Raw genomic sequence first — 57,671 nt, 5'->3', positions numbered from 1 at the left:
ACCAAATAATATAAATAGGACGTTTTAATGCTAAATCAGAAGCCAATAAAACTCTGGCCATTTCCATTACACTTGAAGAACCACTACCGTCATCACCGGCTCCCGGCATACGACCATCAAGCGTATCCATATGAGCACCAATCACAATGCCTGGTTCCTTTAAATCTTTGCCGATTACGGTAACCAAAGACGGTTGCATATATCTGCCAGTTTTTACGAAGTAAGTCTGGGTGTCATTACGACCATACTCTTTTGCCATTTGTTGAAATTGTTGTTGTAACCATTCGGCAACCTCTTTTCCTCGCTTAACCGTTGCTGAGCGATTGTAATAGGAGGTTAGATGAGTCAGGGTATTTATAATATTACTTGTATCTACCTTGGCTAAGGCCGCATTGACTTCTTCCTCATGTTTAATTTCATATCTGATGTCTGATTTTTTAGCGGTTTGTAATCTGGTTTTTGCCAAAAGCATGCGTGCAGCTTGCTCTTTGGTAGTCAATGTCGTGGTAGTCAGGCGATGACTAACATTAATAAAACGTCCACAATGAACTTTATCAGCAAACAATGCTAATTTATTCATTTCCAATGCAGGCACTTCAATAATTTTAAATTTATTATTTTCAGCCAATACCGGGTAAGCCGATGACAACTTGGCTGCCAAACATTGTGGAACTTGTAATTGCTCCATCGCGGGTGAATTTGCAGCGGCGAGAGGATTAATAGCCAACACAAACCCTGTGGACAAACCAACCATCCATTGAGTAAAACGCATCATCGCTCCTTTTAAGGGGTTAAAAATAGTCTCTGAACAAAGCAATTGCAAAAATGCACACCGCATCCAGGTTAATGAAGGAATTCGGTTTTTTTATGATTTTGGCAAAAGCCTATGGGCTATTTCAGAGGACAAAACTATAAAAAAAACGTTTAAATTCAATCGTATAAGTTGGATGGCAGATTTAAACTGCTTCACTCAGGATTTAATGGTACATGATGATAGAAAATTATGTCACCTCTTTTTGTGATCATTTGTCCTTATTTTTTAGCAAAAAGATTAATAGTGGCAATGACTTTTTTTTGCACTTCAGGTTATTGATAATCATTTTCATTTGTTATAAAGTTTCATTTCCTTTTTGGGATGTCTAGATGGTGTACAATGAAAGCAAAAAAAATTCCTTATTACCTTCTTCTAACCCTGCTTACGATGGGTGCCAGTTTAATTCTCGGTTTTTTAAGTTTTGGTGGCATGTTTGTTTTATGGCCGATATTACCTCTCGCTTTTGCGGCTTTTGCACTTTCAGTAGCTTATGAAGGAGAAATTTACTTACAAAATCTTAAAGGTGCATTGAACAAATTGTTTTTCAAGCGTGACTACCTGAAACGCCATTTAGCCAATGAATATCTCTTAGAGAATTTTCCTGACACGACAGCAAGTGACTGTCCTGAATTTTTTAAAGATTACGAAAAACAACTCAACTTATTGCATTTATATGATCATAAACGACTTGATGAATCCAGTCTTGCTGACAAAAAGCACATTGAGAAAACCCTACGCAACATGGAAAAATGGTTTGCCCAACAACTCTTTGGCCCCAACAAAGCAAGCAAACTCTCCCATTATGAAGCAGATATAAAAAAATGGTTAGATACTCATAAGCGAGGGAAGTGGCAAACCAAACTTGACCAACGACGCAGTACATTTAACAAAGTCAAAGTCTTTAGCGTTGTTGCCGGTGCATTTATGGGCGTAGGTACAACCTACTTGCTCGTAGAAGCTTTTGCAGCTATTCCGTTGTTAGCCACAATTCCTTTCACGATGCTACCACTTTTCATCGTACCTATGGCTGCTATTGCCGGCGCTGCGTATGGCTTTCTTACCTATAATGCCGTGACGGATATGATTAATAACGACACTATTCGCAAATGGTATAACAAAATTCGACAGGATTTATCAAATGGTGTTAATCCTCGCTCTGTGTTTCTTGCTGTAACAGCCATTGCTTTAGTAAGTTTGGCTATAGCGCTGACTGTCTGTACGGCGGGTACGTGGTGGACCGTGGTAAAAAATACACGACCACTTTTTAATTGGATGGGAAAAATTCCAAGTTTTGTTATGGGTATTATCCATCCCATCATCACAGGGATGTCTTCTTTGGTATTCAATCTACAAAATACCAGCGAATCGTTAGAAATGATTGATGAAGCCACAAAAGCTAAAAGCGGCCTATTTCAACGAATGCGAGAATCAATTACTAAGGGATGGCAAAAATTAAGAGAGAAGGAAAATTGGTGGCAAATTCTAAACCCAGCTCGTATTTTATTAAAACTTACGGTGACCCCTCTACGTATTCTCTTCTTTTTGGGTCATTTAATTAGTATCGGAGTAACAGCCGATCGTGTTCCCGGAGTACCCGAAATTTTATCGGCCTTACTTGGTATTATCAGTGAAGGCTTTGAAGATGCGCATTATTTCTTTGAACACGACCATGATAAGCATCACCATCATGAGCATGATGAAGGAGAGCATTCTCATGAACATGACGAAAACCATGACCTGCATTCGCATCATCATGAGAGTAAGGCTTCCGCCCACACGAAAGCTTTACTAAAAGAGCGATTAGCCTCAGGACATGGGCATGACCACAGTGCCGATATTCCGACCCGTCTGCTAAAAGCCTTGTTTAGTCCTCTCTATGCTTTAGCGGCAGCATGGGATAGCTGGGCTAGCCAAAACAATAAAGGTACGGATCGTAAAGCACTAACTTTTATAGAAGCATGGGATAAACAAACGGGTAAAAAGAAAATTAGTCATGTCGATCTCCATGAAGTCGAGCATGCTTCTAAAAATTGGCAATCCCATTATGCAATTTTACGCATCGAGCGTTTTAAAGAAAAACACCTGGAAAAAGCTGTTTGGAATAAGCCTGTTGCCAAAGAAAAAATGGATGCTCTGACCCTGCTCCAAGACGAGCTACGTGACGGTGCTGATGTTGAACAACGGTTAGAGACTGAAGGAGCCAAATCACTCTATCAGCAGCAACGTTTCTTTAATAGTGCAGGCAAGAAAACTCGGACTGAGGCCTTTCTTGAAGAGCTACCCAGACAAATTAGTTCGCCTGCCGCTTAACAACAAAGCAGTGTTCCACTGCTTTGTCTTTTTTTTTTGGCCAATTCCTTTTCCAAGGTTGGCCAATCCGTATAGCCATGCGCACCACCGCTATACCATGTTTCTTATACGCGTCATTTAGCCTGGCCGCTTTTTGTAGGCGCAAACCAAATCGCGATGAGCAATAAAATCACGACCAAGCAAATCAGCGCTATTCTCTTCTCGGGCCTTTAGCGGCAGCGTCAAATCATAACCATTATTAGCCATATTGGCCTTTAAATAAGTATTCTATTCGCAATGTAGCGAAGCTAACGTCAGTCGGAATTTTTCATGGTCCAATTGTCACACCTTCAACACAATGCAGGCAGGCTAAAATTAAATTGATTTAGCGCTTTAAACCACATAGGTGAAATGCAGTTTGCCAGTTGATAGGGATCTAACTGCGTGGGTTGAAACAAATCCGTTATTGTCTCTCTATTTATACATCCTTCAGTTTGTTCCAGCCCCAGGCTTGTTATAAATTATTCTAATAGACTTTTTAATCCAGCCAAATGAGATTTAGCTAATGCTTTTGATTTCTCTTCATTCCGCTCGCCACTTTTACCAAACCACTCGAGGCTATCCTGAGGTAATTCGTCTAAAAAACGGCTCGGTTGACAATCTTGTAATTCCCCACCACGCCGACGCTGTCGCGCCAAGGTCAAACATAATCCTTTTTGTGCACGGGTAATACCCACATAAGCAAGACGTCGCTCCTCTTCAATTTGCTCGTCATCAATGCTCACTCGATGAGGCAATAATTCCTCTTCCATGCCCACCAAATAAACAAAAGGAAACTCCAAACCCTTGGAAGCATGCAAAGTCATTAATTGCAACATATCACTATTTTGTTCATCGGATTGTTCTAAAATATCAATGAGGATTAACTTATTAACCACATCAGATAATTGTTGTGTAGAATCTTTGGCAAGTAGGCGCCCTACCCATTCTACCAATTCCCAAACATTATCCATGCGTTTTTGTGCTTTAGCAGGTGTATCACACTGCTCATAAATATGGGCTTCATAACCACTCTCTTCAATCATGTCACGCAAAACATCCGTTGTCGTCTGGTGTTGTAATTTGAGTTTAATTTCCTCGAACCACTCCTTAAACCCTTGCAAGGCAGCACGTGGTTTTTCAGCAACGCGCTCTGCCAATGCCAGGTGACTCGCACAATTATATAAACTTTGCTCTTTCGTTTGGGCATAATGACCTAATGCATCCAGACTTGTTTCGCCGATCCCTCGTTTTGGCGTATTGATAACTCTTAAAAAGGCAGCATCATCAGCTTCATTACACAGTAATTTTAAATAAGCAAAAATGTCTTTAACTTCTGCACGTGCAAACCAGGATTGCCCACCGCTAATACGATAGGGTATACCATGATGCCGTAAAATTTTTTCAAAGATGCGCGACTGATGATTACCACGATATAAAATAGCGTAATCTCCATATTGCGAGCGGTTTCTTAAGCGATGACTGATTAAATCGGCAATAACTTGCTCTGCTTCATCATTATCATCTTTGCAGACTAAGACACGTAATAATTCACCAGCCCCTAAAGCACTCCATAACTTTTTACTGAATAAATGTGTGTTATTGGCGATTAAGTGATTCGCCACATGTAGAATTCGCCCCGTCGAACGATAGTTTTGCTCAAGTTTAATTACCTTTAGTTGTGGATAATCTTCTTGTAACTGTGCCAAATTCTCAGGTCTTGCCCCGCGCCAGGCATAAATTGATTGGTCATCATCACCAACCACAGTAAATTGTGCACGAATACCCGTTAGTAATTTGACCAACAGATATTGGCAAGTATTGGAATCCTGATATTCATCGACCAGCAAATGGCGAATTTTATTCTGCCATTTTTCTCGAACAGTCAGGTTATTATTTAATAAATTCACCGGCAGACGAATCAAATCATCAAAATCTACTGCATTATAGGCTTTTAAAGCTTGTTGATAACTCGGATAAATCCGCGCTATATCCTCATCAACAGCAAGCTCTCCCATCTTTTTGCTCACAGCTTCTGGACTTAATAATTCATTTTTCCAACGCGAAATTTGTTGTTGCACCTGCAATAAATAATCACGCTCATTAGCTTTCCCTGCCGGCAAAAAACTACGCAATAGCTGTAAACAATCCTCACTATCAAAAATTGAAAATCCAGGTTTTAGACCACATAAGGTTACATGATGCTTAATAATACTTAAGCCCAAGGTATGGAAGGTAGCGACCTTTAAACCACGACGGATTGGTGCCGGCAAAACAGCAGCAACCCGTGCTCGCATTTCATTTGCTGCTTTGTTAGTAAAAGTAACCGCACAAACACTTGCTGCGGCATAGCCACAACTTTCCAGAAGGTACGCTATTTTTTGCGTTATCACGCGCGTCTTACCACTGCCAGCTCCAGCCAGCACCAACAAAGGGCCATCGATATACTGCACTGCCGCCATTTGTTGAGGATTTAGCATTCTTTTCTATTCTCGCACAAAAAAAGATCATTATCGCGCGCGAAACCAAGGCGCGCAATCTACTTTGTGTTAGAATCTACAAATTTGTAGATTCAACGGATTTATATGAAAGACAATGACTCTTTACAGCGCTTCATGTTCGAACACGCCCATATCCGCGGCGAAATCGCACATTTGCAAGAGACTTATCAAACTATTATGGAACAACGTCCCTATCCGCCAATGGTAAAAAATTTGCTGGGAGAGGCACTTATCTCCTGTTTGCTTTTAGTCGGAAGCATCAAATTTGAAGGCGAGCTTTCTTTGCAATTTCAGGGAGACACGCGGTTACCCTTACTTATTGTCCAATGTGATCACCTGTTGAGGCTAAGGGCATTTGCAAAATATAAAGACAATTTGCAAGTGATTGACTATGCCGATGCTTTCTTAAAAGGGCAAATGGTACTCACTATTAATCAGTACAATCAAACTCAAGCTTATCAAAGCATTGTTCCTATTCAGTCAACTTCTATGAGTGAAAACCTCATGCATTATTTTGCTCAGTCCGAACAAATTGCCAGTCGAGTGTGGTTAGCTGTCAATGAAGAGATGGCTGCAGGAATGCTGCTGCAACTGATGCCTGGCCAGGATACAGTACAACGAGAACAGTTTTGGGAATATGCTGTTCAGCTGGGTCAAACCGTTAGTGAACATGAATTATTAAATTTAGATAACCAAACCTTGCTCTATCGACTTTATAACGAAACGGAAGTACGCCTTTTCGATAGTCGCCCCACCCGCTTTCAATGTCGCTGCAGTGAGGACAAAATGAAACAGGTGTTAAAGATCCTGGGCGAAGAAGAAGCGAAACAACTTTTACAGGAAAGAAACCAAATCGAAGTCAGTTGCGACTTCTGCAATAAGCAATATATTTTTGACCCAATTGATGTGACGATGCTATTTCGTAGCTAATCGTAGGCAAAATGAGGCTCTTTTAACACTAAAACCAAAAGAGGATTAATAAAAAAACAGTGCATTGGGAAATAATTGTTTAAGTATTCGTAACAAATACCTTTCGGCTTGCCATTTGTTATTATTTTAAATAAATAGTATTATTTGTAATCACTAGCCATCATGAAAAACAATTCCTCTCAATGAACACTATGAAATTTTTTGGAGAAGAACGCCTTGTAAGAATGTTTACTTTAGGTGGTCTATGCAGTTTTTATCAATTTGTGTACAAGGATATTAGAATTTTTTTGCTAGGCGAAATTCATGACACAATGAGTAGAGAATTAGCCGAGAAATATATTAAGCTTTTAAATGAGCACATAAGCAATTTCCAAAATGTTACGATCTTTTTAGAAAGTACAAAGGGTGAGGAGAAAAATAATTCAGAACATTTAAGCTTCATTGATAGTATTTTATTCCTTAGCTCCCCCCATCTAACTGTAATACCCGCAGATAAACGTCACTATAATGAGGCGTTTACTGATTTGTTCCTTTTTCTAAGAAACCTATCGGAGCTACCGCATTCTAAGTCTTCCTACTTCGATAATCCTAAGTTCAAAGATTTTCTTAAGGAGATAGCTGAAGATTATAATAGAACGTTTACTTTTTCAGATTTATTTAATTTATTAAATTTAGAAATAAGTAGATTAACCCAATTAGAAAAAGAAATTGAACCTAGAAATGTACCCATAGGTAATTATATACAATCATGTATTAACAATCTCGTTAAAGCAGTCATTCTCGCAGAGGCTTTGGAAAAGGAATGTTGTTTTGCTACTACAAATGAAGAAGGAAAAAAATCTGATTCTGTATTAAACAGTTGTATTGAAAGAATGGAGCAGACAAGATCATTTGAAATAATAGTCAAGTGGTTGGAAATTTATTACTTGTACGAAATTTATCATTTTGATGCAACATTAACTGTAGACTTATGGCAAATGCTTCATCATGAAAAGTCTGACAATGCAACAGTGATTGTTGTTAGTGGGAATACTCATACAGAGCATTTGGCTAATTTATTAAAATTGATTTCCACGCCTATTAACTCAATGAGGCCAGAGCAAAAAGAGAATCGAATATCACCGGACGCTCTGAAAGATTTATTATCTAATGCATGGCCAACGGACAAAATGAAAGCTATTTTTAAACACACAGATTACAGCATCTGAGTTTAAAAGCTTCGAGATACACAGTTTCATCAGTTTGAGGAGTCTTGTGTGCAATGGTTACAGAGTGAATTCAACCACTAAGTCTGAGTATAGAATTAACCGGACTTAAATGGGTCAATTTATTCGTTGAATTCGCTACTACAACTCAATATCTTTTAATAACAATTTATTAGCAATGCTGTTAATTGATATCGTTGTACCATAAAATGTAGACTTTTGCTAATTGTTCCAGTTTCGTAGATAAATAAACATAAATGCTATTTCCATAAAACATTTAGTACTATTACAGGCTCTTTGGAGAATGATTTAGAGCTCAAAATACTATGTATATTTCACTATCAACATCGATTTATAGGGTTACGAAACTATCTTGTGAGAAATGGATACGAAGGAAGACTATTCTTAAAGAAATAAAGATAATCTGATTTTTTTAATCATGCTTATCTTACTTTTTTATACTACTTTATACTACCTACTAGAAGCAGTGAATTTTCCTAAAGATAGAATTGTCTTTTTCACGTCAGCAAATCCTTGATGGAAGGGGTTTATAACTAAATTGGGCTCCTCTGGAACCAGAACTGACGGAATAGCCATTGCCAAATATTCTTCAAGCTCAAAGAAATTTTTTGCAGCAAAATCACGATTAGAGTTAGAGGATGATGTATTTTTCCATTCTTTAGGTAAATCAGAGGTAGTATATTTAATTATCAATTCATCTGGTTCAATCTCACTTTAGGTTATAGCTTACATTGAGAATTCGATGTCTCAGCAGGAGACTCCGGGAAATAATAAGGCGTAAAATCAAAAGGGGTTTTCATTTTGGCAACGATTGCGCTCGTTAAAAGACCTTTCTCTAGAGCCTTTAATCCCCGAGCATCTCTCAAGCCATTAATTTGCCAAGAACTTAACTGAATAAGCTCCTCCATTTTACAATGTCCATTTTTTAAAGCCTTAATGACTGGTACAGTGTTTAGCAACGAAAAAATTTGTACGCTTAATGGCTCGCGTAAATTAATTGCAAAAAGTGAGCTGGTTAAGGAGGCCACCGCTTGATGTTTTTTCCATATCGCGTCTAAATCCTTTTTAGAAACAAAACGGCCTAAGAGAAGAATCGCTCCTAATTTAGAAGATAATGGTTTTTGTAGGCTTATCTCTTGTGGCCAAAGCGCTGGCAAAAGCTTTTGCAATTGTTCGGCACGTCTCGTATCGACCATATCCCATAAAGTTTGTAGTTGTTTTGCAAGCTTTAAGTCAATGACATCACTTAATACAAAATCTCTTAGTTGATCATCTAGAATTATTATCGTGTCCCGAAATCTGTCGTAGGGTTCATTGCCCCATAGTCGTTTATCTTGCCCCACTTCTTTCCAAGTTTTACAAACAGTCAATTTGCTTATAATTTCTCTTTTAGGAAGAAAATTAAATATTGTGAAGAGAATATCTCGATTATTCTGTAACATCGCAAAACAGATCCACATTAGATAAATATGGGTAATATTAATGTATTTTGAATAACAAATTGATGGGTGATTTTACCCACGTAATGAAAATAGCCATCTAAATTTCTGTAATGTTCTCACGACATCGCAACTCCTATATACGTCAGCAAGAAGCATATATTATTTATCCAAAAAAAGGCCGTAAACGTTTTGCGGCAGCCCGTTTTTCTAATTGTTCAGATGTTAATGGGTGATCAAACTGTTTCATCGGGTAATTGGGATGTGGGGTAAAGGTACTGGGAGTTAAATGAAGGACTTGTTGCGTTTCTTTTAGCAAAGTATTGAGTTGATAGTCAAGCAAAGGTGTTTTATTTACTCGGAGGTAGAGCTGCTTTGCCTGTTCGAGACCATTCATGATGGCTTGGTGAAAATGTGAAATGGGTCCTCTTAAGGCAGCAATATAATCAAAAATAGGCTCTCCAACTTGTAATTTTATGAGCTGTTCCATTTCCGAATCAAGCTTGCGTAACACTTCTAAAAACTGATTTTGTTTGCTCAGTAATCGGGAGAAATCTTTTGTTATAACGTTATGTTTTTGAGAGCTTCTATCTCGCAATGCAAAAGAGGCATGGGTATTTTTATATCGTGCAACGATTTTAGACAGAGAACCAGTTAATATGGCTAAAATATTTAAGATCTGTTTTAAATCTTCATTTCCTACTGCATAGGCTAAGCGATCCATGTTCATTTTAGCGGATTGCTGGGGTTGAATTCCAAGATAAAACAATAAATTGTGATCCAGCCTTATTAAAATGCTCAAAGCATCTTCACAGCTTAAACGATATTGCAGCGTTAATTGAATTTTGAGAATTTTATCTTCATCAGAAGAGTCTTCAGTATCAGTTGTTACTTGCAGAAGTTTACTTAACAGAGATTGAGTCTCATTAAGGTATAACCTACCCTCATTAATTAGAAGATCAATTTTGTTCGATATACTATTCATAAAATCTAAATTTTATAATGTCGTTGCGACTAAATAGATTGGGCCTGTTTTTTTCTCAAAGTTACTTATATTTTCCAATGTTGTTGAGGCAATATTCTGTATGGCCTCTTGCGTGAAAAAACCCTGATGGCCAGTAATAAGTACGTTTGGAAAAGTTAGTAACCTGCAAAATACGTCATCATCAATAATTTCAGAGGAATGATCTTCAAAAAACAATGATTCCTCTTCTTCATATACATCAATTCCAAGATAACCTAATTTTTTACTTTTTAGTGCCACTATAACTGCTTTGGTGTCAAGGAGTTTTCCTCGACCGGTATTAATAAGCATTGCCCCTTGTTTCATTTTTCCTAAAGCTTGGGAATCGATTATGTGGTATGTACTGTCGTTTAAAGGGCAATTTAGACTAACAATATCTGAGTTTTTCAATAAGGAGTCTAAACTTGTATAGTTTACTCCAAGTTTGCTACAACACTCATTAGGTTGTGGGTCGAAAGCAAGAATTTTACAACCAAAACCATTAAGAATAGTTGCTAGTGCAGTGCCTATTTGCCCTGTACCAATAATTCCTACTGTTTTTTGATATAAGTTAAAGCCCATTAATCCATCGAGAGAAAAATTTCCCTCTCGCACTCTGTTATAGGCCTGGGGAACTTTTCTATTGAGACATAAAATTAATGTTACTGTATGTTCTGCAATCGCTTGTGGTGAATAGGAGGGTACTCTACAGATACTTATCCCTCTCTCCTGTGCATAAACATAATCAACATGGTTATATCCCGCAGACCGCAAAGCGATTAGCTGAACACCGCGCTCATATAGTCCATCAATTACCTTGCTATTAATGGAATCATTCACGAAACAGCATACTGCATCCGTTGGAGCTACCGCCCCGATGCTTTCTGAATTCAGATGGAAATCATAATAATTAATTTCATGATGATGTAGCTGATTGACCTGATCGAAAATGGGCCGCTCATATTTTTGGGTACTAAAAAAAGAAATTTTCATATGTATTTAGTAAACAAAGTAATCTCTACCTTGATTCTAATTAAAGATATTTGTTAGTCTGAATTATAATGCGGGTTAACTAAAATCCAATAGGATTTTTCAGCTAGTACAAGTGCCCATGGGCGAAACACTCCCTAAAAACAAGATTGTTGGACATATCCCAAAAATCAATTCTTCAAATGTTTGTTATTATTATTTTAATAAGTAGTTGCATGAGGATAATTTTAAATGGACTTCCCAGGCATTACAAAATCGCAAATAGAAGATAAGCTTATAGCCGAGTCCTATAAGAATTTTTATGTTTTAATTATTGCTGATTTTTTTGCAACTCTCATCTTTGTCGCATTGATTTGGAATCAAATAAATAACAAATTGTTGGTAACAACATGGATGTTATCGATGTTTGTTCTCAATCATCTGCTAAGAAGCTTATTTTTATTTCATTATTATCGTCGAAAAAAACAGGATGGCTTATTCCATCCACCATTCTGGAAAAAATATTTTATAGTGAATAATCTGCAATCGGGTATTTTATGGGCTTTAGGAGGGTTGCTGTTTCTTTATGTAGATGATCCACTGCACCGCATGGCAGTTTTTGTATATCTCATTGGTTTGCTTGCAGCGCCTGCAGCTAAATTGTTAACAATGCGTAATGCTTACATCGCTTTTATGATACCAATTTGGTTGCTTTTGATTTTTTTATCGGTATCCATTGCTCCTTCATTATCATTTACCTTGCTTATGGCGACATTGCTCTATGTGGCTGTAGTGATCTATGGAATGAGTGATGCTCATCGTTTTTTAATGAGGTCAATTTATCTGGAAATATACAGTTCAAATCTTTTAGCTGATTTAAGACGCAGTGAAGAAAGCTTTCGCAATACTATTGAAAATGCGCCTATTGGCATGGCCATTGTCTCTCCTAAAGGAAAATGCATCCATGCCAATCGCACACTGCAAGAAATTTTAGGTTACAGTGATGAAGAATTGCGCGATCAAAATATGTTGGAAATTACTTATCCTGATGACGTGCCTATGACTGAAGATGCCATGAATAAACTTCTTCAAGCTGCGTTACGAATTTCACATATGGAAAAACGATTTGTTCGAAAAGATGGCAGTATTATCTGGGGAATGGTTAGTGCAAGCCTAATACGTGATGAACAGGGGGAGCCGGTTAATTTTATTATACAAGTGAAAGATGTAAGTGATCGCATTCAAAATGAAGAAAAAATGCGACAATTAAATGAAAAAACCATGGAAACTTTAAATGAATTGAAATTGCTGGAGCATGATGAAAGTTTATTAAATAAACTAAATCGTTCACTACAAATCTGCATTACAGCGGAAGAAGCTTATCCACGAATCAATTTAATTGCTGAAGATTTATTTCCTGATTTAAACGGTGGTTTATCAATTTACAACAAAACAATTAATCAAATGGAAACAGTAGTCCAATGGGGAAGAGAACAATTATTACCAAACCTATTTCTTCCTATGGACTGCTTTTCAATCCGTGAGGCAACCACCCATGTGGTTGATAACCCTAATAAATCAGTGCCTTGTTCCCATTATAAAACTTATCCTCAAGGAGGATATATGGCGTTACCGCTTATGGTACAAAATGAATTGATAGGTGTTATCCACCTGTTAGCGCCGAAAAATAAGAAATTAACACCACACCAACAAGACATGGCTAATTCTTTTGGGAATATTGTTAAGCTTGCTATTGCCAATATTAATCTGCGCGTGTCACTAAGTGAGTTGTCACTACACGACCCATTAACTAATTTATACAATCGGCGTTATTTAAATGATATTTTGTCACGGGAGTTAATTCGAATTGCTCGAGAAAAAAGGACGTTATGTGTAGCAATGCTGGATATCGATAATTTCAAGAAATTTAATGATAATTACAGTCATTTAGCGGGAGATGAGTTGCTCAAAGCAATAGGGAAACTATTAAATGAGAGTTTCCGTGAAAGCGACATTTCTGTACGTTTCGGTGGAGAAGAATTTGTTGTCGTGTTGTTAAATACAACATTGAGCACTGCCGTGAATAAAATGGAAGAGATTCGAGAAAAGATAAAAAATATATCAATATATTTTAAAGGCAATCCTTTAAATAACGTCACCATTTCAATTGGGGTAGCTGAAGCAATAAAACATGGCGCTTCCATCGAAGAGATAATCAAGGCTGCTGACCATGCTCTTTATGCGGCGAAGCAGGCGGGTAAAGATAATGTAAAAGCCTATGGTCCCTAATCTAAACTTTCGGAATAAGCTTGCGTCCCACAAAATTGTCTCTGACCAATACCCTCTAAATACCTATCACTCGCCATATTGAACTTCAATTACCTTCTTTTTTTAAACGATTTAGCTATATCTCGATATATCAGACACCTCTTGTTTAGGAACAGCCGCTGCCAATGCTTTTAATTTACTAAAAGAATCGGTTTCTGTCTTAAAGAACATAAAGTCTTTGCCTTTCGAATAATTATAAAAACCTATTACTAAGTAAGGAATAATCAACATTGCTGCTGCAAGAGCCAGATTAGCTAAAACTTCACCCCAGCCACGATGGTCTTTAAGCACTGATCTTTTGGCATCATCAATTGCATCGAGGGTTTCACGTTGAAATTGCTGAAAAGAAATCAGGGTTCTATTTTGTCTAAAATCACGATAACCATTCTCCAATTTAGTACATAAAGCTCGTGCCTGTTTAGCCGCCTCAGTATAGTCTGAATTGTCTGAAGCTTTCTCTTCCAACTTTTTAGTTTTCTTTTTAAGAGTTGTCAATTCATTATCAAAATTAGCTCCCCAATCCGCATCGAGGCAATTCGCCAAATGAAAATTTTCAATAAATTGTGCCTCTTCTGTTTCTTTAATCACATTGTATTTCTTCAAAACGCCTAAGATTTGCATTAATTTTTCTTCATCAATAGGCAGAGCAAATTGTGCGTGATAATGATCTTCCTCAATATCAAAAAGACCATCCTGATGAAATAAGTGATGATCCGCGTCCTCACGATGAACCCAACGCAAGACATCTGCTTCTAGTAACAGCTTGTTCGATTCCTCGTCGTCAAACGCATAGGTGTTAATCTCTAAACAAATCTGCCCCCAAATGCTTTGAAATGGTACTCTTTTCTTGCCTGTTGGTTTGGGAAATATGGTAAATGTGTTATTGAAAATACTGAAATTTGCTTTTTCACATAGTTGGGAAAAGGCGCGTGGGCTGGAAATTCGATTAGGCATAATTTGAGCTAACGTTTTTAACGTGCCTTTATTTTAAACAGCAAAGCTTAAAGTTTTCTTAGCTCTTTGGGTTTCTGGCATGCATTTTGTATAAAAAATACAATAGTCAACAACTGAAGAAAGCATGTCCAAGCTACTCCTTCTCTTAAATTTTTACCTTTTTTCTCCATTATTTGCCGCCCATGTTCATATTATTGCTGTGGGCGATATTCTTGTGCATATGCCTTTGCAAAAAAAAGGGTTTAAGACTGGCTTTGCCACCCTTTGGCTTGATGTGATACCGCAATTAAATCAAGCAGATATCACTTATGGAAATTTAGAGGGGCCTGCGGCAGGTATGATAACCATGTGTGGTAATGAAACCAAATATCATAGTCTGGCTTATACTGCTTTTCCGATGTTTAATTATCCTCCCTCATTAATCGGTGCTCTTAAATTATCGGGTTTTGATATTCTTTCTACAGCCAATAATCATAGCCTTGATCGTTGGGGCATAGGGATTGATAAAACCATCGACGCTTTACATACCAATGCAATGGCCTTTACTGGCACAAGGCTACAAAATGGCAAGGGGGCCTTTTTTGCGGAAACCAATGCCCATGGAATTTCCATTGCCTGGCTCGCATGTACCAAACATACTAATGATATTGCCGATAAACACCGACAAGTTCTGAAATGCTATCGCGATAAAGAAGAGCTCCTTCATTTAATCAGTGAGCTTGCTAAAACACATGATGCTGTCATTGTTACCCCACATTGGGGAGAGGAATATCATGAGCGGTATAACAAAGACCAGGAAAGATTAGCAAAAGAATTTGCAGAGGCCGGAGCATTGGCTATTCTCGGTTCTCATCCTCATTGGGTTCAACCCTTTGCCTGGTTAACAATGCCAGCTGGCAAAAAAGTGTTTGTGGCTTATTCCTTAGGTAATTTTATTTCCAATCAAGGAAAGCTGCCAAATCGTGCGAGTGGCTTGCTTTCTTTATATTTAAAAAAGCAAACCGATGGCAGGGTCATCATTGAGAAAGTAAATTATCAACCGACCTATATGGAAAACCGTGGCAATCAATTGCAGTTAACACTGGTTAAATCTAAAAAGCATCCTGCTTATCAATTGCTAAAACGCATTATCGGTGAGGAATACTTAATCTTACCGGAAAAAGGTAATCAGTAATTACCAAAATAATACTCATGCGAAATCAACTCTAATCAAGCTATAAAATAACGTATTGAGCATTTTATTCAGAAAAAGGCTTATCCCAAAATTAATATGAAAAATTTAAGAATTAAAGACATTCATTTAACTTTATTCCCATTAGTCCACCAGACTAAATTTCTAAGTCAAACATAGGCAAGAACTTTAAGGATTTTCTCTCGATGTTTAAGTAATTCATCAAATATACCAGCATCTATATATAAGTCCCTTACTTCATCATCTTCTACGATTTGATTGAGTAGTTCGAGAATTTGGCTAAGTTGTTGAGTGATCATGTTAACATTCTGCTCGATTTTGCCCTCATAAGCTCTTTGCGTATTTGCAATGGCAACTAAATGGCTAAATCTATTTTTATAGGGGCTATTAACTAATTTAAATTTTATTAAAAGTTGTTTTAATTCTGCTAATTCAGGTTTTAAAACCGCTAGTAAGTTATTTAATTTATTGGCGTATGAACCCTCAGTTGATGCGCTCATTGTTTATATCTCTTGTTGTCCTCGGCTTCGTCTTTTTTTCTTACGCAGTCTGAAAAAAGTTTTTCAACCCGATGAGCAAAACTCTTTAAATGAGCGATTAGCGACTCAAATAAATGCTTTGCTGATTCTTCGAATGAAGAGGTTGTTTTTTGGGGGGCGGTGGTTTGGTGTTCAGTACTAGGTTTATGGTTAAAAGTATTTGCTTCAAATACATCTGATTGTACTGAAGAAGATAGTTTTGAGTCGGCTTTAAGAGAAACTGATAGAAATGTTTTTACCTGTTGCAGGTTGCCATCCTCTGGTGCTTCTCGAACTATCATACGGCTCGAAACAGAGATGCCTATATTTCGCAGTTCAGTTAGAAAATGACTTGCGCTCTCAGACGTATCCAATTGATCAAGCAGGGCTTTACAATGGATACCGTCAACATCACTTGTCCAGGTATATCCTGTTTTTTCGGATAATTTTTTGGCGACTTCGGCATTTTCATTTTCTATACGAGATTTTTCAGCTATTTGAGATTCCGAATCTTGAATTAAGGCTAAAAGCTCTGAATTATTTGTAAAAGAGGCAGTAAGGTGGAATTTTCCCTCCTCAATTTGGATTGAGAGTGCAGTATATTAGTAGGTATAGGTATGCCATTTGTCTGCAAATTTTTTTTAAAAATCGCCTCGGCCAACATTTTATCTGCCGCGTTTAATGTGGCTCCACAATACACGCCATCCTCATCGCCAGACCAATTAAATCCTGTTGCCTGGCTTAACCGCTTTGCAATTTCCTTGTTATTTTTTTCCCCGATACCCATAGAGAGCTCTGATAGAAAATAACATTCTACCAACAATTATAGTTTATAATTGATTAAAAGACATAAGTTTATAAAAATCTTCTCCAATCGCTACATAAATTGCAGCTCCAACACATTCTTATGGGAAATTACAATGGAATTGCCGCAAAGGATAATTTTTGCTTTTTTCATTGTAATGATGAATTAAATTTTGATAATAATAAGCCATTTAGTGTGGAGGTTTGTAAAAATTCACCGCGCATAGCACGTAAAATTTGCTGCAATGAAAGAAATTGCGCGCTTAATTGAAAGTATAAATCGGCAGTTTGCTTTTCATGTAGCTCGCCCACAGTAAGATAAGCGGCCTGACCAATATCGGCAAAATAATTCAAACTTACATGTCTTTTTTCAGCAATGCCCGGGAAAAGCCCGCAAAATAATAAGCTTTTGTCTCCCACATCCTTTAATAACTCGACCTGGCGACGAGGATTATGCATAGACTCTAGAAAATCCAGTGCAATAACGGATTCAATTAATTTGGGACCTTGCGAAAATCGCATTAATAAGAAAACAAGATAACTTTCCGTGTTTTCATCAAGGACTAACTGCGTCATAGCTTGCGCTTCGTTAACCAACGCATGCCATTGACTGATTTCGGTGGGATGCAAAATCAATTGCTTCATACTATCCCCCAATTCCATTCTCTTTACTGATAGTGTAGCAAACTACATACCAAAATGAGGTGGAATATCAATAAAAAATGCAATAGATTAATTACTTAGCTATTATTAAATTAAATCAAATAATTCGTCATGGCTAAATTCCAGTGGTTTTTGACTGGCAATAGGCAATACAAAGCTGGTGATAAAAGCTTGCCAAAAATCATAATATAAATATTTTTGCAGCGGATGTTCATCGCCAACGGGAAAACAAGGGCCGTGATTTGCTTCTAATAGCCAAATACGTTGATTTTTATCTACCATAAAATCAAAACCAAAAATTGCCAAAGTTGGGTTTCTACTGCAAACAAACGCTTGAGGATATTGTTGCTGCAATCCTTTTATTGTCGCTGCGATAATCGCTTTAATTTCTGGATAAAATGAGGTAAAAAAATCGAAGCGCCAGGAAGGAATTTGAACAACATTTTCTTCTTCATCATGCAAATGTTCATTAGTTAAATGAGAGCGTAGATCAGTAAACTGTTTTCCCTGGAAAGGATGCAAAGCAACATTAAAATAGCCTCGTGGGTAAAGATAAACCCCTGCATAATTGGTGAGGACAACAAACATCCGGATGCTATATTTATGTCCTTCTGGCGGTCTTAATAAATGCGGCTCGGTAATATATTGCTGCAAAACATGCTCACCGCCAAGTCTCTCTGAACTTAAGAAGTGTGCTTCTAATTGAGAAAGTTTTTCAAAGATTTTGATTTCCTTACCATTATTTAGTAAGGCAGGTTTTAGAATCCATACCAAATTGTCTACCTGATTGTAATAATCTTCAGCTCTTAGATAATGATTATCAGCAATTTGCTCTAAAACTAAAGGCCAATTCGTATCATTGACGCAGTAAGTTAATGGCATAACCTCTGGACAGTATTTATTAGTCAACTGGGCCAATAAATGCTTAAACTCCAAACATTGTGCCGCGGCTAAATGAAATTGCAAATTCCTGTCACCAAAATCGACCTGCCACTTAAAACGGCTCGGATGCCAACCCAATACTTTCAAATACCGATGTAAATTATAATGAGTTGGCGATTGATTCGGTTTTAACGAAAAATGCAAATGTTGGCCCTTTAAAAATTTAAGCATTTTCAGTGCGATATTTTCGATAATTCAATAACATTAATGATAGTATACCCGATACTAATCCCCAAAAAGCAGCCCCGATACCAAAAAGAGAAATGCCAGATGCTGACACCAGGAAAGTAATCAAAGCCGCTTCTCGTTGATTGTCATCCTCAATGGCGACTTTCAGACTGTTAGCAATAGGACTTAATAAAGCCAATCCTGCTATGGCAAGAATCAATTGTTTGGGAAAAGCAGAAAATAAAGCCACCACTGTTGCACCACAAAATCCGGTAATCAAATAGAAAACTCCGGCATAGACCGCCGCAAGATAGCGTTGCTCTCGAACAGGATGCGCTTCTGGTCCCATGCAAATGGCGGCAGTAATAGCTGCTAAATTGAAAGCATACCCACCCCATGGTGCTAAAAGCACCGTGGTAAGTCCGGTCCAGCTAATTAAGGGGGAAATAGGCGGTTTATAGCCAGAAGCCCGTATAACGGCAATGCCAGGAATGTTCTGCGATGTCATGGTGACAACAAATAAAGGGATACCAATACTAATTAGAACTGGCCATGAAAATTGCGGGCTAGTAAATACTGGTTTTGACCATGCAAAATGAAAATTTTCAAAATGAAAAAGCCCTTCCATTTGCGCAACAACAGCACCAAACAATAAAACCCAAAGGATGACATAACGGGGAAATAGACGTTTACCAAGCAGATACATAATCAACATGACCGCTACAAGCAAAAATTGCTCTTGCATAGCCACAAAAACATTCATCCCAAAATGCAAAAGAATTCCTGCAAGCATGGCGGACGTCAGCGTGTTAGGAATGCGATTAAGCGCTTTTTCAAACCACCCCGTAATTCCACATAAAAAAATTAATAATCCCGAGAAAATGAAAGCCCCAATTGCTTGCGACATCGAAATACCTGACAAACTGGTAGCTAATAACGCAGCGCCAGGGGTTGACCACGCGGTTAAAATGGGAACTCGGTAATACAAGGAAAGACCAATACATGTCACTCCCATACCCATACCCAACGCGAATAACCAGGAACTAACTTCTGAAGCACTTGCACCTGCTGCGGCAGCTGCCTGAAATACAATAACAGCCGTACTGGTAAAACCTACCATCACAGCGACAAATCCTGCTGCAATGTTTGAAAAAGAGAGCTGTTTTATCATTGAAAAATCCTCACCCGATTTTACCAGGAATAAAGCTATGCTAAGCTATACCTAATGTGCGTTATAGCGCACATTATAACACCGTGCGTTATAACGCACAATATGAGGTAAGGGACCAATGAAAAAGATGGCCGATCATCTTGCAAAAACATTAAAAGCATTACGTCAACAACGAGGTTGGAGTCTGGATAAAACAGCTCAAGAAACCGGCGTTAGCAAAGCAATGCTCGGCCAAATCGAAAGACAAGAATCAAGTCCTACCGTTGCTGTTTTATGGAAAATTGCTACAGGTTTTCGCGTATCTTTTTCTTCCTTTTTGGCCGAGTCAACGCAGGATTCACAAGAATTAATTTACCGTTCAATTCAGGAAAACCTTAAACCCACTGACGAAAAAATTCGTATTAAAGCCTTATTTCCCTTTGATGAACAATTTCATTTTGAAATGTTTGTTATTGAATTATTACCTGGCTGTGAACAATTATCGACGTCCCACGAATCGGGTGTCATTGAGCATGTAATTGTCATTAGCGGTGACATGGAAGTTTTAATTGATAAAGCCTGGCATTCTTTGCGGTGTGGTGAGGGACTGCGCTTTAATGCCAGCCAACCTCACGGCTATCGGAATAGAGGAGCAAATAGTGCATTATTCCACAATATTATTCATTATCCATTTCTAAATAATTAAAGTCAGTTTTATGCTACTACTTTCATAGCTCTGTAATGCACAATCCGGTCGACATTCATCCTTGTATAATTTATAAGCTTCGTAAAAACCAGATTCTTTTAAACGTTTTTTAAAATAGGCAATGGCATCTTTATCACCATAATTAACAGCCAAATCAAGCCAATCAAAACCAGCTAGCCAATCACATTCTAATTTAGCCTCAGAAAAATCAACTTTTATCTTAGGGTCCATTTCTTTTTTTAAGGTTTCAAGATCAGCAAAAGAAATCAATGCTATTTCAAACTGAGCGCTAGTATAACGTTGTTTCCCTGAAGCAACTTCAACAATTCGTTTAGCCTCAAGCAACGTATCGCTCAAATATTCTTGAAAAGGAATTGGTTTAGGCTTAAAAATTGATCGTTTCATTTTAGGTATTTTTGTATTAACAAATACCCATTTTGTCTCCCTGCACAACTTATGTAAAGTAAAGCGCTCTTTAATTTTAGCGATTCACAAATCTACTTTTATTAATTTTACCATCAGTATATTCTTTAAAGTACAACGCTTGAACTTCACCATGCGACTTTTTATCGTGTAAAAATAAAGGATTTATTAATTGCAAAAAAATAAAGCAAAGGTATTGCATGCATGAATGCTTCTCATCTGGAACCTCCCAAATCAAACCCAATGTCTGCAAAAAATTTTGCCAATACCAAGATGCTTAGCCTTGCAGCCATTGGCGGCCTCTTTATTGGTATCGCTGTCGCTGGCATCCGTGTAGGGGTAGGTTTGATGCAAACGGTTCTTTTTGGCACTGACGTGAATGCCTATAGTTCTGCGACAGTCGCACCTTGGCGAGTGATGTTAGTCACGTTACTTGGCGGCTTATTTCTTGGATGGCTTCTGGTTCTTGCCAAGCGGGTGGGCCGCCTAGCTATTGTCGACCCCGTAGAAGCAAACGCCCTGGAAGGGGGTAGGATGTCACTTGTCGACAGTTTAGTTTTAGTTGGCTTGTCTGTCGTATCAATCACTATTGGCGGCTCTGTCGGCTTCGAAGCAGCAATGACACAATTGGGAGCAGGTAGTTTAAGTTTTATTGGGCAACGTTTAAATCTTGAACGTCGGGATTTAAGAATCCTTGTATCTTGCGGAACAGGCGCCGGAATAGCTGCTATTTTCGGAGCACCGCTTGCCGGAACATTTTATGCCCTTGAACTTGTGGTTGGTGGTTATGCCATGCGAGCACTGCTGCCAACGCTTTTGGCCAGTGCCATGAGTAGTCATATTATTTATAATCTTATCGGCTATCAGCCTATTTTCCTTGCCTTGGATATAGGCCCTCCTGCCCTATGGCATTTTCCTTTGGCTCTTTGTACTGGTATTGCTGCTGCAGTCATTGGCATTGCTGTAATGCGCGGCACAACTGGGTTTGAAAAATTTTTAAATACCGCGCATGTACCTAATATAGCCAAACCTGTTATTGGCGCCTTAATTCTTGGCTTGATTTCATTACAGGTTCCCGAAGTTATGGGGCCTGGACATCATAGTATTAATGAAATTCTTGGAGGCAATAATTTTCTGGTAGGCATTGCCATCATTCTTATCGGCAAAATCGGCGCTTCAATTGTCTGTGTAGGCTCAGGTTTTCGTGGGGGCTTATTTTCTGCTTCGTTATTTCTGGGAGCTGCCTTAGGCTATCTCATTCATGGACTCATGCTTGTGCCAATTTTTGGCGCAACCGTGTCCCTTGATCTAGCTGTTGTTGCTGGCATGGCGGGGGTTGCAACCTCTATTATTGGAACACCTATTGCGATTGTCTTGCTGATGGTTGAAACTGCAGGCTTGCAATTGGGCGTGGTCACTACAGCAATCACGGTTATCATTGCCAGTCATCTTACTCGTTACTGGTTTGGTTATTCTTTCTCTACCTGGCGATTCCACATTCGCGGCAATGATTTGCTTGGTCCTAGAGATATCGGCAGATTAAGGGAACTCACATTTGACGATCTTCCCCTAAACAACCCACCGCGTGTATCATTGGAAGCGTCGCTTGAAGAAGCCATTAACAAAGGAAAAGCCACCGATTTAAGCGCGATAGCGGTGGAAGATCGAGAAGGACGTTTTGTAGGACTTATCGGTTGTAATGAATTAGTCGACGCGGCAAGTGCACAATCCGTCTTACCACTCTGCAACTTAGCTAAAAAGCCTGAGCTTTGTGTGCTTATCAACGAACCATTAATCAATTACATTGAGACTCTAGGTGAACGTACTACTGGCGAAATTGCAGTCCTTGATGCACAAAAACATCTTATAGGATTAGCAGCAGAAGCTACCGTACTGCATCGATATTTAATGGAGATTTTGGCGGCAGATCGCGATGATGCGATTCAAATTATTAACAAATAAGAGGATGAATCAAAATTATTTTCAATTCATCCTTTATTTCTTGCTATGAAAGATTAGTTATAATCTATGCTGTTTTGTTGCAAAACTTCCTTAATAGTGCTCCGTTTTATCCGTAAGTTATAGTCAATAAACCCAAAAATAACGGCTGCAATTTCCTTGTAGTTCTCTTTAGCCACATCACCATTTAAATCATTTTTTTTCTGTGCATCTATGAGGGATTTTTGATGTTCATTATCATCAAGATTTAAACCCTCTAAAAATGGATACAATGCCTCACCAGTTATTTTTCCGCACATGTAGTTATTAAACTGCTCCAGGAAATCAAGGTTTTCACTAAATAACCCGACATCCACTACTTTTCTTAAAATTTTCTCATAATCGCCATGCAAAGTAGAAAAATAACCACCATTATCTTTACAGCTTGACGGACAACTCTTTTTAACGGCATCAATAAAATTATCGATGTCCTGATTAAGATTGGATTTCTTTTCTTGTGCAAAAAAACTATTTGTTTTTCGCCGAGGAGTTTCTTCCTGAGGATTTTTAGATTTTAATTTAAAACTTATTCCTCTTTGCAAAGTTTTTTTAGTCATCTCCTGCGTGGGCGTATCCTTCTCCTTAAAATCAGGACTACTCAGGGAACGTCGAGATGGCGTTAATTTTGGCGGCGTTTCACTCACTTGCTCTGTTCTCTTTTCCGCTTTCAAGCTCTTTAATAATTTAAACATAAATTCGCACCATATAAGTCATAAATTGCGCGATTATATCACAACAAAAACCAATAGGTTATATTTTTTACAAAAAGACCGTTTTACTGCTCATTCTACTGTCTAAAAATTTGATTCATGCTACACATTATTATGGTTGGCAAAATAAAATGGTTTTATGCCTTGAATCCATCAATGCTTGCAAATTGCACACATACTGTGTATAAAGGAATTTGTTTGCAATATAAATAAGCATAAAAGACGATTAATGAAACCTTTATCTAAATTTTCATTATTTTTGAAAAATATCAACAAGATTGAAAATCAATTATCTAGCCTTGCTACTGTCCTCCTTGTAGTCAATGTGGCCCCCGCGGCCCTCTAACTCTCACTACATTCTTTATCAAAAATTATCCGTCAAACAACTAGGAACTTGGCTATGCAACAATATAAAACCATTTTTATTTATGGCTTCGCAATTTTTGCGATGTTTTTTGGTTCCGGAAATTTGGTTTTTCCTTTGCAAATTGGTGATGCCTCCGGTAGCCACTGGGTTATGGGTTTTATGGGGCTTTTACTAACAGGAATTTTATTACCTCTAACGGGACTCTTTGTTATTAAGTTATACCAAGGAAATTACAATGCTTTTTTTGGCGAGGCCGGCAAACTTGCGGCGATTTTACTCCCCCTTTTTATGCTGTCTTTATTAGGTTCTTTTGGTGTCGTTCCCCGCTGTATTACTGTTGCCTACGGTAGCCTCAGTTACCTTTTCCCGCAAATTAAATTAATTTATTTTAGTATCTTTTTTTGCACGATCACTTTCTTTTTCTGTTTAAACGACAAAATCATGATCAAAATATTGGGTAAATGGATGAGCCCAATTTTACTGGTGACACTTGTTATTTTAATCGTTATAGCTGCTATTAAAGCTCCCGCCACCCTGACGTCTGTTTCGGTCGATAAAGCCTTTACCAATGGTTTCACTACAGGTTACCAAACCATGGATTTGTTTGCGGCATTTTTCTTCTCTGCTCTTATTTTTAGCCAAGTGCAACAATTACTGCCTAATGCTTCACCAAGAGAAGTACTTTTGTTTGCCATAAAACCGAGTATTCTTGGCGCTTCTTTATTAGCTCTTATTTACTTCGGCTTTGTTTATCTAGGCTCTCATTACTCAGCTCTAATCACCAATACAGCACCAGAACTAATGTTACCTAGTATTGCCAGACAAGCCATGGGCAACTACGCAACTTTATTCATGGGAATTGCCATGTTTTTTTCCTGTCTAACCACTGCTGTAGCGTTAAATAACCTGTATGCCCGTTATCTTTGTTCGCTTTTAAAGCTTAAAGACAATAAATTTTACCTTATCTTATTGTTTACAACTGGCTTATCTTTTATCATTTCACTTCTCGATTTTAAAGGAATCGCCGCTTTTTTGGCCCCAATTCTTGAGCTAACTTACCCAGGGATTATTGCATTAACCTTAATGGCCATTGTAATTAAAGGACGCCAATCATTTAAGCAGGCTGTGTTTTATGCGATGACTTTATTAATGTGTATTCCCATGACGATGCATTAATCTATTCCCACAATAGGAGAATTTAGTATGGCCTTATTTTTTCGACAAGATTTTGCTAGAGAGTGTGAAGAACTTACAAAAAGTATCAGGGTTTTACAAGAACAACTGAATGCAAAAAAACTAGAGCTACATGAAAAGAATGAAATGCTAGCGAAGGCGTTTGAGACGGCAGCGAAAGATATTGATACTATCGTCCAAAATTATCAACGAAGCATTACCAATGCAACGAGTACAGGTGAAAAAAAGCTATTACTTAAAGAATATAGAGAAATCATCTCTTGTCTCGAAGCCATTGCTGTGGATCCACACAACAAAAATGCGCATGAGTTAATTCGTGAACTTGAAAAAGAAAACAAATACCTTCCTACCAAAGAAACCCTAAGTCGCGTGGGTAATGCACTTGCTGCATTATTTTGGTTAGGTGTCTTTACCATTGCCACTGTTAGTCTCGTTATTGCTGCTGCATCGATAGCTGCAGAACCAGTTAGTGGTATAGCATTTACCATGGTTTCTGTCGGTTTAATGGGTTATGCCTATTATCAAATGGCGGAAAATATGGATGCTTTATTTGAGCCAAAGCTTGCTTATCAAAACCAAATGCAAATCCATGCTGACGATATTTCTTTCTTAGAAAATGTCCATGCAGCCTATGAGATACCCAGCGCCGTGCCAACAATGTAGACAACAAGCAGCCCATCTTTAATTCTTTCCAGATGGGCTTACCTTCTTCATGTAATAGGCATTCACCATGAATCAATGTATAATGGTGAATCGATGAACACATGCCGCTATTAATGCTAATCTGCTTTACCCCAATATAGGTCATTTATGATTGAACAAATTCGTAATATTGCCATCATCGCCCACGTCGATCATGGTAAAACCACTTTAGTTGATAAATTGCTCCAACAAACAGGAACACTTAATGAACGTGCTCCTAAAGTTGAGCGTGTAATGGATTCAAATGCTTTGGAGAAAGAACGAGGCATTACCATTTTAGCTAAAAATACCTGCGTCCACTGGAATGGTTATCAAATTAATATCGTTGATACGCCAGGACATGCTGATTTTGGCGGTGAAGTCGAACGTATTCTATCCATGGTTGATTGTGTCTTATTGCTTGTTGATGCCGTTGATGGACCCATGCCACAGACTCGGTTTGTTACACAAAAAGCTTTTGCTCGTGGATTAAACCCGATTGTTGTCATTAATAAGATAGATAGACCAGGGGCCAGACCTCACTGGGTTATGGATCAAGTATTTGATTTATTTGATAATTTAGGTGCCACTGATGAGCAGCTTGATTTCCCTGTCGTGTATGCTTCTGCCTTAAATGGCTATGCCAAAATGGCTTTAGAAGATGAGGCCAGCGATATGTCTGCTCTATTACAAACAATTGTTGATAAAGTAGCACCCCCAGCGGTAGATGCCGATGGTCCTTTCCAAATGCAAATCAGTTCGCTGGATTATTCATCTTATGTTGGAACAATTGGTATTGGACGTATTACACGCGGTCATGTTAAAGCGAAAGCCGCAGTAAAGATTATTGATAAGGAAGGACAAGTTCGTAGTGGCCGCTTATTACAACTCTTAGGCTTTAAGGGTTTGGAAAGAGTCGAGGTAGAAGAAGCTAGAGCTGGCGACATTATTGCCGTTACAGGTATTGAACAACTTAATATCTCTGATACCTTATGCGAGCCCAACCATGTGGAAGCACTACCTGCATTAACCGTGGACGAACCAACCATTAGTATGACGTTTCAAGTTAATGACTCTCCTTTTGCAGGTCAAGAAGGTAAGTTTGTTACCAGCCGCAAAATACGCGAGCGTTTAGAAACGGAACTGCTTCACAATGTGGCATTACGTGTCGAAGATACCGAAGACCCAGATAAATTTAGAGTATCTGGTCGCGGGGAGCTGCATTTGTCTATTCTTATTGAGAACATGCGTCGTGAAGGTTATGAACTTGCCATTTGCAAGCCTGAAGTTATCTTACGAGAAGAAAACGGCGAGCAACAAGAACCTTATGAACGCTTAACGGTGGATGTTGAGGAAAATCACCAAGGCGCCATTATGGAGAAACTAGGAGAGCGCCGAGGGGAGTTGCAAAATATGTTGCCTGATGGCAAAGGACGTGTACGTCTGGACTACATCGTTCCAACACGTGGACTAATTGGTTTTCATACAGAGTTTCTCTCAAGCACTTCTGGAACCGGTTTAATGTATCATGTTTATGATCATTATGGCCCTGCAATTCGCGGACGAATTGGTAAACGTAATAATGGTGTTCTCATAGCCAATTGCCAAGGAGCAGCTCGCGCCTTTGCTTTATTTAATTTACAAGAACGTGGTCGCTTATTTATTGAGCCACAAACAGTGTGCTATGAAGGCATGATTGTTGGTATTCATGCACGTGATAATGATTTAGTCGTCAATGTGACCAAAGAAAAACAGTTAACCAATATCCGTGCTGCAGGAAGCGATGAAAACATTCTTTTAACACCACCTATCAAGTTATCTCTAGAGCAAGCTCTGGAGTTTATTGATGATGATGAACTTGTTGAAGTCACGCCACAATCGATTCGCCTGCGCAAAAAGGCTTTGAAGGAACATGAAAGAAAACGTGCTTCACGAGTAAGCGAAGAGTAATGACCAAAAACTGATTCGATAAATTAAAGACACCAAAGAACGATAATCTTTGGTGTCTTTTTTCTTGTTGTAAGTACATTATTAAGGATTTTTAACGAGGATGTAGACTTAGAACAATAAAAAAAAATAATATAAACTAGCTTGTTAAAACAAATCCATTCTTGCGAACTAATACTGGCAAATCATGAAACAAAAATTTAAGCGAGTTATTCTTTATGCACGCCAACATCGTGCCAATCAGGGAGTGAACGAAAGCCTACATCGCTTAGTTGAGTTTTTACAACGCGAGCAGCAAGTAGATGCTTATCTGGATATTGATACGGCAACGCATTTTGACATTGATTTACCAACGCTTGATCGCAGTCTCATGGGAAAGAAGCAAGACTTAATTGTCGTTGTGGGTGGTGATGGCAGCTTACTGTCTGCAGCAAGAATGGCCATAAAAGTAAATGTTCCAGTTATTGGAATCAATCGCGGTCGCCTAGGTTTTTTAACAGATATTTCGCCACAAAATATTGAGCACCATCTAAGTGCCGTTTTGGGTGGTAAGTACGAAGAAGAGCCTCGCTTTTTGCTACATATGTCTATCCATGATGGGGAAACAATTTATTTTGAGGGTGATGCTTTAAACGATGTGGTGTTAGGACGGGGAAATGAAACGCATTTAATTGAATTTGATGTTTTTATTAACCAGCGATTTGTGAGTCGCTACCGCTCCGATGGGATGATTTTATCCACCCCCACAGGTTCAACAGCTTATGCCTTATCCGCCGGTGGCCCCATTATGCATCCACAGTTAAATGCGATTGTGTTAGTCCCAATGTTTTCTCATAGTTTAAGCTCTCGCCCTTTTGTTGTAGATGGTGAAGTCAAGATTGATTTAAAAATTAGTGAGCGGAATGAGAGTGATTTGCGCATTAGCTGTGATGGCCATGAATCCCGTCTAGTTAAACCCGGGCAATTGGTCTCCATTGAAAAAAATGCTCGCCAACTGCGCCTTTTGCATCCTCTTGATTATCATTATTATGATACATTACGGATCAAACTTGGTTGGGAATCTAAACATCAGGGATAAACTATGCTCACCACCTTGCGCATCGAAAATTTCGCCATTGTTAAAGAATTAGAACTTGATTTTTTGCATGGTATGACTGCTTTTACTGGCGAAACTGGTGCTGGTAAATCAATTATGATCGATGCCTTGATGCTTGCCCTCGGTGATCGAGCCGATGCTTCAGTTATTCGTGTTGGCGAAGAAAAATGTGACATCAGTGCCAGCTTCCAAATCGACAATGAGTCTCTTCCAGCACAATGGCTCAACCAAAATGATGTGCCTATTGGCGATGGGACGATTATATTAAGACGAGTGCTTTACGCCGAAGGTCGTTCAAAATCCTACATTAACGGTAATCCTTTTCCACTGCATAAAGTAAAAGAGTTGAGCGAAATGCTCGTTCATATTCATGGACAGCATCAGCATCAAACTCTAATGCAGCATCCAACCCATCGTGATCAGCTTGACCGCTATGCCAATCACCATGAATTATTAATTGAAGTACAGCAATTATACAAAAAATGTCAGAAAATAAAGCAAGAATTGGATTTATTGCGTCAAGCAGACTTGCATAACGATAAGATTAATTTATTAACCTTTCAGATTAATGAATTATCCGATCTCAACCTACAAGAAAACGAAATGCAAAATTTGCATGAGGAACATCAATTACTTCATCATGCCTGCGACTATTTGCAAAATACGCAACAAATTATTCAACTCTTGAATGCCGATGATGAGGCCAATATCTGTCAGGGCCTTAATCAAATTTTACAGTTATTACATGATTTGCCTCAGGAACATTACGCTATTAAAAACAGTTGTGAACTTATTAATAACGCACTCATCCAATGCGAAGAAGCACTTGATGAAGTCAAAAAATTTTCCGAGGAGGTGCAATTAGATCCTGAGCGTTTACAGGCAGTCGAAGCCCGCATGAGTGTTTTACATCAAGCGAGTCGTAAATATCATGTTGATATTAATCAGTTGGCGCAACATTTCTTGCAATTACAAGAAGAGTTACAGCACCTGCATGATTCAGAAAATCGTATTGAGAAACTTGAGCTGGAATATCGGAATCTAACGACAGCCTTTGAATCTGCCGCCTATAAACTCAGAGCCTCTCGCGAATTGTCTGCTAAAAAATTAGCAGCCGAAATAAGTGCCAGTATTCAACAACTTGGGATGCCTAAAGGCCGTGTGGAAATTGAAATAACACCTCTTGAAAAAATGCAACCTCATGGTTTGGACAAAGTAGAATACAAGGTCTGTACAAATCCTGGGACAGTTCCGGATACCTTGGCTAAAATTGCCTCTGGAGGGGAGTTATCTAGAATTAGTCTTGCTATTCAAATGATTACCGCTCAACGCGGCTCGACCCCTACCTTGCTTTTTGATGAGGTTGATGTGGGTATTGGTGGTGCAACGGCAGCACTAGTTGGGCAATTATTACGTCGATTAGGAGAGCGATTGCAGGTTTTCTGTGTGACCCATCAACCACAAGTAGCTTCCTGTGCACATCAACATTTTGTGGTAGAAAAATATAGCGATAAACAACAAACTTTTTCGCGGATTGTGGCCTTAAATAGTCAGGAAAAAATTAATGAAATTGCGCGCATGCTCGGTGGGTTGACGATTACTGAGCAAACGCGCTCGCATGCTAAAGAATTATTGACGCAATCCCTTGCTTAAGTAAATTTTCAATCAATTATCTAAAGCAGCTACCTTCTAGCTGATAGTAAGCAGATTTGGTTGATTCACAGACTGATGAAGCTCTCTAACGAAATCCCTGACTGTGTTAACCTCAGCATTACATAAACCATTCGCAGCACCACGTTTAACAAAACTTCTTATGATGTTTCCTAAGTCTCCCTGGCGCAAAACAGCTACATGAGACGCTAGATTAACAGATTCTCCGGACAGGGCTTTGTTTAGCGCGGTGACTGCTGCCTGCTCTTGCAAATAAGATGTTTTGAACCACCTACTCAAACTAGATGAAGCTGCTTCTTGATTCTTCTTCGCAGCTAAATGAGTCTCCAAGCTCTGCTGTAATTGGTCACGAAAAATTGGAGCTAACTTTTTCTGATAAAAAGACAGTGGGAGTGCAACATCCCCGTTCTCCCTATTTACGATGGTTAATAAAGGGAGCTGAGAATCTGCATTTGCTTGTTCAATAGCTTTTATATTGAAAGGATCGTCATCAGCAAAGATTACTTGTCCCATCCACTCAGGTTTATTGGCAGCAAAGAGATTGTACATATAGGCTTTATCAGTCTCGTATTTATTTTCAAATCTTTTTACTAAACCGATTACATTATTGGCAGTTTTACTATGAGCTACCAGGTCAGGCATCTGCTCTTCAGAGGCTTTTAATGCGATAGCAAAAGCAATTCCGGGTTTGGAAGCAAGCACGTCCTTTATTGGCAAATACTTCTCCTGTGAGAAAAGCTTTTCCATTTCTTCGACTGTCGTGAAATTCTTTAAGAAATCATCCATTAATTCCTTATCAAGATGCCAACACATATCGCTTGTAGTAATTACGCCATGAACAGTAAATCCTTTGCTCTGCAAGTGCTCGACAAGCTTTTGTCGCTCTTGAACTTTTTCGGCCGAAATCGACATCGATGTGAACAAATAGATATCAAGAATCCCTGCCGCTGCAAAAGTATCCAACAAATTGTTGTTATAAGTCATCTCATTTTCAGAACCAAAGATCAGGGTATTGTCTACATCCAATAACCCGACATTTCTTTTATTTGTAAAATTAAGCATACTAATAATCTCCCCAAAATAAATAGGACAACATGTCCTAAAATATCTAAATTTGAGCGATTATAGTTCAGAAAGGAATAATAAAAACATGGGTAAAATTACCCAATTTACTAGTCTTGGCTAATCTAAAACACTTCACTGCCAAAGGAGTTGCGACGGTAAATTTTTATTGCCATAACAATCATGGCGGCATTGTAGATAATATTAATCCCTACATAACAGATGATTGCACCAACCAAATTAAGCCAGGGAATGAAAATAGCACAGGCTATAATTTGGATTAACAATATATACAAAGCCAGCTTAGCGCCAATTCTGCTACCTTCTTCCGAATATTGAATCATTTTAAACAAGGGCATGGACATTGCAAAGGTAAAAATATTAATCAAACAAATATAGGTATAGGGTAAAGCCTTGATAAAATTTGATTGATATAGCAATAAAATATCTTTGGCAAAAATACCAATAATCAAGGCAATAAAAAAAGCCATGCCCAAACACATTAAAATATATTTCTTCATTGTTTTTAAAAGTACTTCTCGACCGCGAGTAAATGCCGCAGAAATATCAGGACCAATTAAAATACCAATGGGACTGATGGCAATAAAGGCTAAAGAAATAATCGATGTTACCGCTGAAAATAAACCTACTGCAGATTCAGTTTTTCCCAACCACTCAATCATCAATAACGGGATTGATGCAAAAACATATCTATTTAAATTTTGTACTGTATAGCCATAAATCTTCTCTTTCCACACATAAGCCTTTTGATCTGGAATAGAATCTTCCTTTAGGAAAACCTGCATCTTTGTTCTTCGTTGTACTGCGACAGCTATCATTACAAAAAGAAAATAACTTAAGACGAAACCTATCAGCATTACATGAGGAAAATAATTAGGATTATCGTGAAATATGAGGGGATAAAGTAAAAAATAAGTGAATAAACTCAATAAAAAATAACAAACGGTTTGCGATAAACTTAAAAGAACAGCAGTCCGCATATAATCTACGGCACGAAAAAACTGAAGATAGATGCTATAGATAGAAATTGCCACGGCACCCCAAATAAAAAGAGGCATAGGGTGGGTAATTTCAAATAATCTTAAGTTTTTTAAGGCCAGACTTAAAACTATAATGGACAAGCTCAACAGCAATCCCGCCACAAACAGGCTTAAGTAAATTGGTTTAAGGAATTCTTTGACCGAAATTGTCAAAGCCACAATCTCTTTATATTGTTTTTTAACATAGAATTTGGGTACATAGTAGCCGATAATGGAATCAATACCCATGGTGAGTATTGTCGCTATCAGAAATAAAGCATTGGTTGCTGCTGTAAAATCGCCGAACAGGGCTTCACCCGCATTGCGCGCGACAAGCATATTAACCACAAAAAGCATAAGTTGATCAGCAATGATGATCAATAAATTAAATGCAAAATCCATATCGGCAGCTACTCAGCAAAGGGAATATCAATATACCCAATAATCATTGGGCTCACCAGGTTAAAAAGCTATCTTCAATAAAGATGCTTTTGTCTGGCCACCATTTAACATTTAAAAATAATTATCTAATATGAGTTTATAATTATATTAGCTTTATTATTAAGAGATTAGACTGCTATAAAAATTTCAGCAAATAAATTTAATCGATGGTGACCCCATAAATACAGGCAAAAATGTCTAAAATTAAAGAATAGTCTCCGAACCATGTGATCTTAGATAAGGAATTGGTATGCAACATCCTGCTCTTTCGGAAGTACAAAAAAATCTTGAGGAGGTGGCAAACCAGCTATGTCTGGCCGTAAAAGGAGATTTTAATTTTACTATTGCGATTGATACAGCAAATGAAAGTATGCAGAAACTTACAATGCTTGTTAATTTTGTACTTGATACAGCCCGCCGGTCTTTGCTTGAAGTACAGGAAAAAAATACAAAGCTTATGGAGCTTGATCAACTTAAATCTGACTTTATTGCCAATATTAGCCATGAGTTGCGCACCCCTTTAACCCTTATACTGGCTCCCCTTAAGACTATTTTAAGTAATTCATTATTAAATTTTCCTCCAGACGTTTTACAGAATTTAGAAAGAATACAAAGAAATGCCGCAAGACTATATACGCTGGTAAATAATATTCTCGACTTTTCTAAACTTGAAGCTGGTAAATTTGAACTTCATGAAGAGCCCGTGAATTTAAATGAATTTCTTTTTCAATTAACTGATGATGTAAAAGATTTAGCAACCGAACGACAAATTAATTTGCAATTTCAATCCCACGCGGTAATAAAAGATGTACTTCTTGATAAACAGATGCTTGAAAAAAGCATACTTAACTTACTATCAAATGCCCTAAAATTCACACCCGCTGGTGGGACTGTTATAGTCGAATTAGATGCAAAAGCAGAAAAGATTTTCTTACGTATAATTGATAATGGTGCCGGCATTCCAGAAGCGAAAATACCGTTTATTTTTGAAAGATTTCATCAATTAGACTCTTCTCGTACTCGGGCTTATGAGGGCACAGGCATAGGATTAACCGTTGTTAAGCAATTTCTTGACTTAATGCAAGGAACGATTTCCATCCAAAGCCAACTTGGTCAAGGAACAACATTTACTATCTGTTTGCCTGCACGCTTTGCAACAACATCTCATAAATCCATTCCCATAGAAAAAATATCCAATGTTGTTGAAACTTTTAAAGTCAGTCTAACTCTCAATAAATCTACGGATTCTAACAATAAAAGTGCAGAAATAGAAAAGGAACTACCTCGGTTGGTACTTGCTGATGATAATTTGGACGTACAGGCTTATATAAGCACTCTACTGCAGGATAAATTCGAGGTTATTACCGCAAATAACGGCCAGGAAGCGCTTGCAACTATTCATAAATCCAAGCCTCATGTCATTTTATCTGACATCATGATGCCACTTATTGACGGTTATCAATTAACCAATATTCTTAAAACTCAACCTGAAACATGCCATATCCCTATTATTCTCATTACTGCTCAAGCGGGAGAAAATGCTGTAAGTACCAGCCTTGAGGTTGGCGCCGATGACTATTTATCAAAACCTTTTTCTCCTGAAGAATTAATTGCTCGCATTAATTCTGCCTATAAACATTATCAACAGTACTTGCAAAATTGCAGCTTAAATTCGCAATTGCTTAATATTTCCAGACGAGCCGGTATGGCTGATGTTGCCACATCGATTTTGCATAATATTGGGAATGTTTTAAATAGCGTCAAAATTTCCCTCGATATGATGAAAGAAAGTGCAAAGCAGCCTTATTTGCAAAATTTAACAACCATTTCAGCCATGCTTGCCGACAATAAAGATAACCTGGCGCAATTTTTGACAGAAGATGTGAAAGGAAAAATATTGCCGGATTATTTAATTGCTTTAACTAAAAAAATTAATGAATCGCATGAAACAATTAAAAATGAAATGCTTTGCTTACAAAACCAAATCAGCCATATCGAAGATGTGGTTGCCATGCAAGAGGAATTAAGTGGTATTTCCGGCGTGGCCGAAAAAGTATCTATTAACGATTTGATTAATATAGCAATTTCCATGTGCAAAAACTCATTGGAAAAAAGACAAGTGACCATTCAACAAGATATTAAAGAACAGTTATTTATTACGACAGATAAAGCCAAATTATTACAGATCCTAATTAATTTAATTCAGAATGCCATTGACGCCCTAAGTGCCTTTAACACATCAAAAATTAATAAATTTATATGTTTTAAGGCGGAAAAAAATCCTGAGGCCGATAGTGTCAGTATTACTGTTCAAGATAATGGTATTGGCATTAAGAAAGAGCATTTAGACAAAATTTTTACTTTTGGTTTTACCACCAAATCCTATGGACATGGCTTCGGCTTACACACCAGCGCATTGGCAGCAAAGGAGTTGGGAGGAAACTTGCAAATGAAAAGTGAGGGTCTGGGTTATGGAGCAGAATTTACTTTGACTTTACCTTTAAAGCAGGTAAACCGGAGATATTTGAATGATAACAGCTACGAAAAGCGTGAAAATCCTCATTATTGATGATAATCCTGCTATTCATTCGGATTTCATTAAAATATTGACTACAAAAAGCTCTAACGATGATCTTGAGCTAGCTGGCTTAGAGCATGAATTATTTGGTAAAAAGACGGCCGACAAAAGTTTACCCGCTTTCCGCTTAATCACCGCCACGCAAGGCCAGGAAGGTGTAGCAAAAATAGCGAAAGGAATTACAGAAAATGATCCTTATGCCTTAGCATTTGTCGATATTAGAATGCCACCCGGCTGGGATGGTATTGAAACCGCGAAAAAAATTTGGGAAATTGACCCCAATATTCAAATTGTCATTTGCACAGCCTATTCTGATTATACTTGGGAAGAGACTATTCAACATTTAGGTCAACGAGAAAATTTACTTATTTTAAAAAAGCCTTTTGACAGTATCGCCGTCAGACAATTATCTTGTGCTCTAACGAAAAAATGGCAACTACTGCAAGAATCACGCGAATACACACAGTTATTAGAAAAACAAGTCAAAGAAAGAACGCAATCTCTCCAAGAATCCCTTTCTGTCACACGAGGTACGCTTGAGTCCTCCGCGGATGGCATTTTAGTGGTGAATAATAAAGGGGAGATTATTGATTTCAACCAAAATTTAATAAAAATGTTTGGAATATCGAAAAATCTCATGGCGGTAAAAAATGCGCTTTCGGTTTTCCAAAACATCGCGGAAAAGATAGAAAAATCAGATATTTTTTTGAAATCCACAACTAAATTACTCAACTTAAAAAATAACAGCAAAACAATCACCTTAAAATGTAAGGATGAACGGATTCTTGAAATTCATACGCAACCTTACAAACTGCATGATACTATCTCAGGAAGAATTTGGTGCTTCCGTGATGTTACTAAACGAGCGTTATTAGAAGAACAACTGCAATATCAAGCAACTCACGATTCATTAACCCAATTGCCTAATCGGGCGCTCCTAAGTGATCGTCTAGCACAATTAATTTCTTATTCGAAACGTAATAATACAATTTTTTGTGTTTTATTTTTTGATCTGGATCGATTTAAGTTAGTAAATGATAGCTTTAGTCATTTTGTCGGTGACCAATTACTGCAAGATGTTGTCAACAGAATTCGCCAAGCCATGCGTGAAGAGGATACTTTGGCAAGGCTCGGTGGTGATGAATTTGTCGCGATATTAAAATCTCAAGATGAAACCCATATTGCTAAAGTTGCCAAGAAGTTATTAGATATTTTTCATGAGCCTTTTAATGTCAGTTCACATCAGATATGGATAACACCAAGCATTGGTATTGCTACTTTTCCGCGAGATGGCCAAACAACTAGTGAGCTTTTACGCAATGCGGATATTGCGATGTACCGTGCCAAAGAGCAAGGCGGTAATCAATTTCAATTCTATACTTACAGCCTTGGTAAAAAAAGCGTGGCTCGTTTGGAATTGGAAACAGAATTATGTCAGGCAATTGAAAATAATGAGTTTTTTCTCTGTTACCAACCTCAGCTTGATTTTACAACACGCCGCCTGGTATCTGCTGAAGCGCTTATCCGTTGGCGCCATCCTAAAAAAGGCGTTCTTTTGCCAATTAACTTCATTCCTTTAGCAGAAGAAACAGGACTTATTCTACCTATTGGTGAATGGGTTTTAACGGAAGCCTGCAAGCAAAATAAACGCTGGCAAGATATTGGGTTACCTGAAATTCGCATTGCCGTAAATATCGCTACAAAACAGCTTAAACATCCGAATTTCGGGCAAGTAATTCGCAGAATATTAGCAGAGACGAAACTAGAACCCAATTTTCTTGAGATTGAAATTACAGAAAATGTTATCTTAACCAGCATTGAAGCTGCTTCTATTTTTAATGATTTAAAAGAGCTTGGTATTCATCTCGCCTTAGATAATTTTGGTTCGGGATATATGATTTTAAATCATTTAAAAGTATTCCCTATTGATCGAGTTAAAATCGCACAATCTTATATTAATAACATTCATACTAATAAAGCCGATGAAGTCATTGTTCAAGCCATAATTGCTCTAGCCAAAAATCTTAATCTAGGTGTCGTGGCAGAGGGGGTTGAATCAAAAGAACAAATCCGTTTTTTACAAACTCATCAATGCACAGAAGCTCAAGGCTATTATTTTTGCAAGCCTTTGGCCTCAGAGGAATTTGAACAGTTTTTAAAAAATGTTTAGATATTCTGATTTTGTGGTAGCGCCATTTTTTTTTCTAATTGATGATAAACAGTATCGTAATCTGCTGAAGAATAATCATCATCATTTGGATAAAGAATATAGTCTTTTGTGTGATCCTTTTGATAAATGAGGTAATCATACTTATGATTTGCGGTGAGTTGCATAATAATCCCCAATTTATCTCCCGCCTTAGATTTAAACCAACCCACATCTTTAGCGTTAACGATATCAGGTATTGAGGCAAATGCTAAAAACTCATTTCGGGTAATTTTTATCATTTTCCATCCTTAAAAATGAAGATAAGAAAAAAATTATTGATTAAATTTAGCAATGCTATTTCTTGTTTTTATTATTAATCATCCTTAAAAAGGATAGAAAACAGTGATTATTTTTGCAAATTAAAACACTTTAAGCTGCGATATGAGCTATATTAATTAAAAAAGCTTTCATTAACTGAGGTCGAACTTAAAGCTCAGGGAAGGGGGAGAAAACATGACTGAGTATATCTATAAAGGTTTTAAAGTAACTTATCAAGTTGAGTTGTCGGGTGCAGTACCTAATCTATACAAAGCAGATGGCTATGTAACACGTACCCCATCTAAGAAAAACAATACTCCACCACAGAAATTCCACACGGAGCACCCCACTAAAAAAGGAGCTCAAATCGAAATTAAAAAACTTCTTGAAGATTATATCGATTTTGAATGGCAAGAATTTTATGAAATGCAAAATGAAACTTAAGAATAGTTCATAAAATTACCTATCACTACTTCTTAGCGACGAATAAAAGTAGACAGTACAATAAGACTTATGCCACTGATTAAAAGCCATGTTGCCAAGGGTCTTTTACGGGCCTTTTTTATCACTAAATCGGAATAGTCTTTGATATCCTCGCTTACATGAGAAATTGTGTCCTTCCCTTCCTCATACAAACTATTAGCCAATTTTTTACTCTTACCCAATAATTTATTCGCTTGCTTTTTTAAATGAGAATTTCCTCTAATCCCTATGTCCATTTACCTACTCCCATAAAGCTAAACACAAAAATACTCTTCTTTAATCTAGTATAGCAAATTGGACCTACCGTCTCTGCAGCTCACAACACATGGTAATAAAAACACAAACTATATCTAATTATTTAGAGCTCGCAATTTTATCTCATGCTTGTGATCAACCAATAATAAGTGGTTGGCCGGAACATCTTGCCAATCCGTATTAAAATCAGTAAGTTTTTCGGAGGCAATTAAAACACACTGGTGGATGTGCTCTGAAGGTGCCTCTACTTTATGACCAAAGGTAGTAAAACAACTTCCTACAAAATAATGCAGTGATTCAGGCTTTGCTTTCTTATGTGTCGTGTAACGACTGGCAAATAATCTCTCGCCATCTGTCAAACAAACATTAAAAAAGGAAGCCTCACTGGCTCCAAAATATTTTATCAATTCATTAATTTGTGCAAATGTTTCTTCTAAAACATCAGCAACAACCGTTATTTGACTTAAATCTTTCCCCTTGGCTAATTGTAAGAATAAGGCAAACAAATGTTCAGAATCCGTTTCGCCCTGGATCCAATGATAGATGTCATCATCCAATAAGTGTCGCATATGCCGTTTAACAACAATAAAATCAGCAATGTCGCCATTATGCATTAACATCCAGCGGCCATGAATGAAAGGGTGACAGTTATAATTAGTTACGCCACCTGCCCCCGCTGCACGCACATGAGCAAAAAAACACGGCGATTTAATTTTGGCTGTTAAATGCAATAAATTCCTATCATTCCAGGCGGGAGAAATCGATGTAAATAAAGCTGGGTCGGAACTGATGGAGGGAGAATACCAACCTAAGCCAAACCCATCACCATTGGTTGGAACAACGGATTCACGCGCATGCAAACTTTGCATTACAATAGAATTAACAGGTTTAACCAGGATATCGTCTAACAAGGCCTCGTGTCCGAGGTAGGCAACAAAGCGACACATAGAGAGCTCCACTTTATTTTTAACTATAGCAATAAAAATTCAATCTAACTATTCTATAATTCACCGGCTTGTCATCCCTGAGCGCTTCCCAAACCCGTCATCCTGATTGACTCGCTCAGCCCATCATTCTGAAAATCTCCCCCTAGCTCGTTATCCTGAAAACGGCATAGCCGTTTGAAGGATCTCCTGAATGGATGGCAAAAAAATTGAGAAACCATTTTTTATTTCAAAGAATTAAATAAAAAACTTGGACAGGCAAATATAAACTGGCGATTTTGAGTTTCATTCACCTTATGTCACTAATTACTTGTTATATTCGTAGTTTGCAAATTTAGGAGATCCTTCAAACGGCTATGCCGTTTTCAGGATGACAAGCTGGAGAGACTTGGCTTTTGCCTTCATTGATCTTCTCGAATTTCTTATTCAAAATTATCTAACTATTTACTATCACACCACCATTCGGATGTAATACTTGTCCTGTCATGTAAGAAGAATCTGCAGAGGCAAGAAATACATACGCCGGTGCAATCTCTGACGGCTGCCCCGCCCGCTTCATAGGCGCTTGTGTACCAAACTCTGCTACCTCCTCAGCAGTAAAGCTTGCCGGAATTAAGGGGGTCCATACAGGTCCCGGAGCAACTGCATTGACACGAATACCCTTGGCAATTAGATTTTGTGAAAGAGAGCGAGTCAGAGCAATAATTGCTCCTTTGGTTGCAGAGTAATCAATGAGGTGATCACTTCCCTTATAAGCGGTAACAGAAGTAGTATTAATAATAACACTACCTTTTCTTAAATGAGGTAGTGAGGCTTTAATCATATAGAAATAAGAAAAGAAATTTGTTTTAAAGGTTTCTTCTAGTTGCTCACAACTAATATCTTCAATGGTATCTTGAGGATGCTGTTCAGCAATGTTATTAACTAAAATATCAAGATGCGGACATCGGTCTAAAGCTTTTTTTACCAAGTTCTCACATGCGGCATAAGTCTGTAAATTACCTGCTATCAACCAACATCTTGCTCCCGCATTCTCAATAAATTGTTTAGTTTCTTCGGCATCTTGATGCTCATTTAAATAATGAACAATAACATCAGCTCCTTCCAGGGCGAAAGCACAAGCCACCGCGCGCCCAATCCCACTATCCCCACCAGTAATAAGCGCTGTCTTACCTATCAACTTATTACTTCCTTGGTAATCAGGGTTTATATATTGCGGTTTTGGTAACATATAAGCTTCAATACCAGGTTGTTTGGATTGATGCTGTGGCGGTTGCTGCCTTTTGATAGTCATAATTCCTCCTCACAGAGGAAGTGAGAACCTCCTCTGATTTTCTCTAAAGAGCAAGCAAGAAAAATTTTTTTCCTGTTTTAATGTCTTGCTCGATGAGGAAGAGCACCATAATATTTATGAATTGCAGCTCCCCAAGTTGGGTTAGACATATCCGGCCAATGATCTTTATCAAAGCCAGGAGAGTTCTTTAAGGTTTCTTTATCAACTCCAATAACGAAACATTCTGCTTTATCGTCATAATTGAATATACTCCAGGGCATAGCAAATAATTTGTCGCCCATTCCTAAAAAACCTCCAAAGGACAATACTACATAGGAAACGAAACCTTCATATTTATCCAGCATGAGCGCTTCGATTGTTCCTAAATTATCACCTTGCCGATTTCTAACTTCTACACCGATAACATCTTCGGCATTTACGATTTGACGTGACATTTTAAATCCTCCTTTATAAGTGTTAATTTCCATTAACTGTTCGCCTCAGCAGGATTTGCGGAAACATCTATTTTGTCGCTTATTTTATTGACGCCTTTGACGGATTTAACCACTTCCATAATGGCTTGTTTTTCCTTATTTGAGGCAACTTGACCAGACAAAAAAACTTGCCCATCTTTAGTCTCTACACTGATTGACCAAGAGGGTAAATCTTTGCCCATCAAATCTGCTTGCATTAAAGCTGCTTTAATTTTGGCTGTTAAAAAACTATCTTTTAACGGCTGTTGACTGTCTTTTACAGCCAGCTTATCGACATTGACCTCTCCTACACCTGGCGTTGCTTGTGTCAAATTTATTACTCTTTCATAATCGGTATCGGAATCCAATTGCCCCGCAAGATAAATAATGCCATTGTCTACTGAAATATAGACTTTGTTTTTATAGGCACTTAATGCGGTTCGTACTGATGAGAGTAAAGATTGGTCGCTGACCTGGATACTATCTGGATCAATAGCTTGAGCCGGATCAGTGGAAGGTGTTGCCGTTATTGAATTGACATTGGCGAAAGCACCAAAGGCCAAAGAACTAGATAATAAGATTGTGGCAGCCTTCAGTCGGAATAATCTATCCATAATTAAATCCTCTCATTCCATCGATAGTGAAATAAAATTTTATCGGGCTCTATTTAGAATATTCTCTAAATAGCTTTTAGAGTGAAACCATTCCTGGTTCAAGCAGCAGTATTGGGATAATTAAAATATGAGCTAACGTTAGGTAAATACATTAGCCTCGATTGAGAGGGCCATCGGTAATACTGCTGTTCGAGGTAACACTAAAAGCAATATTCACCAAAACTCACTAATTAATCCCTTTAAATATATGGCCTATCTTTAAGCATAGACGAGCATCTTAAATATGGCAAATTTTCGTACATCTCCATGAAATCAGGGATTAAAAATTTGTTATTTATCAAGTACTGTTTTAATTTACTGAATCTTGTACACTTGTTTTAATGTATCGCGAGAATTTAATTGCTGGAGAATTGATGGAGTGGTTATCAAACTTGAACAGTGATCCCGCCCTTATCTATGTAGTGGCTCGCTCATTTTTGCTTTTTATTGTTAGTATCATTCTTATTCGTTATGGTAATCGCCGCTATAGTCTCAACACGGCCTTTGATTATTTATTATTAGTAATACTTGGCGGTTTAATTAGTCGCGGAATCAATGGATCATCTAGTTTACTAACCACCGTAACTGCATCCATGAGTCTCGTTTTTTTTCATCGTGGCATTGCTATCCTCACCTATCGATTTAAAAAGCTAGAACCGCTGTTCAAGGGTGAGGCCCGTCTAATTATTGAAGAGGGCGAATTCTTAAAGAAAAAATTACAACAATACCACCTCACGGAAAATGATGTATTAGCAGAAATGCGTACGCAATTACATACAACTGATATTAAAAAAATTGCCGCTGCTTATTTGGAAGCTACAGGTCGAATCTCATTTATCTGCCAAAAATGCTAATCGCGATTTCCTAAGCCATACACATTTACCTTATTACCTTGTATTGACAAGTTCCACACGTGTGGTAAGTTTAAAGTGAGTGCACATTTTTTGTTCACTCTTTGCTTCTGGAAAGTTAACTCAAAGGAGGCTAAGTGAAGGGAATACATGACTTTCCAATTATCACCGTATTTAAATTGTATCGTTTCAGATACTTGGAGTCAGATATGGAAGTCTCAAAGGAAACTGTACAAGCAAGTTTTGAGTTAAATCGTATAGCGGGTGAGTTAGTACAAATCAAAATTGCTCTCTTTCAACTGGTTGGTATGTTAGGCGGTAATATGGAAAATAATAACCAGGACGCACCATTGGAAGACCCACCCTTACCCGAACCAAATGAGCCCGATCCCTCAACACGTCCGGAAACTGAACCGATTCAGGAACCTGAAATCGAACCGGAACCATTGCCCGATGTAGAACCTATTAAGAAACCAGAGCCTATACCAGGTCAAGATAATACTCTTAAATTTTAAAGGATAAGCACCATCAAGCTATTGTTATTGATGGTGTTTATTTCTGGTTCTTCTAGACATTACTAATTTTTTTGCTAGCAGCAAAATCAATAAGGCATAAAATGCTACCTTGGCATGGGTAGGAATCTTGGCATATACAAGCTGAATATAGACTAATAAGCAAATTGCTGTAGATAAAAGAATCCAGATTAGATTTTGCGGAGTTTTAGATAACAACCTTTGATACCCTGTTACTATCAAAAGAGCAAAAAAAAGCGCGCCAATAACATCACACACATTATGATAGCCCAGATGTATCAAGCTAAAACCAATGCCAAATAAAATGACGGTAACAAGAATTCTAAACCAAAGAAAATTGATTCTACAGGCTAACCATCCATAAAAAACTGCAGCCATCTGCATATGACCACTGGGAAAGGCGAACCAGTTTTTGGCTACCGATGCTGGTAAGGGGATTTGAAAACTTACCTTTAAAGCCACATTAATCAATATGCTGATTAAAACCAGGTATGCTGCATTGTTAAACATACTGCGATCAAGGCAAATAAGTCCAAATACAATAAATGGAATAATTACTATGCCATCACTAAAAAAGAGAATAAACGAAGCCAAATTATCCACATTGAAATTTAATAATAATTAAAATAACGCGATCATATAAAGAATGACTTTACAATGCAAAGATTAGGCCTGACTAACTATCTATGCACCTTCTTATCATTTTATCTGTGGCGTGAACTCTAATCTAAGCGACATAGTGGCGGCATTTTTCTAAAGCTGAGCTGCTCTGTACGAGCTTTCACGTCCATACGCGGGCATGACGTATTGTTTATTCAAAAACAAATGAAACTTACCTTTAAACATGAAAATAGAGATGAAGATGCGCTTTACAGCATAGACTAATTCATTAGTTTCCATTAGATAAGGGCCTTATTATTGTAATGGTGCAGCAGTATTAGATAAAAGTATTACTTTAATTCATAAAAAGTTTGAAATTAATTGCAAAATAAGTTCGGGCATAACTGCCTACAAATGAGCCAAAAGCATTTTGGCTGTACCCATAAATGACGTTGACGCGCAAATTATTTGTTAGGGCTCCGGTTATATTCAGATCATATGAAAATGTAGGCGCTTTCTGTTCCTCATCAAACGGCGTGGGTAATATTGCTTGACGGCCTATTCCACCTTCGGTGTAAACAGCCCAGGTTGCAGATATTCGTCTCTTAAGAATAAGATTTATGGATTTTTCTTCCAATTTAGCAGGACTAAAATAATTCCCATTGCTATAGAGCGAATTACGATAATTGCGGTAACGAAATTCAGTGAACAAAGCCAGTTGACGCATCAATAAATAATTCACTGCTATCGATTCGCCATCACGTCTATTTTCATCCGTAAATTCATTATGAAATAATGAAAAACGAGAATAAACCCGTGAAATCGGATGAATAATTAAGGTGCCCTCACTGGTATTAAACTGTATTTTATTCTGTAAGGCAGGAATTGCTTCCACTACCTCCTGGCTATTGTAAGCAGCGAATGACCAGTAATCATTGGGATGAAAGAAAAATCCTGTCCGCCATAAGAAAGGATGCCAGGCATCCTCTGGGGTAGGGCTATAATGTAAATCGGCTGTAGCAGCAGTAAAATCCAAGTCCAAGTGATCGCCCAAATTTATCAATGTTTGGCGTAGAGACACGGTATCCATCATGACCGAATTCTGCGGATCTAAATAAAAATTTTGTCCAGCTGTTAGGGTTGTATTTGAATTGATGCCAAATGTTCGATAACTGTAATCCGCTGATTGCCGAATAATTCTAAAATTATCAGTGTCTTTTACCGTGTAATAATTAGTTCCCATAGAGCTCGTTGATGTATCCTGTAATAAAAGCCAATTAATTTCTCTTATCTGTCGTTGTAAAAAATTATCAGGGGGTACTTTTTGCAATGTTAGTGCATTAGCGAGCCAAATAGCCTTGGCTTTATAAGCTAGCCCGGAATAGAGCGCTGCTCGAGTAGCAGCCATCACACTCATGGGATAATTAAATAAATGTTGGTTACCTACCAGCAAAAATGCTTTATAAGGATAATCAATATTTGTAAGTGCTATAACAAGTCCAGTAGTGACTATTTCCTGATCATCCCTGTTTAATGGCAGAAATTTAAGCTGTTGATACGCATCCAAGGCTTTATTGTATTCTTCAAGCCACAGTGCTGTTTTACCAATACCAAATAAAGCAGCTTTTTTCTCTTCTTCATTCGCGGCTCGCATGTAAGCTGCTTGGTAATAATCCAGAGAGTTGCGGGGATCCTCAAGCAAAAATAAGGTATCTCCGACTGATAGATAATAAAGATAAGTAGTTTTATTTGGATAGTTAGTCAAAAGAATGAAGGCTTTTTTGGGGTCCTCTTTTTTTAATGCCGAGCGAATATTATCCATGAGAGTATCAGCAGGTTTGGCAATTTTTCCAGCCGAACGCGTTTTACTAAAAAACTTTGCCGTTAATTTGCTGATTTGTTGTTTATCGTCTGGTGTTAATGACAACGCTTGTAACTGACGCAACGTTTCCTTTGCAGCCTTTTGTTCTGCTAACCAATACTGCATCTTAAGGATATTTAATAGGGCTGCTTTTTTTTGCTCTTGCAACTCACTTAAACTGAGCGCCTGCTGGAAATGAGAGAGAGCTTCCTTCGGCCTTTCCATTATTGCCAAGCTTTGGCCCGCAATCATTTGTAAGCGGAAGCTCCTCGTATTTTTTCCTAGTTCATCTTCAATTAAAGCATAAGCCTCTACCCCTTTTTCTTTTTCTAACAGTGTAATTGCGCGCTGCAATTTTTCGCCTAAGATAATCTCCTCTCCTTTAGCCAAACTTATTTCATTTGCGATACCAGGTATACTGCTACCCATTCCTGATGCAGCTACCAACTCATTAATCTGCTCTTTATCTTGTTGCGAAAGAGGTAATTCCTTTAATTGACTGAGCGTTTGCTGAGCAGTGCTATCTTCTCCCAACCAATATTGCATTTTAACGATTCCCATAAGAGCAGTCTTCTTTTGGTCGGTGGAATCGCTCAAAGTAAGTGCTTGCTGATAATGAGAGAGAGCTTGTTTAGGATTTTCCATCATGGCTAAACTTTGAGCTGCAACAATCTGTAGACGAAAACTCTTATTATTCGTCGCTAATTCATCTTGAATTAACGCATAGGCCTCCGCACCTTTTTCTTGTTCTACAAGAATAATGGCTTGTTGTAACTTTTCTCCAAATAGAATTTCTTGAGCTCTTTTTAAACCTTCTTCAGCAATAACCTGATCTTCCTGAGAGAGTTTCATTTTCAAAAGTGTCTGATAATTTATGGCTGCTTTTTGAGCATAGCTTAATCTTAGCTGGACTCGCGCGAGTCGAAATAACGCAATACGGAGCATGACCTCATTGTTATTTAATTTGGCATTATCATAAGCGGCCTCATAGTAAAAAAGAGCCATCATTGGATTTTCCAACGTGATATAGGTATCCCCTAACGTGATATCTACCTCTGGATTTTTATCGCTGACTCTCAATTCTACCATTAGCGTAATTGCTTCCTGGTATCGTTGCTGTTCAATCAATTTTTTTGCAGCAGACAAATCAGAATTGGTGATTTCATTCGCAGCCCAAACAGAAAATGTATTGCCTGACAGAAACACCAAAATTAAAAGAAGGGCAATGTGAACTGGTCGCGTCATTTGGTTCCCCATGTTTTTTGCTGCCGCGCTAGTTCCGAGACATAGCCATGGATAACTGCAGGATTCATTAAAAATTGATAAAACAAAATATAAAAAATAAAGCCAAGCAGATTTTTTCTAACTTTTAAACCACTTAGCTTAAATAAATCCCTTTGACCTATAAAAAAGATAATATTATTAAAAAATGCCAAGGGAATCACAGCCAATGTCATGGGGCCGGCAATGTAATAATACCCAAACAAGGCAGCTATAAGCCCCGGCATAAAAACGAAAAAGAAAACGGTATCAAACAGAATAAAGAACAAATTCCAATAAATATAAAATGTCGACAATCGCCAACGCCTTAAAATTCGAGGGTAGTGAACAAATGCTTCCACTAATCCTCGCGCCCAACGACTTCGTTGATGAAAAAATTGGCGATAACTCACAGGCGCACTGGTAAAAGAAATTGCTTTCTCTGCAAAATCAATACGATAACCTTTATTTAGTAATGCCCAAGTTAAAACAATATCCTCACCCACTAGATTAGGCCATCCACCAACTGCTTTTAAAGCTTTCTTTTGATATATTGAAAATGCGCCCTGAGCAACTAAAGTTCCCTGAAAAAGGCTTTGAGAACGTTTAATGACAGCGATAGCATGAAAATAATCCCATTCTTGAATTTTGGTCATTAAACTCTGACGGGAATTTTTTACATAAACAGAGCCAGCACAGGCAATGGTGCCTTCAGGTCCAATAAACAATTTATCAACAAGTTCTTGAATTGCATTCGGTAATAAATACGTGTCAGCATCCAACGTAATTACCCAATCAAATCGAGCGAGCGCCAAACCTGCATTTAAAGCATTTGCCTTGCCACCATGCGGTGCCTGGATAATCGATAGATCATCAATTTTGACAGCCTTTGCGTTTCTAAGTGTATTATCGGTAGATCCGTCATCAATTAAAATTGTCTCAATTGTGTTAGGATATTGTTGTTGATTAATTGCGGCCAAAGTGAATGCTATTGATTCTTCCTCGTTATAAGCAGCTATCAAGATAGTAATAGGTGGATAATAATCATTGCTAATATTTCTTTCACGTTTATCAAGTAGGTAACTTGCCAGAAGAAACATATACATAAAACCAGGAATAAGCGCTATTGAAAATACAATAAGTAATGCTGGAAAAAGAGTAATGTATTCTGCTAAATCAAAAATCCAACGCAATGAAAGCCAGAAACAAAACACTAACCAGGAACTTGCAATAATAAGACAGATTGAAAATTTAATTTTTACTGGTACATACATATCTTTGTTAGACTCTCTGTATCAGGCTTATCAAACTAGTATGCGGGTGCGCCTCACAATTTGCTCTAAACACTGCAAATGATGTACCGCACATCCTTGTTTTCGCGAAACAAACCAAGCTTCATATTGGATTGAAGATAATTCTATGTACAATCACTTTTTAAATTGGCAAATTTTATTAGCCTTAAATTTTTTAACCGATCTGTCAAGGCTTTATTTGATAAAAGATTTAATAATACAACCGTTTTTAATGCCAAAAATGCTACGCTAGTTAGGGAATAAAAAAGATAAGGACATTGATTCTTTCCCAACCGATGTCTATTGCCTACCTCGTTTAAAGATGAACATAAAGCAATTTTTTGGTGTAAATAAATACAATTCTATAAGCTCCAGTTTTTTCAAGAATTCATACAGAAACCCACAACTTTATCCACAGATTTTGTGGATAATACAACCCAACCATTTTATTTAAATTTTACTTATTTATCAGGAACTTACAGATTTTCTTGCCTCATTATTTAGCAAATATTCAACTTAGAAGAAAAATTATCCACAGGTCCTTATTCTTTATTTAAATGAGTCCGGCGCTCATTCATTGTCTCAATGCTATTAATAACTGATTGCTGACAAATTTCATGCATAATAGGAATTTCTGCCAGCGGCATGCCTGAGTTAATTGCATAAGCAATAAAAAGACTGTCTTGCCATATTTTTTCATTTTTACGCATTTTTGATTTAATCCATAATGCAATCCATAAAAAATGAAATAACCACTTATCACGCTGTTTTTCTAACTCATGAGCGAAAATGTCGGCTATAGCTTCCTCTGTTGAACAGACTTTTACGCCGTCAATAATTGTACAATAGCGATTAACTAATTTATCAATATGCGAATTTTCTATGTACCAAGACTCTGTAAATCGCTTATTTTTTGGCCAATTTTTGGAGCGTTTCAGGGATAGTTGCATAGCCTCTGGAGTAAATGGCGTAATCTGTACGCTAAGTTGCTCAATTAAATAAGGAATATCCATAGAGTGGGGCAGGAAATGTAACCCAAGAAGTTCTTGAATCTCTAATAAATGTAAATCAGGCATTTCCCCTTTTTTAATCATTAAAGCTAAAAAATGCCCGGTCATCATTAATAAATAGGAGGTATCTACATCGCGTAACGTTACACTGTCATCAAAAGCTTCACTGTAATATTTTGGTACTTCGTTCGCAGGAATCGATGGCGTGATCCAGGCATCCTTAATGCCGAATTTATATTTAAATAACAAACCGCATAAATAATTCTTCCGCTGTAATTTTGCGTGGATAAAGATACCTTGAGCACCGCTCCCATCTACTTCACTTGCCTTAATATGTATTGAAGGCGTTGATGTTTCTGAACTGAACACAACTCCTTTCATACGTTGAATTTTAATCCAGCGCTCGAACTGCTCATGATAAGATTCGGGATACCAGTTTTTAATGGCTTGCAAACGAGAAAGGGAAATTGGACTTAAGGTGATAGTTTTTATGAGCTGTTCAAAAGTTGCAACAACAACTTCACGCACCTCTTTTTTTGGATGCAAGAGTGTCAACAATCCAATCTCTTGTCCCTCTTCAATACTATACAAGTCGATAATTAAATCAGCGAAGAAATCTGAAGGCATGGCATAACTTTGTGCGAAAAAATTTTCTGCAATATCAAACACGGAGAGATCAGATAATTCCTCTATCATGTCACGGATGGCATGTAAATGATCTATCTCTTCTTCAGGAGATAATTCTTCCTCTTGACCTGCCAAATTAAGATATGCCTCTTTTAATTCAGGAGTTAATTCAACATGAACTTCATAAAAAGCATTTAAAATAGGAAGCCAAAAACTTAAGGAATGCTTGCCGTTATTAATCGCCTTAGCAATCGTGAACATCAATTGGTCGAGCGTTTTCATTGCCGTTTTGTTGCCGCTTTCTTCTGCGGCCTGTAATTGCGCAACACAAATATCCAGAGCAAAAACACAAGCAGAGTAATAAGCGTGTTGAGCCTCTACTTCATTATCTTCCAAGCTATCCAAAAGACTAATAAGGAGTAAGGCTAAGTCAGGTTCCTGAAGAAATGGCGCATAATGCAGGGGATCGGGCTCTGCATTTTTCATAATCAAAACCGCCATATCCACTATCCATTTTTTTAAATCTTCAAGGTCAGCAGTCATGCTTGTTCGGGCACCATTCTTGGTTTTCCTTGATCATCAATAGCCACAAAAATAAATGTACCTTCAGTTACCTTATATTTGCCACCAATGGTTGCAGGCTCTGCCCAAACTTCAACGGCAATAGTCATTGACGTAGTACCCCGTTTAATTAATTCAACGTGACAACTTATAATATCACCAACGTGAACAGGTTTGAGGAAGGTCATGCTATGAATAGCCACAGTTGCCGCACGGCCACGAGATATTTTTTTCGCCAGAACACCTGCCGCCAAATCCATTTGTGAAACTAGCCAGCCACCAAAAATATCACCATTGGCGTTCGTATCGGCTGGCATTGCTAAAGTTTGGATTGTGATTTCTCCGCGAGGGTTTGTCATTATTAAGAACCACGTTTTAATTTAGCTAAAGCATCGGCCATTGCTGTGTTAAAAACCGTTTTCTTCGTAGCATCCTGTTTCTTCTTTACTTCAGGTTTCGCCTCTTGTTTCTTTGAAGCTGAAATTTTCTTCGGCTGTGCTTGCGGCTTCCCTACTTTCTTGTGCACAACAGCCCCTTTTTCTTCGCCTAATTTCATACTTAAACCAATACGGCGACGTTCCTTATCTACTTCAACAACTTTTACCGTAATAATATCACCTGCTTTAACAACAGCATGGGGATCATTAATAAAACGATCTTTCATTGCAGAAATATGGACTAAACCATCTTGATGAACACCAATATCCACAAAAGCACCAAAATTGGTTACGTTAGAAACTACTCCCTCCAGAATCATTCCTTCTTCTAGATGACTAATATCTTCAATGCCTTCTTTGAAATTTGCTGTTTTAAATTCGGGACGTGGATCGCGACCTGGTTTTTCTAATTCTCGTAAAACATCCCGGATAGTGGGTAAACCATAATTTTCATCAATGTAACGCTCAGCATTAACGCTTTGTAATACCTCACGATTACCAATCGCCTTACGGATATCAATACTTTGGTCAACCAAAATCTTCTCAACTAACGCATAAGCTTCAGGGTGTACGCAAGAGGCATCTAATGGATTATTACCATTCATAATACGTAAGAATCCTGCTGCTTGTTGGAAAGATTTTTCTCCCATCCGAACAACATTTTTAAGTTGCTCACGATTTTGAAAGGCACCATGCTCATCACGATATTGCACTACATTTTTAGCTAAGGTCTCATTGAGTCCTGAAACACGCATTAATAAGGCTGCTGAAGCTGTATTAACATCTACCCCAACAGCGTTCACACAATCTTCCACAACACCATCTAGTGAACGCGCCAATCGTGTTTGATTAACATCGTGCTGATATTGGCCAACACCGATTGATTTCGGTTCAATTTTTACAAGCTCAGCCAAGGGATCCTGTACCCTTCTCGCAATCGAAACGGCGCCTCTTAATGAAACATCCAAATCAGGAAACTCATTGGCAGCCAGCTCAGATGCCGAATAAACAGAAGCCCCTGCTTCATTGACTACGATCTTCGTTAATTTCAGATCTGGATACATTTTCATCATATCAGCAACTAAACGCTCCGTATCACGCGAGCCAGTCCCATTGCCAATACTAATTAAATCAACATTATATTTTGCAGCTAGCTTGGCTAATTCAGCGATTGCTTGATGCCATTCATTTTGTGGTGCAAATGGAAAAATAGTGGTGTAATCCAGCAATTTACCAGTGGCATCAACTGCAACAACTTTCACCCCTGTACGAATACCAGGATCAAGCCCTATGGTTACCCGCTGTCCAGCTGGAGCTGCCAATAGTAAATCGCGCAAATTTCTGGCGAAAACATTAATCGCCTCTTCATCAGCAATTTCGCGCAAACGTGTTAGCAATTCTAATTCAAGCTTGGTAAATAATTTGACCTTCCATGTCATACGTACTACATCAAGCAACCAGGCATCGGCGGCACGTTGTTTATCAGAAATCTTAAAATAAGAAGCGATGCGATTTTCACCATACTCAGCAGCGTCGGGCAAAACTAAACTGAGCTGTAATATACTTTCACGTCGTCCACGGAATAATGCCAAGGCACGATGTGAAGGAATCTTTTTAATCGGTTCAGCATAATCAAAATAATCTGAAAATTTACTGCCTGCAGCTTTTTTGTCATTAGCTACCACAGATTTCAATACGGCATGCTGCCATAAATATTCCCGTAGTTCGCTGATTAACTCAGCATCCTCGGCAAATTTCTCCATAAGAATTTGGCAAGCGCCCTCGAGAGCGGCTTTACCATCTTCAACACCTGCTTCCGCATTAATAAATTGTACTGCATGCACTTCTGGTACTAATGAAGGATCTTGCCACAATGCCAAAGCCAAAGGCTCCAAACCAGCTTCCTTGGCCAATTGTGCTTTTGTTCGACGCTTTGGTCTATAAGGTAAATATAAATCTTCAAGACGGGTTTTAGTATCCGCAGCAAGAATTGCCTTTTCAAGCTCAGGCGTTAATTTTTCCTGCTCACGAATTGATTCCAGAACCACTAAACGGCGCTCATTCAATTCACGAATATACAATAACCGTTCAGCTAATTGTCGTAGTTGTGTATCGTCAAGACCATCAGTTGCTTCTTTACGGTAGCGCGCGATAAACGGCACAGTTGCTCCGTCATCCAGCAAACGAATTGCAGCCTCAACTTGCGAAACTTTGACCTTAAGCTCCTCCGCAATAATGGTCGCTGCCGTCAATATCTCTTGAGTCATTCACGTCCCCGAAAACATGTAAAAAAAACGCAACCATTATATACTGATTGCTCTTCATTTTGCGAACTTTTAGGTGGTTTTAAATTGTTTTAATTTGCTACAATACTCGAACATAGCGCAATTTTTAAAAATCGCCATGAGTGCTTTTGTATTCCAAGAAACATGATTAGCATTCGATGAGCCAAACATTATTGGTCGCTTCATGCAAACCCCGTTCGTGTAGATGATCACTATTTGGTATTCTATGCGTCTCTTCCTTTAAACATTGCACTTTTTGACAATTTTTATAAAGTGTCTTTACTTCGTCACTGCTGACACTAAAAGGAGGTCCCTGCATTTGGCTTGGATCATAGCTCATTGTTTTTAAAAGTATTTTTCCATTTTTCTTTAGCCATTGAAGACAAGTGTTTACATAGTTTTGACGCAATATGTTCGGCAAGGCAATTAGCGAAGCCCTATCATAAATAGCATCAACTGTAGCTATGGAAAACTGATTCAGGTGAAAAATATCAGCAACCGAAATGGAGAGCGAATCCGTGACATAGCAAATGGTCTGTCCGGTTACCTTTCTGGTCATTTCTAACCTGTTCTCCCTGGCAAATTCCTGCACAGCCACTTCGCTTAATTCGATACCTATAACACGGAAACCTTGTTCAATCAGCCAGAGCATATCCAGACTCTTACCGCACAAGGGCACAAGTACGGTCGCCCCCAAGGGTATTTCCAAGGAGGGCCAATAGTCTATTAAATCCTGGTTAACAGCGTGTTGATGAAAGGGAATTCTTCCTTCCTGCCAAATATTTAACCAAAATTGTTTGCCGCTATTCACTCCACGGTTACCGATTTCGCCAAATTTCGTGGTTGATCGACATCCGTACCTTTGGCAACGGCAACATGATATGCAAGCAACTGCAAAGGAATTGTGTAAATAATAGGAGCAACCCACTGACCACAAGAAGGAACGCGAATTAGACGAGCCCCATCAGGTTCCCAGGCTTGCGAATCATCAACAAACACTATCAGTTGTCCACCACGAGCACTTACTTCATGTAAATTTGATTTTAATTTATCTAACAATTCATCGTTTGGCGCGACAGCAACGACAGGCATATCTTTATCAACCAAAGCAAGCGGACCATGCTTTAACTCACCAGCTGGATAAGCTTCCGCATGAATATACGAAATTTCCTTTAATTTTAATGCACCTTCTAAAGCCACCGGGTATTGCACACCGCGTCCTAAGAACAAGGTATGCGCCTTGTTTACAAATAAAGAAGCCAACGCTTTTACTTCAGGATTTATTTTTAAAGCGCGCTCACAACTTGCTGGTAATTCCTGTAGTTCCGCCAATACACGTAAAGCACGTTCATCTTTACAAAGTGCCGCAGCCAACATTAAGAAAGCGGCTAATTGCGTAGTAAAGGCCTTGGTAGAAGCAACACCAATTTCAACACCCGCTCGTGTTAAGAAAACACAATCTGCTTCACGAACTAACGTGCTTGTAGCCACATTACAAATTGCCAAACTCGCCAAATAATTCAATGATTTTGACTTGTAAAGCGCGGCCAGAGTATCTGCTGTTTCTCCAGACTGAGAGACAGTAATAAATAACGTATTATCACCAACGACAACATCTCGATAACGATATTCGCTGGCAATTTCCACCTGAGTAGGTAAGCCGGTGAGGGACTCTAACCAATAGCGAGCAATCAAACCGGCATGATAACTAGTACCACATGCGACAACATGAATTTGCTTTACCTGCGCAAAAATAGACGCCGCTCGCTCACCAAAACTTGCTCTTAATACTTCTTTGCTGGTAATACGTCCTTCTAGTGTATCCGCCAATACTTTGGTTTGTTCATAAATTTCCTTCAACATAAAATGGCGATAGGGACCTTTACTAACCGCTTCATTGTTACCATTGAGTACATGCTCTTGGCGTTCAACTGCTTCCCCCGCAGCATTAAATATCGAAACCTTCTTGGCAGTCAGGTGAGCATTGTCCCCTTCCTCAAGGTAAATAACTGATTGAGCAAAGGAACGTAAAGCTAAGGCATCTGAAGCTATAAATTGCTCATCAATACCAAGACCTATTACTAAAGGACTGCCTTTGCGTATCGCTACTAATTCTTCAGGGCGTTTTTGATGAATTACTCCTAAAGCAAAAGCGCCATGCATGTCTTGAGCAGCCTCTCTGACCGCACGCAATAAATCTTCATGTTGCTGATAATAAAAATGAATAAGATGAGCAGCAACTTCTGTATCCGTTTCAGAGGTAAATTTATAACCATCCTGGCGTAATTTTTCACGTAAAACATCATGATTTTCAATAATACCATTGTGTACAATAGCAATTTCATCATGAGACATGTGGGGATGCGCATTTTCCTCGCATGGCCTGCCGTGAGTTGCCCAACGCGTATGCGCAATACCTACATTTCCCGTAATTCCAGTTTCTTGCATAGCCTCAGCCAAGCCTTGAACTTTTCCTTGAATGCGCACACGCTTTAAATGATTAGCATCATCAATTAAAGCAATGCCAGCTGAATCATAACCACGATACTCGAGACGTCTTAATCCTTCCAATAGAACTTTGCTAATATCACGTTGTGATGTTGCACCCATGATCCCACACATTTTAGAACTCCTTACCTCATCGAGCTCACCCTATTTTAACTGTAGAGTACAGAGTGATGTCTTTGCAAAATTGCCAAAGTATGCCACATTTAGCGCCAAAATCTAAATATTTGCTGGTGATTGGCATGTGACTTCATAGCCGTGCTCTTTCATTACCTCGCAAATTTCGTAGGCTAAATAGTGATGTGCCCGAGTACTAGGATGGATTTCATCCCAAAATAAGTAATTTTCGGGGGTATCGCATACGTGATAATTTTTTTCCTTAAGGCCAAATTGTCTATCGTGATATTGCAAGAGTTGCGCGTACTGTAATACATAATTTCTAGCAAATGGCGAATTTGCTAAAGCGTTAATCATGGGAAATTTTACATCAATACAAGCATCGGTAACATTAGAAAAGCCATATTTTTGCGGATTAACCAATGCTTTTTGTAAAAATTGCTCCATATCGATATAAAGGAAATCAACTTCAGGAGAGGCTTTTTGCCATTCTGCAATTCGTTTTTGTAACCGTTCATTATGCTGCTGCAGCGCAGCTGTTAAGACTGGCTTGTCTGTCGTATGCACAAATTTAGGTGTTGCACCAATGTTTGGTAACCCCATGATTACAACTCGACGTGCCCCGGCACTTGTCAATTTGCGCACTCCTGCTGCCAAACCATCCAGAACATTATCAATATATATACTCATCACAGCCGGATTATAATTATCCTCAAAGAATAAGACATTCAGATAATCATTAGCCCCAGTGAATACAAAATATACTGTCTTATCGTTAAGCGTACCATTCATCATCAAATAAGCTTGAACAGTCAAACCCAAACTAGGAGGTATCAACTTACCCACGATCAAGGTTTTTAATGTGCCCAATGGATGACGAATTAGGTTCCAGGTTGTGACCTGATAATCATAGGTCACAGCCCAACTGCCACCAAAAGCCTGATTGTCATAATAGTTTAAATCTTCGCGATCGACACCTACCATCGTTGCCAAATATTCATTCCATACGCGTCCATTAGAGAAATGATTTTGCCAGTATGGATCACCCGGAAGAATAGGGACCTTACGTACTTTACTGACTAAATTAGCCAAGAAAGGACCAAATTCAGTGTCAAAGAAATTAGTTACTATTTCAACGCCCGCATCCAAAACCATTTGCGGAACATAGTAGTCATTAGCAAACTCTTCCATCCTATTGATTACAAAAATTTTTAATGGCTTTACCAGATAAGCAGGGCTTTCATCCTGTCGAAGGCTTTTTAAAAGATGGGTGGTATTACCATTATCAGATAAGCTGTCGCCAAAAATAACCATTGATTTTACTGGCTTGGCTGCAAAAAG

At 38.2% G+C, this 57,671-nt stretch carries 50 protein-coding genes (2 of these 50 cut by a window edge); 17 read left to right on the top strand and 33 right to left on the bottom strand.

Going from position 1 to position 57,671, the window contains the following annotated elements:
• Nucleotides 1-772: the 5' portion of an aminopeptidase LapA gene (lapA, locus tag PXX05_RS14635; RefSeq protein WP_275090532.1), read on the bottom strand. The gene continues 425 nt to the left of window position 1, outside the view; the window shows 772 of its 1,197 coding nt (coding positions 1-772); the start codon lies at nucleotides 770-772; its stop codon lies off the left edge, out of view.
• A gap of 381 nt (nucleotides 773-1,153) precedes the next feature.
• On the opposite strand from lapA, the gene PXX05_RS14630 reads away from it, so the two are divergent.
• Nucleotides 1,154-3,124: a hypothetical protein gene (locus PXX05_RS14630; RefSeq protein ID WP_275088929.1), complete on the top strand. Its 1,971-nt coding sequence runs from the start codon at nucleotides 1,154-1,156 to the stop codon at nucleotides 3,122-3,124.
• Nucleotides 3,125-3,241: 117 nt separating this feature from the next.
• On the opposite strand, the gene PXX05_RS14625 is transcribed toward PXX05_RS14630, so the two are convergent.
• Both PXX05_RS14625 and PXX05_RS14620 read right to left on the bottom strand, forming a co-directional pair.
• Nucleotides 3,242-3,370 carry a hypothetical protein gene (locus PXX05_RS14625; RefSeq protein WP_275088928.1) on the bottom strand — a complete coding sequence of 43 codons (129 nt, stop codon included), beginning with the start codon at nucleotides 3,368-3,370 and terminating at the stop codon, nucleotides 3,242-3,244.
• 254 nt (nucleotides 3,371-3,624) lie between these two features.
• Complete coding sequence (locus PXX05_RS14620) at nucleotides 3,625-5,622, bottom strand: UvrD-helicase domain-containing protein (RefSeq protein WP_275088927.1); 1,998 nt, start codon at nucleotides 5,620-5,622, stop codon at nucleotides 3,625-3,627.
• A gap of 105 nt (nucleotides 5,623-5,727) precedes the next feature.
• On the opposite strand from PXX05_RS14620, the gene hslO reads away from it, so the two are divergent.
• Nucleotides 5,728-6,573: an Hsp33 family molecular chaperone HslO gene (gene hslO / locus PXX05_RS14615; protein WP_275088926.1), complete on the top strand. Its 846-nt coding sequence runs from the start codon at nucleotides 5,728-5,730 to the stop codon at nucleotides 6,571-6,573.
• A 191-nt stretch (nucleotides 6,574-6,764) separates the two neighbouring features.
• Entirely contained in the window at nucleotides 6,765-7,781 is a 1,017-nt protein-coding gene (locus PXX05_RS14610) for a hypothetical protein (RefSeq protein WP_275088925.1), read from the top strand.
• A 468-nt stretch (nucleotides 7,782-8,249) separates the two neighbouring features.
• Here the strand turns inward: PXX05_RS14610 and PXX05_RS14605 are convergent, their stop codons facing one another.
• The 4 genes from PXX05_RS14605 to PXX05_RS14590 form a co-directional block, all read right to left on the bottom strand.
• A complete protein-coding gene (locus tag PXX05_RS14605; protein ID WP_275088924.1) occupies nucleotides 8,250-8,492 on the bottom strand; it encodes an RES family NAD+ phosphorylase in 243 nt (80 codons plus the stop codon).
• Between the two features lie 26 nt (nucleotides 8,493-8,518).
• Entirely contained in the window at nucleotides 8,519-9,241 is a 723-nt protein-coding gene (locus tag PXX05_RS14600) for an F-box-like domain-containing protein (RefSeq protein ID WP_275088923.1), read from the bottom strand.
• A gap of 163 nt (nucleotides 9,242-9,404) precedes the next feature.
• Nucleotides 9,405-10,223 (bottom strand): hypothetical protein, encoded by an 819-nt coding sequence (locus PXX05_RS14595; RefSeq protein WP_275088922.1) that lies wholly within the window; start codon nucleotides 10,221-10,223, stop codon nucleotides 9,405-9,407.
• A gap of 12 nt (nucleotides 10,224-10,235) precedes the next feature.
• Nucleotides 10,236-11,234 carry a 2-hydroxyacid dehydrogenase gene (locus tag PXX05_RS14590; protein WP_275088921.1) on the bottom strand — a complete coding sequence of 333 codons (999 nt, stop codon included), beginning with the start codon at nucleotides 11,232-11,234 and terminating at the stop codon, nucleotides 10,236-10,238.
• A gap of 228 nt (nucleotides 11,235-11,462) precedes the next feature.
• Between PXX05_RS14590 and PXX05_RS14585 the strand changes: the two genes are divergently transcribed.
• Nucleotides 11,463-13,499 (top strand): GGDEF domain-containing protein, encoded by a 2,037-nt coding sequence (locus tag PXX05_RS14585; RefSeq protein WP_275088920.1) that lies wholly within the window; start codon nucleotides 11,463-11,465, stop codon nucleotides 13,497-13,499.
• A gap of 111 nt (nucleotides 13,500-13,610) precedes the next feature.
• Here the strand turns inward: PXX05_RS14585 and PXX05_RS14580 are convergent, their stop codons facing one another.
• Nucleotides 13,611-14,492, bottom strand: a complete 882-nt coding sequence (locus PXX05_RS14580) for a hypothetical protein (RefSeq protein ID WP_275088919.1) — start codon at nucleotides 14,490-14,492, stop codon at nucleotides 13,611-13,613.
• 124 nt (nucleotides 14,493-14,616) lie between these two features.
• Here PXX05_RS14580 and PXX05_RS14575 point away from each other — a divergent pair, with 124 nt between their 5' ends.
• Nucleotides 14,617-15,666, top strand: coding sequence for a CapA family protein (locus tag PXX05_RS14575; RefSeq protein WP_275088918.1), 1,050 nt, complete (start codon nucleotides 14,617-14,619; stop codon nucleotides 15,664-15,666).
• Between the two features lie 167 nt (nucleotides 15,667-15,833).
• Here PXX05_RS14575 and PXX05_RS14570 read toward each other — a convergent pair whose 3' ends face one another.
• The 6 genes from PXX05_RS14570 to PXX05_RS14545 all read right to left on the bottom strand — a co-directional run bounded on the left by PXX05_RS14570 (nucleotide 15,834) and on the right by PXX05_RS14545 (nucleotide 19,950).
• Nucleotides 15,834-16,184, bottom strand: a complete 351-nt coding sequence (locus PXX05_RS14570) for a hypothetical protein (RefSeq protein ID WP_275088917.1) — start codon at nucleotides 16,182-16,184, stop codon at nucleotides 15,834-15,836.
• On the bottom strand, nucleotides 16,181-16,504 hold the full coding sequence (locus PXX05_RS14565; RefSeq protein WP_275088916.1) for a hypothetical protein: 324 nt from the start codon (nucleotides 16,502-16,504) through the stop codon (nucleotides 16,181-16,183). Before PXX05_RS14565 ends, PXX05_RS14570 begins: the two co-directional genes overlap by 4 nt.
• Nucleotides 16,505-16,725: 221 nt before the next feature.
• Nucleotides 16,726-16,989 (bottom strand): hypothetical protein, encoded by a 264-nt coding sequence (locus PXX05_RS14560; RefSeq protein ID WP_275088915.1) that lies wholly within the window; start codon nucleotides 16,987-16,989, stop codon nucleotides 16,726-16,728.
• 167 nt (nucleotides 16,990-17,156) lie between these two features.
• The gene (locus tag PXX05_RS14555; protein WP_275088914.1) at nucleotides 17,157-17,651 is read right to left on the bottom strand and encodes a hypothetical protein; all 495 of its coding nucleotides are present in this window, start codon (nucleotides 17,649-17,651) and stop codon (nucleotides 17,157-17,159) included.
• Between the two features lie 105 nt (nucleotides 17,652-17,756).
• Complete coding sequence (locus tag PXX05_RS14550; protein ID WP_275088913.1) at nucleotides 17,757-18,782, bottom strand: YheC/YheD family protein; 1,026 nt, start codon at nucleotides 18,780-18,782, stop codon at nucleotides 17,757-17,759.
• Entirely contained in the window at nucleotides 18,775-19,950 is a 1,176-nt protein-coding gene (locus tag PXX05_RS14545; RefSeq protein ID WP_275088912.1) for a benzoate/H(+) symporter BenE family transporter, read from the bottom strand. Before PXX05_RS14545 ends, PXX05_RS14550 begins: the two co-directional genes overlap by 8 nt.
• A gap of 118 nt (nucleotides 19,951-20,068) precedes the next feature.
• Here PXX05_RS14545 and PXX05_RS14540 point away from each other — a divergent pair, with 118 nt between their 5' ends.
• On the top strand, nucleotides 20,069-20,635 hold the full coding sequence (locus PXX05_RS14540; RefSeq protein WP_275088911.1) for a helix-turn-helix domain-containing protein: 567 nt from the start codon (nucleotides 20,069-20,071) through the stop codon (nucleotides 20,633-20,635).
• On the opposite strand, the gene PXX05_RS14535 is transcribed toward PXX05_RS14540, so the two are convergent.
• A complete protein-coding gene (locus tag PXX05_RS14535; RefSeq protein ID WP_275088910.1) occupies nucleotides 20,624-21,040 on the bottom strand; it encodes a hypothetical protein in 417 nt (138 codons plus the stop codon). The genes PXX05_RS14540 and PXX05_RS14535 overlap by 12 nt on opposite strands.
• A gap of 222 nt (nucleotides 21,041-21,262) precedes the next feature.
• Here PXX05_RS14535 and PXX05_RS14530 point away from each other — a divergent pair, with 222 nt between their 5' ends.
• Entirely contained in the window at nucleotides 21,263-23,020 is a 1,758-nt protein-coding gene (locus tag PXX05_RS14530) for a chloride channel protein (protein WP_275088909.1), read from the top strand.
• Nucleotides 23,021-23,073: 53 nt separating this feature from the next.
• On the opposite strand, the gene PXX05_RS14525 is transcribed toward PXX05_RS14530, so the two are convergent.
• Complete coding sequence (locus tag PXX05_RS14525; protein ID WP_275088908.1) at nucleotides 23,074-23,748, bottom strand: hypothetical protein; 675 nt, start codon at nucleotides 23,746-23,748, stop codon at nucleotides 23,074-23,076.
• A gap of 418 nt (nucleotides 23,749-24,166) precedes the next feature.
• Between PXX05_RS14525 and PXX05_RS14520 the strand changes: the two genes are divergently transcribed.
• From PXX05_RS14520 to recN, 5 genes are all read left to right on the top strand, one after another.
• Nucleotides 24,167-25,309 carry a branched-chain amino acid transport system II carrier protein gene (locus tag PXX05_RS14520; protein WP_275088907.1) on the top strand — a complete coding sequence of 381 codons (1,143 nt, stop codon included), beginning with the start codon at nucleotides 24,167-24,169 and terminating at the stop codon, nucleotides 25,307-25,309.
• A gap of 27 nt (nucleotides 25,310-25,336) precedes the next feature.
• A complete protein-coding gene (locus PXX05_RS14515) occupies nucleotides 25,337-25,990 on the top strand; it encodes a hypothetical protein (RefSeq protein WP_275088906.1) in 654 nt (217 codons plus the stop codon).
• A gap of 147 nt (nucleotides 25,991-26,137) precedes the next feature.
• Nucleotides 26,138-27,958, top strand: coding sequence for a translational GTPase TypA (gene typA, locus PXX05_RS14510; RefSeq protein WP_275088905.1), 1,821 nt, complete (start codon nucleotides 26,138-26,140; stop codon nucleotides 27,956-27,958).
• A gap of 184 nt (nucleotides 27,959-28,142) precedes the next feature.
• Nucleotides 28,143-29,033: an NAD(+) kinase gene (locus PXX05_RS14505; RefSeq protein WP_275088904.1), complete on the top strand. Its 891-nt coding sequence runs from the start codon at nucleotides 28,143-28,145 to the stop codon at nucleotides 29,031-29,033.
• Nucleotides 29,034-29,036: 3 nt separating this feature from the next.
• Nucleotides 29,037-30,704 (top strand): DNA repair protein RecN, encoded by a 1,668-nt coding sequence (recN, locus tag PXX05_RS14500; RefSeq protein ID WP_275088903.1) that lies wholly within the window; start codon nucleotides 29,037-29,039, stop codon nucleotides 30,702-30,704.
• A gap of 36 nt (nucleotides 30,705-30,740) precedes the next feature.
• Here the strand turns inward: recN and PXX05_RS14495 are convergent, their stop codons facing one another.
• A complete protein-coding gene (locus tag PXX05_RS14495; RefSeq protein ID WP_275088902.1) occupies nucleotides 30,741-31,784 on the bottom strand; it encodes a hypothetical protein in 1,044 nt (347 codons plus the stop codon).
• A 125-nt stretch (nucleotides 31,785-31,909) separates the two neighbouring features.
• Nucleotides 31,910-33,226 (bottom strand): lipopolysaccharide biosynthesis protein, encoded by a 1,317-nt coding sequence (locus tag PXX05_RS14490; protein WP_275088901.1) that lies wholly within the window; start codon nucleotides 33,224-33,226, stop codon nucleotides 31,910-31,912.
• Nucleotides 33,227-33,515: 289 nt separating this feature from the next.
• Here PXX05_RS14490 and PXX05_RS14485 point away from each other — a divergent pair, with 289 nt between their 5' ends.
• Nucleotides 33,516-35,834: an ATP-binding protein gene (locus tag PXX05_RS14485; protein WP_275088900.1), complete on the top strand. Its 2,319-nt coding sequence runs from the start codon at nucleotides 33,516-33,518 to the stop codon at nucleotides 35,832-35,834.
• Nucleotides 35,794-38,013 carry an EAL domain-containing protein gene (locus PXX05_RS14480; protein ID WP_275088899.1) on the top strand — a complete coding sequence of 740 codons (2,220 nt, stop codon included), beginning with the start codon at nucleotides 35,794-35,796 and terminating at the stop codon, nucleotides 38,011-38,013. The genes PXX05_RS14485 and PXX05_RS14480 overlap by 41 nt, the downstream gene beginning before the upstream one ends.
• On the opposite strand, the gene PXX05_RS14475 is transcribed toward PXX05_RS14480, so the two are convergent.
• Entirely contained in the window at nucleotides 38,010-38,291 is a 282-nt protein-coding gene (locus PXX05_RS14475; protein ID WP_275088898.1) for a hypothetical protein, read from the bottom strand. The genes PXX05_RS14480 and PXX05_RS14475 overlap by 4 nt on opposite strands.
• A gap of 214 nt (nucleotides 38,292-38,505) precedes the next feature.
• On the opposite strand from PXX05_RS14475, the gene PXX05_RS14470 reads away from it, so the two are divergent.
• Entirely contained in the window at nucleotides 38,506-38,754 is a 249-nt protein-coding gene (locus PXX05_RS14470) for a hypothetical protein (protein ID WP_275088897.1), read from the top strand.
• A 32-nt stretch (nucleotides 38,755-38,786) separates the two neighbouring features.
• Here PXX05_RS14470 and PXX05_RS14465 read toward each other — a convergent pair whose 3' ends face one another.
• The 5 genes from PXX05_RS14465 to PXX05_RS14445 form a co-directional block, all read right to left on the bottom strand.
• Nucleotides 38,787-39,029, bottom strand: coding sequence for a hypothetical protein (locus PXX05_RS14465; protein ID WP_275088896.1), 243 nt, complete (start codon nucleotides 39,027-39,029; stop codon nucleotides 38,787-38,789).
• A gap of 114 nt (nucleotides 39,030-39,143) precedes the next feature.
• Nucleotides 39,144-39,995: a class II glutamine amidotransferase gene (locus tag PXX05_RS14460; RefSeq protein ID WP_275088895.1), complete on the bottom strand. Its 852-nt coding sequence runs from the start codon at nucleotides 39,993-39,995 to the stop codon at nucleotides 39,144-39,146.
• Nucleotides 39,996-40,428: 433 nt separating this feature from the next.
• Entirely contained in the window at nucleotides 40,429-41,286 is an 858-nt protein-coding gene (locus PXX05_RS14455) for an SDR family oxidoreductase (protein ID WP_275088894.1), read from the bottom strand.
• 77 nt (nucleotides 41,287-41,363) lie between these two features.
• Complete coding sequence (locus tag PXX05_RS14450; protein WP_275088893.1) at nucleotides 41,364-41,720, bottom strand: PRC-barrel domain-containing protein; 357 nt, start codon at nucleotides 41,718-41,720, stop codon at nucleotides 41,364-41,366.
• A gap of 32 nt (nucleotides 41,721-41,752) precedes the next feature.
• Nucleotides 41,753-42,352 carry a BON domain-containing protein gene (locus tag PXX05_RS14445; protein WP_275088892.1) on the bottom strand — a complete coding sequence of 200 codons (600 nt, stop codon included), beginning with the start codon at nucleotides 42,350-42,352 and terminating at the stop codon, nucleotides 41,753-41,755.
• Nucleotides 42,353-42,732: 380 nt separating this feature from the next.
• Between PXX05_RS14445 and PXX05_RS14440 the strand changes: the two genes are divergently transcribed.
• Nucleotides 42,733-43,245, top strand: coding sequence for a YetF domain-containing protein (locus PXX05_RS14440; protein WP_275088891.1), 513 nt, complete (start codon nucleotides 42,733-42,735; stop codon nucleotides 43,243-43,245).
• A 206-nt stretch (nucleotides 43,246-43,451) separates the two neighbouring features.
• Nucleotides 43,452-43,757, top strand: a complete 306-nt coding sequence (locus PXX05_RS14435) for a hypothetical protein (RefSeq protein ID WP_275088890.1) — start codon at nucleotides 43,452-43,454, stop codon at nucleotides 43,755-43,757.
• A gap of 24 nt (nucleotides 43,758-43,781) precedes the next feature.
• Here PXX05_RS14435 and PXX05_RS14430 read toward each other — a convergent pair whose 3' ends face one another.
• The 9 genes from PXX05_RS14430 to plaC all read right to left on the bottom strand — a co-directional run.
• Nucleotides 43,782-44,378, bottom strand: coding sequence for a phosphatase PAP2 family protein (locus PXX05_RS14430; protein WP_275088889.1), 597 nt, complete (start codon nucleotides 44,376-44,378; stop codon nucleotides 43,782-43,784).
• Nucleotides 44,379-44,730: 352 nt separating this feature from the next.
• On the bottom strand, nucleotides 44,731-47,481 hold the full coding sequence (locus PXX05_RS14425) for a tetratricopeptide repeat protein (protein WP_275088888.1): 2,751 nt from the start codon (nucleotides 47,479-47,481) through the stop codon (nucleotides 44,731-44,733).
• Complete coding sequence (locus tag PXX05_RS14420; RefSeq protein ID WP_275088887.1) at nucleotides 47,478-48,770, bottom strand: glycosyltransferase family 2 protein; 1,293 nt, start codon at nucleotides 48,768-48,770, stop codon at nucleotides 47,478-47,480. The genes PXX05_RS14425 and PXX05_RS14420 overlap by 4 nt, the downstream gene beginning before the upstream one ends.
• A gap of 560 nt (nucleotides 48,771-49,330) precedes the next feature.
• Nucleotides 49,331-50,968, bottom strand: a complete 1,638-nt coding sequence (locus tag PXX05_RS14415) for a hypothetical protein (protein WP_275088886.1) — start codon at nucleotides 50,966-50,968, stop codon at nucleotides 49,331-49,333.
• On the bottom strand, nucleotides 50,965-51,345 hold the full coding sequence (yciA, locus tag PXX05_RS14410) for an acyl-CoA thioester hydrolase YciA (protein WP_275088885.1): 381 nt from the start codon (nucleotides 51,343-51,345) through the stop codon (nucleotides 50,965-50,967). Before yciA ends, PXX05_RS14415 begins: the two co-directional genes overlap by 4 nt.
• Before the next feature lie 2 nt (nucleotides 51,346-51,347).
• Nucleotides 51,348-53,690 carry a Tex family protein gene (locus PXX05_RS14405; protein ID WP_275088884.1) on the bottom strand — a complete coding sequence of 781 codons (2,343 nt, stop codon included), beginning with the start codon at nucleotides 53,688-53,690 and terminating at the stop codon, nucleotides 51,348-51,350.
• Between the two features lie 166 nt (nucleotides 53,691-53,856).
• On the bottom strand, nucleotides 53,857-54,519 hold the full coding sequence (locus PXX05_RS14400) for a thiopurine S-methyltransferase (protein WP_275088883.1): 663 nt from the start codon (nucleotides 54,517-54,519) through the stop codon (nucleotides 53,857-53,859).
• On the bottom strand, nucleotides 54,516-56,330 hold the full coding sequence (gene glmS / locus PXX05_RS14395) for a glutamine--fructose-6-phosphate transaminase (isomerizing) (protein ID WP_275088882.1): 1,815 nt from the start codon (nucleotides 56,328-56,330) through the stop codon (nucleotides 54,516-54,518). Before glmS ends, PXX05_RS14400 begins: the two co-directional genes overlap by 4 nt.
• A 102-nt stretch (nucleotides 56,331-56,432) precedes the next feature.
• Nucleotides 56,433-57,671: the 3' portion of a lysophospholipase/glycerophospholipid:cholesterol acyltransferase PlaC gene (gene plaC / locus PXX05_RS14390; protein WP_275088881.1), read on the bottom strand. Its footprint extends 66 nt past the window's final position; the window shows 1,239 of its 1,305 coding nt (coding positions 67-1,305); the start codon falls outside the window, past its right edge; the stop codon is at nucleotides 56,433-56,435.

The sequence above is a fragment of the Legionella cardiaca genome, assembly GCF_029026145.1.
Taxonomy (GTDB): domain Bacteria; phylum Pseudomonadota; class Gammaproteobacteria; order Legionellales; family Legionellaceae; genus Tatlockia; species Tatlockia cardiaca.
This window is presented reverse-complemented; position numbering and strand designations above follow the sequence as displayed.

Excerpts from the sequence above, each read along its gene's own strand:
- PXX05_RS14480 (WP_275088899.1), top strand. The coding sequence starts at position 35,794 with ATGATAACAGCTACGAAAAGCGTGAAAATCCTCATTATTGATGATAAT.
- PXX05_RS14535 (WP_275088910.1), bottom strand. The coding sequence starts at position 21,040 with ATGAAACGATCAATTTTTAAGCCTAAACCAATTCCTTTTCAAGAATAT.
- PXX05_RS14585 (WP_275088920.1), top strand. The coding sequence starts at position 11,463 with ATGGACTTCCCAGGCATTACAAAATCGCAAATAGAAGATAAGCTTATA.
- PXX05_RS14490 (WP_275088901.1), bottom strand. The coding sequence starts at position 33,226 with ATGGATTTTGCATTTAATTTATTGATCATCATTGCTGATCAACTTATG.
- PXX05_RS14620 (WP_275088927.1), bottom strand. The coding sequence starts at position 5,622 with ATGCTAAATCCTCAACAAATGGCGGCAGTGCAGTATATCGATGGCCCT.
- PXX05_RS14580 (WP_275088919.1), bottom strand. The coding sequence starts at position 14,492 with ATGCCTAATCGAATTTCCAGCCCACGCGCCTTTTCCCAACTATGTGAA.
- PXX05_RS14565 (WP_275088916.1), bottom strand. The coding sequence starts at position 16,504 with ATGATAGTTCGAGAAGCACCAGAGGATGGCAACCTGCAACAGGTAAAA.
- PXX05_RS14595 (WP_275088922.1), bottom strand. The coding sequence starts at position 10,223 with ATGAATAGTATATCGAACAAAATTGATCTTCTAATTAATGAGGGTAGG.
- PXX05_RS14405 (WP_275088884.1), bottom strand. The coding sequence starts at position 53,690 with ATGACTCAAGAGATATTGACGGCAGCGACCATTATTGCGGAGGAGCTT.
- PXX05_RS14540 (WP_275088911.1), top strand. The coding sequence starts at position 20,069 with ATGAAAAAGATGGCCGATCATCTTGCAAAAACATTAAAAGCATTACGT.
- typA (WP_275088905.1), top strand. The coding sequence starts at position 26,138 with ATGATTGAACAAATTCGTAATATTGCCATCATCGCCCACGTCGATCAT.
- PXX05_RS14590 (WP_275088921.1), bottom strand. The coding sequence starts at position 11,234 with ATGAAAATTTCTTTTTTTAGTACCCAAAAATATGAGCGGCCCATTTTC.
- PXX05_RS14550 (WP_275088913.1), bottom strand. The coding sequence starts at position 18,782 with ATGCTTAAATTTTTAAAGGGCCAACATTTGCATTTTTCGTTAAAACCG.
- PXX05_RS14505 (WP_275088904.1), top strand. The coding sequence starts at position 28,143 with ATGAAACAAAAATTTAAGCGAGTTATTCTTTATGCACGCCAACATCGT.
- PXX05_RS14545 (WP_275088912.1), bottom strand. The coding sequence starts at position 19,950 with ATGATAAAACAGCTCTCTTTTTCAAACATTGCAGCAGGATTTGTCGCT.
- PXX05_RS14485 (WP_275088900.1), top strand. The coding sequence starts at position 33,516 with ATGCAACATCCTGCTCTTTCGGAAGTACAAAAAAATCTTGAGGAGGTG.
- PXX05_RS14470 (WP_275088897.1), top strand. The coding sequence starts at position 38,506 with ATGACTGAGTATATCTATAAAGGTTTTAAAGTAACTTATCAAGTTGAG.
- PXX05_RS14570 (WP_275088917.1), bottom strand. The coding sequence starts at position 16,184 with ATGAGCGCATCAACTGAGGGTTCATACGCCAATAAATTAAATAACTTA.
- PXX05_RS14475 (WP_275088898.1), bottom strand. The coding sequence starts at position 38,291 with ATGATAAAAATTACCCGAAATGAGTTTTTAGCATTTGCCTCAATACCT.
- PXX05_RS14460 (WP_275088895.1), bottom strand. The coding sequence starts at position 39,995 with ATGTGTCGCTTTGTTGCCTACCTCGGACACGAGGCCTTGTTAGACGAT.
- yciA (WP_275088885.1), bottom strand. The coding sequence starts at position 51,345 with ATGACAAACCCTCGCGGAGAAATCACAATCCAAACTTTAGCAATGCCA.
- PXX05_RS14495 (WP_275088902.1), bottom strand. The coding sequence starts at position 31,784 with ATGCTTAATTTTACAAATAAAAGAAATGTCGGGTTATTGGATGTAGAC.
- PXX05_RS14610 (WP_275088925.1), top strand. The coding sequence starts at position 6,765 with ATGAAATTTTTTGGAGAAGAACGCCTTGTAAGAATGTTTACTTTAGGT.
- PXX05_RS14530 (WP_275088909.1), top strand. The coding sequence starts at position 21,263 with ATGAATGCTTCTCATCTGGAACCTCCCAAATCAAACCCAATGTCTGCA.
- PXX05_RS14555 (WP_275088914.1), bottom strand. The coding sequence starts at position 17,651 with ATGAAGCAATTGATTTTGCATCCCACCGAAATCAGTCAATGGCATGCG.
- hslO (WP_275088926.1), top strand. The coding sequence starts at position 5,728 with ATGAAAGACAATGACTCTTTACAGCGCTTCATGTTCGAACACGCCCAT.
- PXX05_RS14575 (WP_275088918.1), top strand. The coding sequence starts at position 14,617 with ATGTCCAAGCTACTCCTTCTCTTAAATTTTTACCTTTTTTCTCCATTA.
- PXX05_RS14560 (WP_275088915.1), bottom strand. The coding sequence starts at position 16,989 with ATGGGTATCGGGGAAAAAAATAACAAGGAAATTGCAAAGCGGTTAAGC.
- PXX05_RS14450 (WP_275088893.1), bottom strand. The coding sequence starts at position 41,720 with ATGTCACGTCAAATCGTAAATGCCGAAGATGTTATCGGTGTAGAAGTT.
- PXX05_RS14440 (WP_275088891.1), top strand. The coding sequence starts at position 42,733 with ATGTATCGCGAGAATTTAATTGCTGGAGAATTGATGGAGTGGTTATCA.
- PXX05_RS14525 (WP_275088908.1), bottom strand. The coding sequence starts at position 23,748 with ATGTTTAAATTATTAAAGAGCTTGAAAGCGGAAAAGAGAACAGAGCAA.
- PXX05_RS14630 (WP_275088929.1), top strand. The coding sequence starts at position 1,154 with ATGAAAGCAAAAAAAATTCCTTATTACCTTCTTCTAACCCTGCTTACG.
- PXX05_RS14625 (WP_275088928.1), bottom strand. The coding sequence starts at position 3,370 with ATGGCTAATAATGGTTATGATTTGACGCTGCCGCTAAAGGCCCGAGAA.
- PXX05_RS14465 (WP_275088896.1), bottom strand. The coding sequence starts at position 39,029 with ATGGACATAGGGATTAGAGGAAATTCTCATTTAAAAAAGCAAGCGAAT.
- glmS (WP_275088882.1), bottom strand. The coding sequence starts at position 56,330 with ATGTGTGGGATCATGGGTGCAACATCACAACGTGATATTAGCAAAGTT.
- PXX05_RS14515 (WP_275088906.1), top strand. The coding sequence starts at position 25,337 with ATGGCCTTATTTTTTCGACAAGATTTTGCTAGAGAGTGTGAAGAACTT.
- PXX05_RS14435 (WP_275088890.1), top strand. The coding sequence starts at position 43,452 with ATGGAAGTCTCAAAGGAAACTGTACAAGCAAGTTTTGAGTTAAATCGT.
- recN (WP_275088903.1), top strand. The coding sequence starts at position 29,037 with ATGCTCACCACCTTGCGCATCGAAAATTTCGCCATTGTTAAAGAATTA.
- PXX05_RS14425 (WP_275088888.1), bottom strand. The coding sequence starts at position 47,481 with ATGACGCGACCAGTTCACATTGCCCTTCTTTTAATTTTGGTGTTTCTG.
- PXX05_RS14415 (WP_275088886.1), bottom strand. The coding sequence starts at position 50,968 with ATGACTGCTGACCTTGAAGATTTAAAAAAATGGATAGTGGATATGGCG.
- PXX05_RS14420 (WP_275088887.1), bottom strand. The coding sequence starts at position 48,770 with ATGTATGTACCAGTAAAAATTAAATTTTCAATCTGTCTTATTATTGCA.
- PXX05_RS14445 (WP_275088892.1), bottom strand. The coding sequence starts at position 42,352 with ATGGATAGATTATTCCGACTGAAGGCTGCCACAATCTTATTATCTAGT.
- PXX05_RS14520 (WP_275088907.1), top strand. The coding sequence starts at position 24,167 with ATGCAACAATATAAAACCATTTTTATTTATGGCTTCGCAATTTTTGCG.
- PXX05_RS14455 (WP_275088894.1), bottom strand. The coding sequence starts at position 41,286 with ATGACTATCAAAAGGCAGCAACCGCCACAGCATCAATCCAAACAACCT.
- PXX05_RS14600 (WP_275088923.1), bottom strand. The coding sequence starts at position 9,241 with ATGTTACAGAATAATCGAGATATTCTCTTCACAATATTTAATTTTCTT.